The sequence below is a fragment of the Curtobacterium sp. NPDC089185 genome (genome assembly GCF_040685235.1).
Taxonomy (GTDB): domain Bacteria; phylum Actinomycetota; class Actinomycetes; order Actinomycetales; family Microbacteriaceae; genus Curtobacterium; species Curtobacterium citri.
In genome coordinates this window covers 1-55450 of sequence record NZ_JBFBHK010000002.1, presented here as the reverse complement: position 1 = coordinate 55450, position 55450 = coordinate 1, and the positions used below count along the sequence as shown (strand labels likewise).

Genomic DNA, 55450 nt, shown 5'->3' with positions numbered 1-55450 from the left:
GGGCGCTCGTGCAGGGCATCATCGCCGCCGTGGTGAACCGCGGCCGTGGCTGGGGCGTCTTCGCGATCGTCCTCGCGGTGGTCGCCACCATCGCGACCTTCGGCACGTACATCGGCGTCGCCGCCGCAGCGGCGGTGAACGGCGCGAACTGAGCGTCCGCACACGCGTCCCCGACGGCCCGTCCCGCAGCAGCGGGGCGGGCCGTCGATCCGTTCTCGTGCCCCCCGTGCGCGTGGCACCGCCCGCTCACGGGAGCACGCGGTTACCCTCGAACCGATGTCCCTCCCGCCCGACGACAGCCAGCAGCCCGACCGCGCCGACCGCGCCCGGGAACCCCGTCACGCCGCACCGGCCGGCTCGGCGCCCGTCACCGCGGGCGTGAGCCCGGGGAGCACCTTCGCGCCGATCAGCCTGCGGCCGGCGGTCGACGCCGACGCCGTGCAGCAGCGCCTCCGTGACCTCGGCCAGAGCCGGAGCACGGACGCCCTGGCCGAACGTGCGGAGCTGCTCCGACTGCTCGGCCGACTCGACGAGTCGCTCGTGGTCGCGGAGGAGGTCTTCCGCCTGACGATGTTCACCGGCGAGCGGTCGGACAAGGTCGCGGCCCGCATCCGTCGTGCGCACGTGCTGCACGACCTCGGCCGACACGAGCGCGCCGCCACCGAGGCCGCGATGGCCCGCGACACCGCGCGGACCGAGGAGTGGCCGGAGCTCGAGGGCGCCGCCGCCGAGCTCGAGGGCTGGTCGCTGTTCGAGCTCTCCCGCTTCGAGGAGGCCCGCTCCGCGCTCTCGCGGGCGTACCAGGCCTTCCGCCAGGCCGGCGCCCCGTCGGAGCGCACCGAGGCGCTCCGCACCGCGGTCGAGGCCGCGCTCCGGGCCTCGGTCGCCCAGCCGAAGGCAGCCGACGACCGGCCCCGCAGCGCCCGGGACGTCGCGGCACGCCGAGCCGAGGACGACGCACCGTCCGCGCGCGCGGCAGAACCCGTGCAGCAGGACCCGCCGGTCCGCCGTCGTGTGCTCGGCGCACCGGACGCGGCACGCACCGAGGCCGACCAGCTCTGGGGGCGCATCGCTGCCAAGGCCGCGCAGAAGGGCCAGGCGCCGCGCGACGACCCGGACGCCGACGGTCGGTGACCGCCCGTCCCGCGGCGGTCACCGCGCTCGAGCACGTCCGCGAGCGCGCCGAGGAGCTGCTGGCGGTGCACCTCGGACCGGGTGACTGGACCTTCGCGTTCGACCACGCCAAGACCCGCGCCGGCCAGTGCGACTTCGCCCGCCGGCGCGTCACGGTGAGCCGGTACATCGCGGCCCGGGTGTCGGCGGACGACGTCGAGCAGGTCCTGCTGCACGAGGTCGCCCACGCCCTGGCCGGACCCCGCGCCGGGCACGGACCGGTGTGGCGGCGGACGGCGGCGGCGATCGGGTACACCGGGTCCCGGCTGTACGACGGCCCGATCGCGTCCGAGCTCGCGCCGTGGGTCGGCACCTGTCCGGCCGGGCACGAGCACGTCCGCTACCGAACGCCCACGCGGCCGTTGGCGTGCGCCCGGTGCTCTCGGCGGTTCGACGGGCGCAACCTCATCACGTGGCAGCGGCGGGGAGCGGCGACGGCCTGAGCCGCCGCGTCGGGTGCCGTCGTGCCGGCGGGAACCGCACGGTGCGGCTGCCGACACCGCACGGATACCGCTCGGTGCTGCCGCTGATACCGCACGGATGCCGCTCGACCGGGAGGCGCGCCGGAGAGCCGTTAGCCTGGACGGATGCACACGGGGCAGCACATCCGGACCGACAGCGGGTCGTCGTGGTTCTTCGACGCCGGCCGGATCGCGCTCGACTTCGCCCACACCGGCGGCTTCGCGGACGACCCCGACGCACGCCGCCCGCGGGCCCGCCTCGGTGAGCTGCTGGTGACCCCCGCCGACCTGGACGAGTGGCTCGGCGACCACACCGAGCCCATCGACCTCGGTGCGACGGCCCGCGAGCTGCAGGACGCCCGGGCACTCCGCGCCGCGATCGGTCGGCTGGCGGTGGCGGCGGCGCCGGCACCCGCGGCCTCGACGGACCCGGCCGCGCGCACCGCGGTCGCCGCCGGACTCCGCGCCGGCACCGGTCGGACCCGTCCGGCACCGGACGACATCGACACCGTGAACCTGTTCGCCGCGCTGCCGGACGTCCCGCCGGCGCTGCCCGGCGGTCGCCGCCGCGCCGGGGCGAACCGCGTCCGGCTGGCGCAGGCGCTGTCGAGCGTGGCCCGCGACGCCGTGGCGTTGTTCACGGAGGTGGGGTTCGACGACCTCGCCGCGGACGGTCAGCCCACCCGCTTGAGCCGCTGCTCGGCCGACGACTGCGGCCTCGTGTTCTACGACTCGTCGCGCGGCGGGACCCGTCGGTGGTGCTCCATGCAGCGGTGCGGCAACCGGGCGAAGGTCCGCGCGCACCGTGCCCGTCGCGCTGCGGCCTGAGCGGAGCCGCGGGGACCGCTCGGGCGCCGACGACGCCCACGACTGCCCGGACGCTGGAGCCCGCCGGACGCGACGAGGGGCCCCGCGGTCGCGGAACCCCTCGTGTGTCCGGTCGCGCTCGCGACCGGCTGCGGGTCAGAAGGCCAGGTCGGACTCGACCGACTTCGCCTTCATGCGGGCCAGGGCGAGGTTCGCCTTCGCGCGGTCCAGCACGTAGTAGATGAAGACCTCGGGGTGCGAGGCCAGCGGGCGGATGATGTGGAACTGCGACGACAGCGTGATGAGGATGTCGTCGATCGAGTCGGCGAGGCCGAGGGACCGGGCGGTCTTCAGCTTCGCGCGGACGACCTCGGTGTTGCCCGCGGCCGCGAGCTCCAGGTCGATGCCGCTGCCGGCGCCGCCGAGCAGCATGCCGGAGCCGCTGTCGACGACGGCGGCGGCCATCGCGCCGTCGACGGTCAGCAGGTCGTTGAGGGAGTCGTGCAGGGTTGCCATCTGGGGTTCCTTCTCGGGTTGTCCGGTGTGTCGGGTGTACGGGCAGGGGTCGCCGGGGCTGAGCCCCGGCGGGACGGGAGACCCGGGTGCGGTCTGCCGTGGTCCGGGTGTGGTGCGGCTGCGGTGCGGGTCAGACCAGGCCGGCGACGGCAGCCGCGCGGGCACCGGCTGCGGCGTGCGCGGCCAGCTGCTCGCCGAGGCGGGCTGCGGAGCGCCGGGACACGGTGAGGGCCTTGCCGAGCATCTCGTCCGTGTCGAAGAGCGCGGCGAGCACGATGGTCGAGCCGGGGATGCGCATCTGCACCAGGTGCCCGCGGTCGGCCGCGATGATGACGTACTCGCCCGTGCCCATCGGCAGCTCGCGGGCGACGGCCTCGCTCAGCGCCTGGATCGAGCTCGCCATGCTGGCGAACCGCGCGCCGTCGGTGGTACCGGCGGCACCCTCGGCGACGCGGACGACCTCGAAGCCGTCGTCGGTCAGGAGCGACGCGGTGAGCATCGAGCTCGACGAGGACCGGAGCGCCGCGAGTTCGGCGCTGCCGAGTCCGACGACGACGGGGTCCAGGTGCGGGGCGAGGGTCATCAGTGCACTTCCTGGGCGGCGGTCATCGCCGCACGCATCTCGATGTTGGCGACGAGGGTCAGCAGGACCGTCGTCATCTGGTCCGTCTGGCGCGGGTCGACCGTGAACACGGGGACGAGCATCTCGGGGTGCGCGGCCTGCAGGGCGTCGGAGAACACCCCGGGGCCGGGGCCGTCGACGACGTCCGAGCGGGTCACCCCGACGACCACGCCACCGCGGTCGTGCAGGTCGCTGAACTCGTCGAGGTACTCGAGCATGCTGGCGACCGGGTCGGGGGCGTCGGCGTTGACGAGCACGACGAGTCCGCGGGCGCGCTCCTTGAGGATCTGCCACATGAAGTCGAAGCGTCGCTGCCCCGGGATGCCGTACAGCCGCACCTTGTCGGAGTCGCCGACCGTGATCTCGCCGTAGTCGAGCGCGACCGTGGTCGTCGCCTTGTCGGCGGTCTCGCGGTCGGTGTTCGCCGCCTCGGTCCGGACGACGGGCACCTCGCTGAGCGCCTCGATCGCGGTCGTCTTGCCGGCACCCATCGGGCCGGCGAACAGGATGACGTGCTCGGCCATCAGCGGGCCAGCCGGTCGAGCAGGCGACGGAAGAGGCCGCTCCGCTGCTGCACGGGCGCCGCGGTCGGCACCGGCCGGTCGAAGGCCGGGCGCGCGAGGGTGATGTCGGGCGTCTGCGAACGGAGGATGCGCATGAGGCTGAAGGCGTTGATGAGGCGGCGGGCCTCGGCGGGCGCGACGTTCGCCTGCTCGGCGAGCTCGTCGACCGTCAGGGCGGCGTACCCGAGGAGCGAGGTCATCCGCACGTGGTCGGGGGTGTGCGCCAGCGTGGTGAAGTTCGGCCACCGCTGCAGGCGGTAGCGGTCGTCGCGCTGCAGCCACCAGGCCAGCTCGCCCGGGAAGGAGTGCAGCCCGATGTGCCAGAGCAGGCCGTGCAGCTCGTTGCCCGGTCCGAGGTCGACGGCGGCCTCGACGTCACGGTCCTCACGGCCGACGCGCACGTCCTCGGGGTCGATCGGCAGGTCGCCGAGCGGGGTGGACCACCAGTAGGAGTCCGAGGCGACGTCGATCACGAGCGGCCCGTGCCCGGCGATCTCGACGCGCAGCACCTCGCCGTGGGTCTCCCACAGCGGGCGGAGCGCCATCGCGACCCGGGTCCAGCCGAACCTCGGCATGGGTGTCGGGTCGATGGTCTGGGCCTCCGGGTGGACGAGCTCGTCCCCCGGTCGTCGCGATGCATCCATGCCTCGGTCACCTTCCTGGTACCGGTCCCCCGGCTGTCGTCCCGCGGCGGTTCACCGGCCGCGCGGACCCTCCGATCCAACTGGAGGCGAGGGTGCGTCAGGTAGCCCCCGTCTGGGCGGCACCTGTCGGGGAGGCATGCGCGCAGGTTCCGAAACCGAGGATTCGGTCCGCCGAATCCTCTGGCATGCTGGGCGGGTGACCGACACCGCAGCCAGCCGCCGACCCCGCTCCGGTCGCCCGCACACGGCGCCGGACCGCGAGCCCGGCGGTCCCCGGCGCCGAGCGGCCGGCCTCACCCTGCTCGGTCCCGCGTTCGTCGCCGCGATCGCCTACGTCGACCCCGGTAACGTTGCCGCGAACCTGACCGCCGGTGCGCAGTACGGCTACCTGCTGCTCTGGGTGCTCGTCGCGGCGAACGCGAGCGCGGTCGTGGTGCAGTACCTCTCGGCCAAGCTCGGCGTCGTCACCGGCCGGTCACTGCCGGAGCACCTCGGGCTCCGCATGCGGCGCACGCCCCGGCTGCTCTTCTGGGCGCAGGCCGAGGTGGTCGCCGCGGCCACCGACGTCGCCGAGGTGATCGGTGGCGCACTCGCGCTGCACCTGCTGTTCGGACTGCCGCTCGTCGCCGGCGGCGTCCTGACCGGCGTGGTGTCGATGGCGATCCTGCTGCTGCACAGCCGACGCGGCACCCGCACGTTCGAGGCCGTCGTCACGACGATGCTCGCCATCCTGACCGTCGGGTTCTGCGCCGGGCTCCTCTTCGCACAGGTGTCCCCCGGCGAGCTCGTCAGCGGCCTCGTCCCCCGCTTCGAGGGCTCGCAGTCGGTCCTGCTCGCCGCGTCGATGCTCGGCGCGACGGTCATGCCGCACGCGGTCTACCTGCACTCGGCACTCGCGCGCGACCGGCACGGCGACGTGCCCGCGGGTCCGGAGCGCCGACGGGTCCTCGTCGCGACGCGGTGGGACGTCGGACTCGCCCTCGTCGTCGCCGGCGGGGTGAACGTGTGCATGCTCGTGCTCGCCGCGGCGACGCTGCCCGGGGTCGCGGGGACGGACACCATCCCCGGCGCACAGCGGGCGATCGAGGCGAACGTCGGCCCGGTCGTCGGCGTCCTCTTCGCGGTCGGCCTGCTCGCGTCCGGACTCGCCTCGACCTCGGTCGGCTGCATGGCGGGCGCGGAGATCATGCACGGGCTGCTGCACGTGCGCGTCCCGGTCGTCGCGCGGCGGGTCGTGACGCTCCTGCCCGCGGTGGCCCTGCTCGCCCTCGGGGTCGACCCGACGATGCTCCTGGTGCTGAGCCAGGTCGTGCTGAGCTTCGGGATCGCCTTCGCGATCGTGCCGCTGGTGGTCTACACGTCCCGTCGCAGCATCATGGGCACCGACGTCAACGCCGTGCCCACCCGCGTCGTCGCGGGGGTCATCGCATCGGTGATCGTCGCGCTCAACGTGGCCCTCGTGGTGCTGACCCTGGCCGGCTGACGGCGCCCGTCCGGATGCCGCCGCCCGCCGGCCGGGTCGGCCTGCCGGGTGTCAGTCGACGACCCGGACGTCCTTCCAGAAGGCGTAGTAGCCCGAGTAGTCCTTGCCCACGCGGTCGAACGACGACGGGATCGGGGTCGGGTACGACCACGCGCGGTCCGGCAGCGGCTGGCCGTCGACCGTGACGGTGTAGTACTGCGTGTCGCCCTTCCACGGGCAGTGGTACTGCGTGTCGCTCTCCGAGAAGAACTCCGGCTTCACGCTCGACGGCGGGAAGTACCAGTTGCCCTCGATCTGGATGAGGTCCTCCTGCGGGGCCTCCGCGATCACGGTGTCACCGACGACTGCCTTCATGACGTGCTCCTTGCGATCCACGGCGTCCAGGCGACGCCTGCGATCCGGAACGCTACGCCGCAGCGCTCGATTCCCGCAGGACGACCAGGTCCGGTCCCGCGGCGAGCGCCCCGCGCACCGTCTCGGGGTCGAGGTCCGACGCCCCCTCGGCGGCACTGACCAGGTGCCGCACCGCGCGGCGCAGCCCCGTGTACGCCGCGCAGGCCACCGCCGCCTCGGGCGAGGTGTGGTCGATGCCGGCGGCGACCAGGGCGTCGACGACCGCGCCGGCCGCGAGCAGGTCCTCCACCGTGCTCTCCGGCACCTCGGCGGTGTCCGTCGGCTCACCGGCGTCGTCCGCCACGTCGGCTCCGCCGCCCGTCGACCGCCCCGCGGCCACGACCGCGACGACGCACCGGTCGCCCCGCTCGGCCTGGAGGCGCGTCACCCGTCCCGCCACCGCCGTCGCGTTGCCGAGGTGGCCGAGCACGACCTCCGGACCGTCCGGCAGCAGCGCTGCCGCAGCCCGCGCCCGCGCGGTGCCGTCGGTCCCGCGGGAGGCGTCACGGCCCGGCACCGGGAGCACGTCGACCCAGACGACGAGGTGGGCGTCGCGGGCGATCCGCCCGGCGCCGCCGACGCCCCACGCGAACCGGACCTGGTACTTCCCCTGGGTGCCTGCTGCCACCCGACCACGATAACCGGGCACGTGCCCTGTCCGTCCTCACAGGTGGGCGTCGACGGGCGGTCCGGCCGGTGCCGCGACCGTAGGATCGAGGACCATGGAGATCGCCACCGTCCCCACCCTGACCGGCGACCGTGTCACGCTCGAGCCCCTGGCCGCCGAGCACGCGGACGACCTGCGCGCGGCGGTGACGGACGGCGACCTCTGGCGCACCTGGTACACCTCGGTGCCCGCGCCCGACGCGGTCGACGACGAGATCGAGCGCCGGCTCGGCGAGCACGCCGCCGGTCGGATGCTGCCCTTCGCCGTCCGTGACCGTCCGACGGGTCGCGTGGTCGGGTCGACGACCTTCATGAACGTCGACACCACGAACCGCCGCGTCGAGATCGGGCACACGTTCCTCGCCCGAGCAGCCCAGCGGACCGGCATCAACACCGAGGCGAAGCTGCTCATGCTCTCGCACGCCTTCGACACGTGGCAGTGCATCGCGGTCGAGTTCCGCACGCACTGGCACAACCACCAGTCGCGCGCGGCCATCGCGTCCCTCGGCGCGAAGCAGGACGGTGTCCTCCGCAGCCACTCGATCGGTCGCGACGGCACCCTCCGCGACACGGTCGTCTTCTCGATCACCGCCGCCGAGTGGCCCACCGTGCGGCTGGCACTGACCGAGCGGCTGCGCACGCGCGACCGGGCCGAGGGGTCCCGACGTCGCGCAGCCCGGCACGCCTGAACCGCCCGGCTCGGCTGCACCGCCCCGTCCCCCGCACGGGCAGCGGCACCCGGGTGCCCCGGGGTACCGTCCGGGACATGCACGTCGGTCTCCGCATCGTCCTCGACGCCCCCGTCGACGCCGTCCGCGACGCCCTGCTCTCGCCGTCGGTGATGGTCGCCGTCACGAAGCCGTTCCTCGTCTACCGGTCACGCTCCCCCGAGGGCCTGCCCGATCGGTGGACGCCGGGCGTCCCGCACCCGATCACGGCGGACGCCTTCGGCATCGTGCCGAGCGGTGACACGCACGTCGACCTCGACCTGTACGAGGTGGAGGGGGTCCCGGTGCAGCGCGACAACGGCGGCGGTGTCTCCGGCCTGTTCGGTCGCATGACGATGCGGCACCGGATGGCCACCGTTGACCTCGGCGACGGCAGGACCCTGCTGCTCGACCGACTGTCCTACCGGATGCGTCCCGCTGCGCTCGGCGCCGCGCTCTGGCCCGGCATGTGGGTCATCTGGCAGTGGCGTGCCCTGCGGATGCGCCGACTCGCCCCGTCCTGGCGCTAGTCCTTGCCGCGCGTGCCGAGCATCGGGTCGTACGACGTCGAGCCCGCCGACCTCCGGCGTCCGGTCGCGTGGGGCCTCGGCGCCGTCGCGACGCTCACGGGCGTCCTCGCGGTGATCGGGTGGCCGCTACCCGTGGTGTCGCGGTACGGCAGACCGTCGGACGCGTGGGACCGCACAGTGTTGCTCGTGCAGGAGTGGGCGGCGCACGACGGGTGGCGGATGTCGGGAGCTTCCTGGCTCTGGGGCGGCCTCGCGGTCGCGGCGACCGTCGGGGCCGTCGTCATGCGGGCCTCCCGACCGGGACACGCGCTCAGCCGGCGGGCGTCGCTCGCGACCCTGCTGCCCGGAGGGGTCACGGCCGTGACGGGACCGGTCGTGCAGGCCGCGCTGGGCGTCCCGTGGTCGAACTACTCGACTCCCGAGGTCGACCGGCCCGCGGTGGTCGTCGCCGTCCTCGTCGTCGCGGGCGTCCTGGCGCTCCCGCTCCTGCAGCGCCGGGTCACCCGAGGACGTCCGGCGGTCAGGCCCTCCGCGGGTGAGGGGCACGAACGGGCACCCCGTCCCTAGGCTGCACCCGTGACGACCGTTCCCCCGCACCGCCCCGCCCCCGAGGTCGAGCAGGCGCTCCTCGCCCTGAACGACGGGTCCCACCCCTTCGAGGTCCGGAAGGACGACGACCGGATCGTCGCGGTCTGGCGCCACCGGCTCCAGGGCGCCCAGCTCGCCTGGGGCAAGGCCGAGTGGCGCTACCGCGTCACGCTCCTCGACGACAGCGGGGAGTACACGACGAGTGTGGTGCAGAAGAACTGGGACGGGGAGAACACCGCCTTCTCGTTCCGGTCGAGCGACGTGACCGGGCCGGTCGACGACGTCCTCGCCCGCGCCGGTTGGACGAAGCGACGGAGCGCGGTGGGACGGCTGCTCGGCAGGGTCCTCGGCCGCGACTGACACGGCCGGCTCCGTCCACGGACCGCGGCCGGTCGCTGGCGGGTCCGGAGGAGCCGGGCGTACGCTCGCCGTGTGAGCCAGACGCAGGAGCCGAGGACCCGGGAGCGCGTGCACAGCACGCTCGCCACCGTGGACTGGCGGCGGATGACGTTCGACCTGTACCGCCGCGTGCGCGCCACGTCGGACCCCGAGACCGCCCACGCGATGTGGCGCGAGACCCGCGACGCGATGTTCGGCGAGCACCCGGCCAGTCCGCTGCTCGACGAGGACGCGCGCGACTTCGAGGCGCTGCCCGTGCCCGACTACGACCCGGAGTGGCGCTTCCGCGCCCGGATCGAGGACGCGGAACCGCAGGCGATGGACGTCGAGACCGGCACCGACGGGATCGTGCACTTCGACCGGCTCGGCGTCGTCCGGCTGCCGGGCATCGGCACGCTCGACGTCTGGTCGCACGGCGGGTACGCGGGCGGGATCTTCGTGCCGGTGAAGGACGCCAGCGCCGGCAGGGCTCGTGGCACGTACGGCGGCGGGCGCTACCTGCTCGACACGATCAAGGGTGCGGACCTCGGCGGCGACGACGACGAGCTCGTCCTCGACTTCAACTTCGCGTACAACCCGTCGTGCGCGTACGACCCGGCGTGGGCGTGCCCCCTCGCACCCCCGGGCAACACCGTCGCCGTGCCGATCCCGGTCGGCGAGCAGTACGACTTCTGACACCGACCAGCAGACACCCAACGGACAGGACGCAACGGTGGAGCGCATGACGGGACTCGTGGCCCTCGACGTGGGCGGTCGAGTGCCGCCCTTCGAGCAGGTCCGCTCGCAGATCGCCGCGCAGATCGCGGCCGGCTACCTGGTGGACGGGGAGCGCCTGCCGAGCGTGCGGGCCCTCGCCGAGGAGCTCGGCCTGGCTGCCGGGACGGTCGCGAAGGCCTACCAGCTGCTCGAGGAGACCGGACTCGTGCACACCGCACGCGGCGCCGGGACCCGGGTGGTCCGGCCCGCCGCGGTGCCGGACGCCGTCGCCGACGCCGCACGCGCACTGGTGGCCGCGGCGAAGGAGGCGGGGCTCTCCGCCGACCAGGCCGCGGCAGCCCTGCGCGAGGCCTGGCCCGCCTGAGGCGACCACCCGGTTCGAGGTGACCGCCCCGTCACGCGATGCGGGTGGCGGAGACGAGCGGGGCCTCCCGGCCGACCGCCGTCACGACACCACCGCGGCGAGCGCTCAGCAGTGTTCCGAGACGTACGCGTCGTCCGACGGGGTGACCAGGTCGCGGTCCCGCAGGATCGTCATCGCCGGACGGTCCCGCAGCGCGCACACCGACGACCACGGGCGGTCGAGGGTGTCCGCGTACTCGATGTCGATCACGCGCTTCCCGTAGACCTCCGTGTAGGCCGAGCACTCCTGGTACTGCACGCACTCCTCGGCGACGACGAAGTCGAAGCCCGTCGTCTGCCGCCCGGCCGTCCCGAGCTGCGGCGTGTTCTTCTGCCCGACGGCGAGCCCGTGCGCGTGCCCGACCCGGACAAGCGACGCGGCGAGCGCGAGGTTCCCGGACCGGGTCAGCCGCTTCCCGGAGCGCGTCCACGAGTCGAGGTTGTCGAACTCGACCGCGTCGAACCCCCGGTCGGCACACCGGGCGACCGACCTGGTCAGGACCTTCGTGATCGCCGTCCGCTTCGCCGCCGTCCGGGTGTCGAGGAGCACCTCGTCCGGCCAGCCCGGGTCCGACACGGTCTTCCCCGCCGCGTCGCGGAGGAGCGCCGACGGTGCTGCGCGCTGCCAGTCGGCCAGCGTGCCCGGCTGCGTCTGGAAGCCGTTGACGTAGCAGATGCCGTACGTCCCGGAGGCCGGCCGGTCGGTGCTGTCGCGCTCGACGATCGTGACGCCCCGAGCCGGGGTGTACCCGCCGCCGAGCTGGTAGTCCGGACGGCCCGACGTCGGCAGGTTCGCGTACGACGCCGCCGGTGCGGTGGGCGCGGTGGCGGGGGCGGCACCGGCCGCGCAGCCCGTGCTGCCGAGCACGGCGACCAGGGCGACCGCGGCGGTCAGCAGGACGGATCGGGTGTGCACCACGGGATCATCGCACGCGCTCGGCGAACGGTCCGGCCCGGATCCGGCACCCGCACGCTATGCTGGAGGTACTCGAGGCGCCGATCGCCTCGTGCGTCGTACGGACGCCCCCGACTCCCGACCCTCATCCGGTCGATGATCGCGCACCGACATCCCGGTGCCAGGCTCTCTGCTGCGGCGACCGCGTCAGCCTCTGCTGACGCGGGGTTCCCGCCCGCGCGCCACATGCCAGCGCGCCCACGGCCGGCACGAGCCGGCTCGAAAGGTCACCATGACCAACCAGGACATCCGTTTCACCGATCTCGGCGTCCCCGCGCCGATGGCCCAGGTCCTCGCCCAGCAGGGCAAGGAGACCGCCTTCCCGATCCAGGCCGACACGCTCCCCGACTCCCTGCAGGGCAAGGACGTGCTCGGTCGCGGCCGCACCGGCTCCGGCAAGACGATCGCGTTCGCGATCCCGCTGGCCGCCCGCCTCGCCGCGAGCCGCCGCCCCCGTCGTGCCGGCCGCCCCCGCGCGCTCGTGCTCGCCCCGACGCGTGAGCTCGCGACGCAGATCGACGCGACCCTCGCGCCGCTCGCGAAGTCGATGGGCCTGAACACCACCACGATCTTCGGTGGTGTCGGCCAGGGCCGTCAGGTCGACGCCCTGCGCGCCGGCGTCGACGTGGTCGTAGCCTGCCCGGGTCGCCTCGCCGACCTCATGCAGCAGGGCCACGTGCACCTCGGCGACATCGAGGTCACCGTCCTCGACGAGGCCGACCACATGGCCGACATGGGCTTCCTGCCCGGCGTGACGAAGATCATGCAGGCGACGCCCGAGCAGGGGCAGCGTCTGCTCTTCTCCGCGACGCTCGACAACGGCGTGGACAAGCTCGTCAAGAAGTTCCTGCACAGCCCGGTGATGCACTCCGTCGACGACGAGACCAGCCCCGTCGAGGCGATGACCCACCACCTGTTCGAGGTCGCCGACGCCGACGCGAAGAAGGACCTCGTCCGCGTGCTCGCCTCGGGCACCGGTCGTCGCATCATGTTCATGCGCACGAAGCACCACGCGAAGCGCCTTGCCAAGCAGCTCAGCTCGCAGGGCATCCCCGCGGTCGACCTGCAGGGCAACCTGTCGCAGGGCGCCCGTGAGCGGAACCTGGCGAAGTTCTCCTCCGGCGAGGCCCTCGTGCTCGTCGCGACCGACGTCGCCGCCCGTGGCGTGCACGTCGACCACGTCGAGCTCGTCGTGCACGTCGACCCGCCGACCGAGCACAAGGCGTACCTGCACCGCTCGGGTCGCACCGCCCGCGCAGGCTCCTCGGGTGACGTCGTCACCGTCACGATGCCGGCCGAGCGCCGCGACGTCGCGCAGATGATGCGTGCGGCCGCGATCAAGGTCACGCCGCAGCAGGTCACCGCGACCTCGCCCGCCGTCACGACGCTGGTCGGCGAGGTCGCCCCGATCCGCCACGTCGAGGAGGCCCCGGTCCAGCAGCAGCGCCAGCGCCAGCCGCGTGCGGCCGAGTCGTCCCGCTCCGAGACCGCGGGCAGCGGTCGTCGCCGTGGTCGCGGCGGACGGTCGGGAGGCGCGGCACAGGCCCCCGAGACCGCCTCGGCCGGTCGCGGCTCGGGTCGGAACGGCGGCGGTCGCGGTGGTCGTCCGGTCACCGAGGGCGCCGGCGCTGCCGGTTCCCGCGGCGGTTCGGCCCGTGGTGCGTCGGCGGGCGGTGCCGCTGCCGGCGGTCAGCGCCGTTCGGGCGGCAGCCGCCGGGCGTCGAGCGACGTCGTGCGCGGTGGGTCCGCTCCGGTGTGGTCGTCCGAGGGCGGCTACGCGGCGGGTCGTGGTGCCGGCTCCGAGTCCGGCGGCGGTCGTCGCGGCGGCTCGCGTCGCGCCTCCCGTCCGGCGGGGGCGGCCGACCGCCACTGAGGTCGCGCTCCACGCCGGGATCCGAACCTGGACGGTCGCTGCGCGCAGCGCGACTCCGGACGCGTACGTTCTGGTTCACCGAAGGCCGCGCGAGTGGCCGACGGGGAATCGTCCGTCGTTGGAAGGAGACCGTATGGCTGGCAGCGAAGAGAACCACACCGGCGAGAAGCTCGGCGGGAAGCTCAAGGAAGGCATCGGCAACCTGACCGGCAACGACAAGCTGAAGGCCGAGGGTCAGACCGACCAGGCCAAGGCGTCTGCCAAGCAGGGCGTCGACGACGTGAAGGACGCGGCGCACGGCGTCGCCGACAGCCTCCGCGACGAGAAGCACTGAAGCCGGTCCACGACCGCGCTGCGAAGCCCCCGGATCCGATCGGATCCGGGGGCTTCGTCGTGCGTGCGGTGGTGGCTAGTGCAGGGCGCCGACCGAGGCGAGGCCGGCGCGGAGCAGGGTGCCGCGACCACCCTCCATCTCCTCGGCGACGGCGTCGGAGGCCGCCTCCATCGGGCTCATCCACGTGAGCTCGAGGGCGTCCTGCCGCGGCTCGCACGTCCCGGTGACCGGGACGACGTACGCCAGCGAGATCGCGTGCTGCCGCTCGTCGGTGTAGACCGAGGCGCCGGGCAGCGGGAAGTACTCCGCCACCGTGAACGGCGTCGGGCTCGAGGGCAGCTGCGGGAAGGCCATCGGGCCGAGGTCCTTCTCGAGGTGCCGGAAGAGCGCCGTCCGGATCGACTCGCCGAACATCACCCGCCCGGAGACGAGCGTCCGGGCGATCGAACCGCTCGGGGACACCCGGAGCAGCACGCCGACCTCGGTCACGACGCCGAGGCCGTCGGTGCGGACGGGGAGTGCCTCGACGTAGCAGATGGGCAGCCGACGGCGGATGTTCGCCAGTTCCTCGTCGGACAGCCAGCCGGAGTCGGGGTCGGGGGTGCGCAGCGAGGCCATGCACCGTGTCTACCAGGCACCGCGGCGAGTTCGACGCACGGCGCGGTCACCGTGGACGGCTAGCGTCGTGCACATGATCGATGCGGACGTCGTGCAGTGGACCCGATCGGCCGACGAGCGGGCCGGCACACCGCTGCTCGTCGCCCTGCACGGGGTGGGGTCGAACGAGCGGGACCTGCTCGGACTGGCCCCGGCGCTGCCGCCCGCGTGGACGGTCGCCTCGCTCCGCGCACCGATGCCGTGGGGACCGGGGTACTCCTGGTACCCGCTCGGGACACCGGGCTCGCCGGCGCTCGGACCGGTCGACGCCGCGGTGGACGAGGTCCTCGACTGGATCGACGCCGTCGCCGCGGAGCACACCCGGGTGGGCCTGCTCGGGTTCTCGCAGGGCGGGTCGATGGCGCTGCAGCTCCTCCGCGCCCGGCCGGAGGACTTCGCGTTCGCGGTGTCCCTGTCGGGGTTCGTCGTGCCGGGCGTGACCGACGCGCGCGACGAGGCCGTCGCCGCCGTCCGCCCGCGGGTGTTCCTCGGGCACGGCGACCTCGACCCGGTGATCCCGCCCGAGGCCACCGCCCGCACGCAGGCCTGGGCCGCCGCGCACACGGACGTGACCGACCGGTCGTACGCGGGACTGCCGCACGCGGTGTCGGCCGAGGAGCTCGCCGACGTGGCCGCGTTCGTCGCGACGGAGCAGTCGACCAGGTGACCGGACGACGGACGGGAGGCGCGTGGCGGGCCCGCCACGCGCCTCCCGTCCGTCGGTCGGTGCGTCGAGACGCGTGCCGCTAGTCGGCGAGGATCTGCAGCAGGTCCTTGCGGAGCTGGTCGATCTTCGCGGTCGCGGCCTTCGTCTGCTCGTCGTCCGCGTTCGACCGGTAGACGTGCAGCACGCCCATGGTCTTGCGGAGGGCCTCGACGAACTCGCGCTGCGTGTCGGGCATGCCCGGTGCGGCGTCGAACGCGGCGGTGATCTCCGCCGCCTTCGCCTCGGCCTCGGCCCGGCCGGCGTCGGTGAGTTCGAAGAGCGTCTTGCGGCCGTCACCGGTCGAGACGACGAGGTCCTCGTCGACGAGCTGCTGGAACGTCGGGTAGACCGAGCCGGGGCTCGGCTTCCAGGCGCCGCCGGTGCGCTCGGCGATGGTCTTGATCACGGCGTAGCCGTTCTGCGGCCCCTCGGCGAGGAGGCCGAGGATCGCGAGGCGGACGTCGCCGCGACGGCGACGCTCGCGGCCGAAGCCGGGGCCGCCGCCGAACCCGGGACCGAAGCCCGGGCCGAAGCCGCGTCCGGGGCCGAAGCCGCCCCGTCCGCCGTGGTCGTGGTCACCGCGGTCGCGGCCGGGGAAGCCGTGGCCGTGGTGCTGCCGCGCGCCGCCGAAGCGGGGGCCGCGCGGACCGGAGCCGCGCTGGCCGCGGCGGGGCGTGGTGCTGTCGAGGTCATCGTACGAGGGGCGCATGATGACTCCTTCCTGTCGGTGGTGAAGTGGGCTCGCGATCCGTTCCGTTCGTATCGCGATGCAGTAACGATAGATCGCTACCGATCGGCTTGTCAAGCGGTCGGTCGCACTCGGTCTGCTGTCGGTGGCGGCGGGCAGGATGGGACGGACCATGACGGACGTCCTCGAGCGCTTCTCCCCCGCGACCGCGGAGTGGTTCCGCGGCGCGTTCCCCGCACCGACCGCCGCGCAGGCCGGCGCCTGGGACGCGGTCTCCACCGGGCAGCACGCCCTGGTCATCGCGCCGACCGGGTCGGGCAAGACGCTCGCGTCGTTCCTCTGGTCGATCGACAGGCTCATCAGCGCGACGGACCGTCCGCCCGCCAAGCAGCGCACCCGCGTGCTCTACGTCTCCCCGCTCAAGGCGCTCGGCGTGGACGTCGAGCGCAACCTGCGCAGCCCGCTCGTCGGCATCACGCAGACCGCCCGCCGGCTCGGCACCGAGCCACCCGAGGTCACGGTGGGCGTCCGGAGCGGTGACACGCCCTCGTCCGACCGGCAGCGCCTGCTCCGCCAGCCGCCGGACATCCTCATCACGACGCCCGAGTCGCTGTACCTGATGCTCACGTCGAGCGCGCGCGAGACCCTGGTCAACGTCGACACCGTCATCGTGGACGAGGTGCACGCCGTCGCGTCGTCGAAGCGCGGCGCGCACCTCGCCGTCTCGCTCGAGCGGCTCGACGACCTGCTCGAGAAGCCCGTGCAGCGCATCGGCCTGTCCGCGACGGTGCGTCCGGCGGAGGAGGTCGCGCGCTTCCTCGGCGGCCGCGCACCGGTCACGATCATCGCGCCGCCGGCGCAGAAGACGTTCGACCTGCGGGTCGTCGTGCCGGTGGACGACATGACCGAGCTCGGCGCCCCGCCCGTCGGGGCCGACGCGACCGAGTCGCCGACGAACGGGTCGATCTGGCCCCACGTCGAGGAACGGGTGGTCGACCTCATCGAGGAGCACCGCTCGACGATCGTGTTCGCGAACTCCCGGCGGCTGGCCGAACGCCTGACCGCCCGGCTCAACGAGATCCACGAGGAACGGGTGCTCGCGGCCGCGGAGACCCCCGTCGCGGTGGCCGCCGGTGGGGCCCCGGTCACGCAGTCCCCGGGGCGCGCCTCCGCGCACGCACCGGTCGCCCAGCCGAAGCGCCCGCCGGCGCAGCTGATCGGGCAGTCCGGGCAGACCGAGGGCGGCGGGTCCGACCCCGCCGTGCCGGTCCTCGCCCGGGCGCACCACGGTTCCGTGTCGAAGGACCAGCGCGCGATCATCGAGGACGACCTGAAGTCCGGACGGCTCCGCTGCGTGGTGGCGACGAGCTCGCTCGAACTCGGCATCGACATGGGCGAGGTCGACCTCGTCGTGCAGGTCGAGGCCCCGCCGTCGGTCGCCAGCGGCCTGCAGCGCGTCGGGCGCGCCGGGCACCAGGTGGGCGAGATCTCCCGCGGGGTGCTCTTCCCGAAGCACCGCGCCGACCTCGTGAACAGCGCGGTGACGGTCGAGCGCATGGTGTCGGGGCAGATCGAGTCGATCTCGGTGCCCGCCAACCCGCTCGACGTCCTCGCGCAGCACACCGTCGCGGCCGGGGCGATCGACACCGTCGACGTCGAGCACTGGTTCGACCTGGTCCGCCGCAGCGCCCCGTTCAGCTCCCTGCCCCGCTCGGCGTTCGAGGCGACGCTCGACCTGGTGACCGGTCGCTACCCGAGCGACGAGTTCGCCGAGCTCCGCCCGCGCCTGGTGTGGGACCGCGTGCACGGCACCCTGACCGGTCGTCCCGGCGCCCAGCGACTCGCGGTGACGAGCGGTGGCACGATCCCCGACCGCGGCATGTTCGGCGTGTTCATGGTCGGCGAGAAGGCGTCCCGCGTCGGCGAGCTCGACGAGGAGATGGTCTACGAGTCCCGCGTCGGCGACGTCTTCGCCCTCGGCGCCACGAGCTGGCGGATCGAGGAGATCACGCACGACCGCGTGATCGTCAGCCCGGCGTTCGGGCAGCCCGGACGCGTGCCGTTCTGGAAGGGCGACGGCATCGGTCGGCCCGCCGAGCTCGGCCGCGCGACCGGCGCCTTCGTGCGCGAGGTCGACGCCGCCTCCGACGACGACGCGCGGGTCCGCGTGGCCACCGCCGGCCTCGACGACCGCGCCGTGACGAACCTGCTGACCTTCCTCCGCGACCAGCGCGCGGCGACCGGACACGTGCCGAACGACACGACGCTCGTGGTCGAGCGCTTCCGCGACGAACTCGGCGACTGGCGGCTCATCCTGCACTCGCCCTACGGCATGCAGGTGCACGCGCCCTGGGCCCTGGCGGTCGGTGCGCGCCTGCGCGAGCGACACGGCATCGACGGCGACGCCATGGCGGCGGACGACGGCATCGTCGTCCGGATCCCGGAGACCGACGCCGAGCCGCCCGGAGCCGACCTGTTCGTGTTCGAGCGCGACGACCTCGAGGCCCTCGTCACCGACGAGGTCGGGGGCTCGGCGCTGTTCGCCGCACGCTTCCGCGAGTGCGCGGCGCGGGCGCTCCTCCTGCCGCGCCGGAACCCCGGACAGCGCTCCCCGCTCTGGCAGCAGCGCCAGCGGGCGTCGCAGCTGCTCGAGGTCGCCCGGAAGTACCCGACGTTCCCGATCGTGCTCGAGACCGTGCGCGAGGTGCTCAAGGACGTCTACGACGTGCCGGCACTCCTCGACATCTCGGACCAGATCGCCGAGCGGCGCATCCGCCTGGTCGAGCGCGAGACCGAGCAGCCGTCGCCGTTCGCGCGGTCGATCCTGTTCGGGTACGTCGCCGCGTTCATGTACGAGGGCGACTCGCCCCTCGCCGAGCGGCGGGCCGCCGCCCTGTCGCTCGACTCGACCCTGCTCGGGGAGCTCCTCGGCCGGGCGGAGCTCCGCGAGCTGCTCGACCCCGCCGTGATCGCCTCCGTCGAGCGCGACCTGCAGCGGCTCTCGCCGGACCGACGGGCGCGCGATGCCGAGGGCGTCGTCGACGTCCTGCGGCTCGTCGGGGCCCTCGAGCTGTCCGAGGTCGTCGAGCGGAGCTGGCTGGCCCCGTCCGTTGCGGGGGACGCTGCAGGTGGCGCCGATGCTGCCGGTGCCGACGCTGCGGAGGACGCAGGCGTCGCGGACGGCGCGACCGCCGCCACCACGCTGCGCAGCGCGCTCGAGACGCTGGAGCGCGACCGGCGCGTGCTGTCGTTCTCGCAGGGCGGCACCACGCGGTGGGCCGTGATCGAGGACGCCTCCCGCCTCCGGGACGCCCTGGGCGTCCCCCTGCCGATCGGCGTCCCCACCGCCTTCGTCGAACCCGTCGCCGATCCGCTCGGCGACCTGGTCGGCCGGTACGCCCGATCGCACGGCCCGTTCTCCGCGCAGGAGGCCGCCACGCGCCTCGGCCTCGGTGTCGCCGTCGTGCAGGACACCCTGCGGCGCCTCGTCGCCGACCGCCGTGTCGTCGAGGGCGAGTTCCGCCCGGACCGCCAGGGCGCCGAGTGGTGCGACGCCGAGGTACTGCGCCGCATCCGCACGAAGTCGCTCGCGGCGCTCCGGCACGAGGTCGAACCGGTCGCCCCGGACGCCCTCGCCCGGTTCCTGCCGGCATGGCAGCACGTCCAGGCGCCGGGCACCCGCGGGGGTCTGCGCGGCGTCGACGGCGTGCTGCAGGTCATCGACCAGCTCGCCGGGGTCGCCCTGCCCGCGAGCGCGTGGGAGACCCTCGTGCTGCCGTCGCGCGTGACCGACTACTCCACGAGCATGCTCGACGAGCTGACGGCGACGGGCGAGGTCCTGTGGTCCGGCGGCGGCACGCTGCCGGGCAACGACGGCTGGGTGCGGCTGCACCTCGCCGAGTCCGCGGCGACCACGCTGGCCGAGCCGGCGGGCGACGAGACCACCGAGCTCCAGCGTGACGTGCTCGGTGCCCTGGCCGGCGGCGGCGCGTACTTCTTCCGACAGCTCGGCCAGGCCGTCGGGAGCACCGACGACCAGGCACTGACGACCGCGCTCTGGGACCTCGTCTGGGACGGGCAGATCACGAACGACACCTTCGCGCCGCTGCGGGCGATGCTCGGCGGCAGGGCGAAGAGCACGAGCGCGCCGCGGGCACGGGCCTACCGCGGTCGTCGACGCCCGACGCTGCCGTCCCAGTCCGGGCCGCCCTCGGTCGGCGGACGCTGGTCGATCCTGCCCCTGGCGGAGTCCGACTCGACCCTGCGTGCGGCCGCCACCGCGGAACAGCTGCTCGAGCGCTACGGGGTCGTCACCCGCGGCGCCGTGCAGGTCGAGGGCGTCCGCGGCGGGTTCGCCGGCGTGTACCGCGTCCTCAGCCGCTTCGAGGAGTCCGGACGAGCCCGACGCGGGTACTTCGTCGAGGGGCTCGGCGCGGCGCAGTTCGCGACCGGCCCGACCATCGACCGCCTCCGCACCTACGCCCGCGACCTCGAGGACGACGAACGCGCCGACCCGGACCGCGAGCGCCAGGCACTGACCCTCGCGGCGACCGACCCGGCGAACCCCTACGGTGCCGCGCTGCCGTGGCCGTCCGAGGACGCCCCGGCCGATCCGGACGCCGAACCCGGTTCGGACCCGGCACCGGCGGCGACCACGACGACCGGCCGCGGCCACCGTCCGGGGCGGAAGGCCGGTGCACTCGTCACGACGGTGGACGGGCGACTCGCGGTCTACGTCGAGCGCGGGGGCAAGTCGGTGCTGACCTTCACCGACGACCCGGCGGACCTGGCGGTGGCGGCGCGTTCGATCGCCGGTGTCGTGCGCAGCGGGCTCCGGAAGCTCGCGGTCGAGCGGGTGGACGGTGACTTCGTGCTCGAGTCGCAACTCGGGTCGGCACTGCGGGAGGCGGGGTTCACCGCGACCCCGCAGGGACTGCGGCTGCGTGTCTGAGGCGACCAGGGCCTCCCGACCGGACGAGCGGGACGCACGACGACGGACGGAGGTGCGCCGTGCCCGAGGGTGACACCGTCTTCCGCGCCGCCCGACGTCTGCACGAGGCGCTGGCCGGCAAGGTCCTGACCCGGTCGGACTTCCGCGTCCCCGCGTTCGCGACGCTCGACCTGGTCGGCCGCACCGTCGACGAGGTCGTGCCGCGCGGGAAGCACCTGCTGCACCGCATCGGCGACCTCACGGTGCACTCGCACCTCAAGATGGAGGGCCGGTGGGACGTCTACGCCCCCGGGGAGCGCTGGCGACGGCCGACCCACCAGGCGCGTGTGGTCCTCGACGCGGCAGACGTCTCGACTGTCGGGTTCACACTCGGGGTGCTCGAGGTCGTCCCCCGCGACCAGGAGTCCGAGGTCGTCGGACACCTCGGGCCGGACCTGCTCGGCCCCGACTGGGACGCCGACGTGGCACTCGCCAACCTGACCGCCGACCCCGAGCGGCCGATCGGGCTCGCCCTGCTCGACCAGCGCGTGCTCGCGGGCCTCGGCAACGTCTACCGGAACGAGCTCTGCTTCCTCCGCGGCGTCCTGCCGACGCGACCGGTCGGCCAGGTGCAGGACCCGGCGCGGGTGATCGCGCTCGCCAGCCGGCTCATCACGACGAACCGCGACCGGAGCCACCGCGTGACCACGGGCGTTGACCGCCCGGGGCGGCGGTTCTGGGTCTACGGCCGGGCGGGCAAGCCGTGCCTCCGCTGCGGCACGCCGGTGCGGCGCGGTGAGCTCGGCGACTCCGAACTCACCCTGCGGGACACCTACTGGTGCCCGCGCTGCCAGAGCTGACGGACCGGCAATGAGCGCTCAGCGGCTCAGCGGCTCAGCGGCTGCGGTGCCTCAGCGGTCGGCGGCCTCGACGGCGCAGCTCTCGGCGCGCTTGGCGGCGTCGGAGTCGGCGCTGAACGAGCTCGGCGCCGGCGATGCCGACTGCGACTCGTCCGCGGTGGCCTCCTTCGCCGTCTGGTTCACCGCGTAGATCGTGCCGTCGAAGTCCTCGGCGGTCGGGTCCGACGTGGTGGCCCAGATCGTGAGCTCGTCGTCGTTCGCGTCCTTGCTGTCCGACGGGACGATGGACGCCGCCAGGTACCAGCCGCCGTCACCCTCGGCCACGCTCGCGATGTCGGTGGTGTCGTGCGGGCCCACCGCGGTACCGATGGCGTCGACGGCGTTGCTCGAGGCGACCGCGCAGTCGGCGGACTGCGACTTCTCCTGGTCGCCGGGGACCTTGCCCACCGGGTCGATGTTCTGCGCGCCCCCGGGGTCGCACGCCGTCAGGAGCAGGGCGAGGGTGGCAGCGCCGAGCAGCGCGGTGGCGGTCTTGGCTCGCGTGGTCATGCCGTGCACGGTAGGCGGCGGTGCCCGAGGAACATCCCAGAGCGTCCGGGAAGCGAATCGACACACATCCTCACGCCAGGTCGACGAGTCGTCGGTCCCGGATGAGGACTCGTCGGGAGCAGCGCTCCGCCACTCGCGAGCTGTGCGTCGCGATGACGAACCGCATGCCGGTCGACTGCAGGTCGTCGAAGAGCTGCAGGACGTCCAACTCGGTCTCCTCGTCGAGGGCACCCGTCGGTTCGTCCGCCAGCACCACTGCCGGTCGACCCACCACGGCGCGGGCGATGGCAACGCGTTGCGCTTCGCCACCCGAGAGCCGTGCTGCCCGCCGGGAGGCGAGGTGACCGGCACCGACGAGCCCGAGTGCACGTCGTGCGAGGGCGGCAGACCCGGACCGCTGCGGACACCCGAGCTGGACGTTCGCGAGCGCCGTCCGGTCGGACAGGAGGTCGTACGACTGAGTGACCACACCGATGTGGTCCCGGCGGTAGCGCGCCAGGTCGCCCCGACGTCTCGGCAGGCGGCTACCGACGAACGTGTGCACGCCGCTGTACTCGAGGTCCAGTCCGCTCAGGATGCGCAGGAGCGTGCTCTTGCCCGAACCACTCCTGCCGAGCACCGCCACGGAGCGGTCGTCATCGGCCAGCGTGAACCGGAGGTCCTCGAAGATCGACCGCACCCGTCCGTTCGGCTCGCGGACGGACTTCGAGATCGAGTCGAGCGAGATCACCCGGAGACTCCTGATCGTGGGGAGGTCGCTCGCGCGACGGCGCGGATCTGGGCGCCGACGTCGATGGCCGCCCACACGGAGCCGAAGGCGAGGACGGTGAGGAAGGGCACGCCGTGACGGTTTGGCAGTGCCGAGCAGACGAGTGCGAAGCCGGCGAGCCCGACGACGTGTTCCGCGAGCCAGAGCGGTGCCCACATGCGTGCCAGTGCGGCGGTGTCGCGACCGGTGACCCAGTACGCGGACCAGACCGGCAGACGGCGAGCAGCGACGAGTCGGCCGAGGAACGCCGACGCCGTCCCTCCGGCGAGGACGATCAGGACGAGGACTGCGCCGAGGAGCTGCAGGTTGTCCTGCACGAGCTGACGGACCGACGCGAGCTGCACGACGTACGTCGGGACACCGGTCAGCGAGTACTCGGTGAACCCGGTCGCAGCACCGATGGCACCGAGCATCGCGAGGACGTCGTCGACGGTCAGGTCACGGTCCACCGCCAGATCGCCGTTGAGCACCTGGAAGCCCAGCAGACCTGCGAACTCCAGGTCCGATCGCGCCAGGCCTGCGAGACGGGCCGGGTAGGGCAGCAGCACGGCGTCGTCCACGTGGTGCTCGAGGTCGCCCCGGAAGTACATGTCGGCGTCGGGACGGAGGAAACCGGTGACCACGAGACGGAGTTCGCGGAAGAGCAGGGTCGCCGAGAGCTCGTCTCCGATCGAGTACCTTCCCGCGTAGTCCGCGCCGAGGACGACGGGCACGGACCGTCCGTAGTCGACGGCGTCCCACGACGGTTCCGTGCCCTCGGCCACCTCGAGACCGGCGAAGTCCCATGCCTGCTCGTCGAGTTGCACGGACTTGACGTCCCGCACGGTCCTGCCGCGTTCGTCGTGGTACTCCCCGCGCAGCGTGTACTCCGTGCCGTAGCCGACGTCGAACCGATCGTCCGCCGGAGGGTCCGTCAGGACGAGCGGTTGGTCGTACGCCGAGATGCGCTCGATGCCCTGTTGCTCGTCAAGGGCATCGACGAAGGCAGCGAGCCGGTCGACGTCGGCCTCGGAAGCACGGAACCGCTCGAAGCCGTCGGGGTCCCCGGTGAAGCGGTCGATGATCGTGTAGAGGTCGACGTCCGCGCGATCGGACAGACGGCGGTCGACCGCGAGGGCGGTGGACTGCACGAAGGTGCCGAAGCCGTACAGCGAGAGCGACACGAGCACCAGCACCACCACCTTCGCGAGCACCAACGGGCCGGTCCGCCGGACGTCCCGCATCAGTTCCACCGGCGGCGTCCCGTCAACAGCAGAGCGCTCACGGCCATCAGGAAGCCGCACCCGAGCGCGCCGAGGCACGGCGCGACGTCCGGGCGGACGAAGAGCGAGCCCGCGACGGCGCTGCTCGTGACCGAGGCCGCGGCCGTACACACGACCAGGACCGTCACCGAGCGCAGGAGCACGCCGACCACGAGCGAGGACGGAGCGGCACCGACGAGGTTCCGGACCCGCAGGACCCGCTGTTCCGCGGCCGCTGCAGCCACGGCCGCTGCGATCAGGACGACGACGGCGGCACCCCACCCTGCTGCCGTCAGGACCGGCGTGACGACGTCGACGTTCGTCCGACGCTCGGCACCCGACCCGACGATCTCGACCGAGTGGTCCGGGAACACCGACCGGAACCGCTGCGCGACCTGCGGACCGTCCACCCGCAGGCGCTCCGGGGTGTCGGCGAACAGCGTCGGCCGGACGATGACCGCCTGCTCCTCGAGCAGGCTCGCTGCTCGGACGCCGAGACGACCGACCACCGCGGATCGCTGTCCCGCGACGTCGATGGTCGTCTCCCCCCGAGCCCGACCGGCGCCCACCAGTGCTTCACCGGGGGTGCCGGTCAGGGCTCGCCCGGCATGCAGCGGCACGTCGGTCCAGCCACCGGAGACGAACGCGACGACGCGGGTGTCGGGATCGATCTCCTTGAAGACCCGCGTCCCCGTCGCGAACCGGTCGGCGTGCGCGAGGATGTCCTGCAGTCGTGCGTCGACGAGGATGCTCTCCGACGTCGCGAGGTCGGCTCCCTCGGCGACCAGCACGTCCTTGCGTGCCGAGAACACCGAGAGCAGGGCGACGAGCACCATCGCGATGCTGACGAGCGCTGCCACCAGGCAGGCCTGACTCCTGCTCACCGGCCGTAGTAGGTCCGCGCCTGACCGTTGCCGTTGCTCGGGGCGTTCGGGTTGAACGCCTTCCAGGGCGAGACCGCCTCGGTTCCGCCGGTGCCGTACTTCCGCCCGGACGTCGCGATCACACCGCTCGCCGGCCAGTAGTGTTCGAGCTGCGCCGTGGTGTAGTGGCGTACACCCGCCCAGGTCGTCCAGCCGTGCGCGCGCTTGTGCGACGTCCCGCCGATCGTGGTCGACTCGGCCGTCCCCCGGTGGTTCGGGCCCGCGCGCAGGTCCTCCCCGCCCAGCGATCGGCCCTCACCGGTGGTGCCGTCACGCTCGCTCCAGCCGCCGAGGATCCCCCGCTCTGCCGCGTCCGCCGGCGCGACCCCGATGACGACTCCCGCGACGATGCCGATGCCGCCGATGGCGGCGGAGATCTTCCGTGCAGTGTGCTTCCTCATGACCCCTCCAGTCCTGCCGGTGAAATGTGGAAGATCACCGGTAGGACCACTCTCGCAGAGGTGGGACGGGGTGTCTACCCCCGGGTCATGATCCAGGCCAGCAGGTACGACCGGGTGTTCGCCGAGTCGATCACCGCGTCCGGCAGCCGCTCCGCCGCCGTCAGCGCCGCCGCCGCCTCGGCCTTCCCGCCGAGCGCCCGGTACATGAGCAGGTAGTCCCCGAACTGCACGTCGTAGCGACCGTCCGGAACCGCCTCGTCGAGCACCCGCCGGATCTGCCGCTGCCCGCCGGCGCCGACGTACTCGCCGGCCATCGCGGGCATCGGGATCAGCTCGATGCCCGCCGGGGCCGCCGCGGCCGCGCTGAACCAGGTGGCGTGGTCGCGCTTGCCGCCCCAGGTCAGCGAGACCACGCGGTGCGTGAACCCGGGGAACGCCGACAGGTCCGGGTCGAGCACGTCGCGCTGTGCGGAGGCCGCCTCGTTCGACAGCAGCCAGGTGCCGGTCGACTCGAGCGACGACGAGCCGGACACCGCACCCCAGCGGGCGACACCGTTCCAGGCCGAGACCGCCTCGGACGACGACTCCTGGTTGTTGCCGTCGGCGAAGGGCGAGTACCCGGACGCCCACGAGTGCTGCGCGTACGGGTCGTACACGCGGAGCGCCGGGAACGACTCGGTCGCGGTGGGCGAGGCGATGTCCGCGGCCACGAGGTCGGCGACGGTCCGCCACCGGGACACGAGCCCCTCGTCGCCGTCCGCCACCATCGCGGCCGCCGACAGGAGGTACCCGTAGTGGAAGTGGTGGTCGTTGAACTCGTCGGACCCGAAGGACGCCTGCTGCCCGACGAGACCGTGGACGGTCGGGTCGGCGAGGAAGCACCGCGCGGTGCGGTCCCCGCAGCCGGACGGGTCGAACCACTGGTCGAGCTCACCGACGATCGAGGTCCGGAGCGCCGAGGCCTGGTCGTCGAGGCCGAGGGACACCGCCAGGCGGTACAGGGTCGCGACGCGGTACAGGTCCTTGCCGCCGCCGTAGGTGTCCGCGGCGTACGACGACGCATCGACCCCCGCGGCGTCCTCCCGGACCTGTGCCGCCAGGGTGTCGCGTTCGCCGGACGACAGCCCGGACAGGTCCAGCCGGTCCGAGGGCGTCACGGTGTCGACGGCGAAGCGCAGTGCGGTCCCCGTGCACACCGGCGCCGGGCCCGTCAGCGTCGCGACCCGGAGTCCGGTGCACCGGAGGCCCGTCGTGCCCTGCCCCGGCTGCGGGACGAGCACGCCGGCGCCGCCGTCGAAGTCGTACGACAGCGTCGTGCGCTGCGACCCACCCGACGCGCGGCGTTCGAGGTTGGTCCCGCCGAGCGGCCGGGCGGCGTCACGGAGCGTGGCGACCTGCGCAGCCGACGCGCCGTCGGGCGTCGGCAGCAGCACCACCGAGCCGCCCCGCCGAAGTGTGACGCCGGTGGTGTCGAGCGACCCGTCGCGGACGACGACCTGCCAGGTCCGGCCGCCGCCGGACAGCGTCGCCGTGTCGTCGCCCGTCGGGGTCATCGGCGAGGTGGCCGTGATCGTCTCGCCGCGTGCGGCCGTGTAGGTGACGAGGGGCGAGCCCTCGGCGACCACCGAGTGCCCGAGGACCGTGTCGCCGTCGCGGTGCTCGACGGTCACCGAGACCGCGTCGTACGCCGACACGAGCGTGCTCGTCGCACCGAGGTCGAACCCGACCTGCGGCACCGCGCCGGCGGCGATCGTCTTCTCGGTGGCGGTGACGTCGGGCAGCCCCGCGGCGAAGCCGCCGCCGGTGACCTGCCACGAGATCGGCGTGGGGAACACCGGCTGCGGGGCGTCGCCGAAGACGAGTCCCGAGAACCAGCGGTTGGTGGGCGGGGTCAGCCCGTCCGCCAGGCGCATCGCGCCGACCGTCGACGACGGGACGTCGCCCAGGGCGGCGACCGCGCGCGCCTGGGCGGCCCCGTCGGTGGTGGCGGCCGCGTCGGAGGCGGCGGCCGACGGGGCCTGGTGATCCGCGCCTCCCGGCCCGGTGCACGCACTGGCGAGCAGGGCGACGGCGGTCAGCACGGGGACGAGCAGGAGCGGACGGGAGGCGCGACGAGCGCCCGCAGGGCGGCCTGCGGTCCGGTGGGGGCGACGCACCGGCTACAGCCCGATCTGCCGGGAGAAGTCGCGGACCATGTCCGAGACGCCGGCGAGCGCACCGTCGTCACGCAGGTGCAGCGTGGCGTCGACGGGGGTGCCGGGGCTCGTGATGCCGGAGGACGGCGAGGCGGACAGCTCGGGGCTCTGCACGTCGACGGTGGTCTTCGCCCGGCCGTCGTCGCTCGTCTCGACGCTGACGCTCTGCACCGTGCCGCGGACGGTGCGGTCGTCGGGCAGGCGCAGGTCGACCTGGGCACCGTTGCGGATGCGGCCGTAGTCGCGCGCGGTGACGGTGAAGGTCGAGGTGACGAAGAGGCTGTCCTCCTTGTGGATGGTGCCCAACTCGGAGCCGGCCTGCACGTAGCCGCCGGTCTTCACGTCGACCTTCGCGACCGTGCCGGAGACCTCGGCCTTGAAGGTGATGAGGCCGTCCTCGCCGATGTCGTAGGCGCTCGTCTGCGTGTCCGCGCCGACGACGCCCTTCCGGATGTCCTGCGCGAGCTGCAGGCTCTGCACCTGCAGGAGCTTCGCGCCCTTCGTGACCGAGTCGCCCTCCTCGACGTACTCCTCGGTGACCGTTCCGCCGTAGTCGGTGCCCACGGCGTACTCCTGGGCGGCGATCGCGGCGGAGGTGCTCGCGACGGCGCTCTGGCGCTGGTTGAAGACGAGCGTGCAGGCGGCGACGATCACGAGCACGACCACGAGGCCGCCGAACAGTCGGAGTCGGTTGGTCCAGGTCATGCGCGGTGTCCGTCCTGCATCGCGACGCCGGCGATCGCGGCGCGCTGGGGTTCGAGGGTGTCGGGCCGGACGACGGTCGTCCGGACGGGGCTGGCCGGGGCCTGCGCCAGCGGGGTCGCCGGGCGGACCGCCTCGCCGGGGGTCTGCGTGCGGTCGGCGACGCGGTTCCGGGCCTGCTCGCGGAACGCCGCGACGATGAAGGCGGCGAAGACGAGCGTGTTCGTGATGTTCCAGGCGGTGGCGAGCGTCAGCTGCCCGTTGCCGAGGTCACGCCAGACGGCGACCACGCTCGTCAGCGTGAGGAAGACGAAGACGAGGACCTGCGGCACGATGAAGTTGAAGGGCGACGGGGTCCTGCCACGGCCGGCGCCGGTCACGTGCCACGCCTGCTCCTTGCCGCACAGCACGTTCCAGAGCGCGCTCGCGTAGATCGGGAACGACACCGCGGCGAGCAGGAGCGTCTCGTACCGGAAGGACCCGAGGGCGTAGAACGCGAGCAGGACCTGCGTGAAGTAGAAGCCGAGGTAGAACAGGACCCACTCGCCGGCGCCGATCGACAGGTTCATCGGGCGGAGGTCGAAGTAGATCTCGAGCGGCGGCACGAGGAGCAGCAGCCCGGGGACGATGCCCGTCAGGTAGAAGCTCGCGGTGACGAGGTACTGCAGGCGCTGGTCCATCGTCAGCCGGTGCTTCGGGTTGAACGGGAAGTGCGTGAGCAGGATCTCGAAGCCACCGGTCGCCCAGCGCAGCTGCTGCTTGGTGAAGCCCTCGATCGTCTCCGGCGCGTCGCCGACGGCCAGGGTCATCGGGATGAAGACCGACTTCCAGCCGCGCTCGTGGAGCATCAGGCTGGTCCAGACGTCCTCGGACTTCGAGTCGGTGTGCATCCCGCCGATGTCGTCGATCGCACTGCGGCGGAAGATGACGTTCGTGCCGACGCAGAACGCGGCGTTGAAGCGGTTCCGGCCGGGCTGGATGAACTTGTAGAACACCGTCTGCATGTAGCCGGCGCCGCGGGAGACGAGGTTGTGCAGGTTGCCGTAGGTCTGCGGCGTCTGCACGAACGCGATCGAGTCGTCGGCGAAGAACGGGACGGTCTCGAACAGGAAGTCCGGTGCCGGCACGAAGTCGGCGTCGAACACCGCGTAGTAGTCGCCCTTCGCCAGCGTCAGGGCGTGGTTGATGTTGCCGGCCTTGGCCCCGTGCGAGGACAGGCGGCGGACGTACCGGGCGCCGAGCTCGGCGGCGAGCGCCTGCACCTCGTCGCTCCGGCCGTCGTCGAGCACCCACGTGCGGTGCTCGCCGCGCATCGCCACGGCGGCCTGCACGGTCGCGGCGATCTTCGACAGCTCCTCGCCGTACACCGTGATGAAGACGTCGACCTCGACCTGCTGCCCGCGGACGTGCATCGGCCAGCGGTGCGGCTGGTCGGCGAGCCCGTCGTGGCTGATCGCGTCGCGGTCGAACAGGGTGTCCTGCGTCTGGTGGAAGGCGAAGTCGCGGGGGTCGGCACCACCGGACAGGATCGTCCACATCGACAGCAGGGCCTGGCCGACGAGCACGCTCTCCGCCACGATCACGAGCCCGTAGGGCAGGAAGTCGCCGCGGTTCGCGGGGTCGAGCAGGAACACGGCGTACGCCATCACGCCGAGCGTGGCGACGAGCACGATGAGCACCATGACGGGGCTGTGCGCGCGGCTCTCGGAGCGCGGGCGCACGTTCGGCACCTGCACGGAGGCGCGGCGACGACGTGCTCGGTCGCGGTCGCGGGTGACGAGCTGCTGCGGGAGCGCCGTGCCGACGTCGCTGCCGGGCAGCAGGGCCGGGACGTCGGGTGACTGCGGCGGGACGCTGCGGCGGGCCGGCACCGGGGTCGGCGGCGCAACGGTGGCGGCGTGCTGGTCGGCGGCGTGCGTGCTGACGGCGTGCTTGCTGACGTCGTGCTTGCTGGCGTCGTGCTTGCTGGCGTCGTGCTTGCTGGCGTCCGTGCGCGAGCGACGGACGTCCGTGGGTGCGGACATGCGGGTCTCCAGTCGGGTCGGGAGAGACTCGCGGGCCGCGGGCAGGGACGCCGGTGGAACGCGAGACGGGCGTCGGCGGCTGTGGCGACATGGGTCGGACCCCGGAGGGTCGCATCCGGCGGGGCTTCGGGGCCCACGCCGGGGTCCGCGACCGAGGGTGCGGTCACGGTGTTCGGTGTGTCGGAGCGGTCGTGCGTCGACGGCCCGTCGCCGTCGGTCGTCCCGAACACTACGAGCCGACCGACCGGCTCCGCGCCTGGCCCCGGAGAAGTCGGCACGGTCCCGCCGCTTCTTGCGGGATCCCGCAAGACGCGACGTCGGCGGCACCTCGCAACGGGATGGCGCTGCGAGGAACCGCCGACGTTGCGTTCTGCGGAGGGGGACGGGGTCAGACGGCGGCCGGGCGCTCGGCCAGCGGGCGACGGCGGAGCTCGGGGCGGAGGAGCGCCGGCGGCTCGTACTGCTGGTCGAGGCGGGAGACGTCGGCCCCGGGCGGGACGATCGCGTCGATCCGGTCGAGGACCTCGTCCGTCAGCGTGACGTCGGCGGCGGCGAGCAGGTCCTCGAGCTGGTCCATCGACCGCGGCCCGATGAGCGCGCTCGTCACGCCGGGGTGCGCGATCGCGAAGGACAGCGCGAGGTGCGTCATCGGGATGCCCGTGTCCGCAGACAGCGCGGCGACCTGCTCGACGGCCTCGATCCGCCGCTCGTCGCGGTTGTGCCGGAACAGGCCGACCCGGGCCAGGTCACTCTCCTGCCCGCGCCGGAAGCGCCCGGTCAGCATGCCGCCGGCGAGCGGGCTCCACACGAGGGTGCCCATGCCGTACCGCTGCGCGACCGGCAGGACCTCGCGCTCGATGCCGCGGTTGAGGATCGAGTAGGTCGGCTGTTCGGACCGGAAGCGCTCGAGTCCCCGACGCTCCGAGGTCCACTGCGCCTCGACCTGCATCGAGGCCGGGAAGTCCGACGAGCCGATCGCCCGCACCTTGCCGCTCCGGACCAGGTCCGTGAGCGCCGAGAGCGTCTCCTCGAGGTCGACCGTGTCGTCCGGCCGGTGTGCCTGGTAGAGGTCGATGTGGTCGGTCTGCAGCCGGCGGAGCGACTCCTCGACCGCGGTGGTGATCCACCGCCGGGAGTTCCCGCGCCGGTTCGGGTCGGTGCCCATCGGGCCGTTGAACTTCGTGGCGAGGACGACCTGGTCGCGGCGGCCCTTGATCGCCTTGCCGACCAGGACCTCGGAGCCGCCCTGCGAGTAGCGGTCGGCGGTGTCGATGAGGTTGATGCCGGCGTCGAGCGCGCGGTTGACGATGCGGACGGAGTCCTGCTCGTCGCCGTTGCCGATGCTCCCGTCGGTGCCGAGCATCATGGCGCCGAGCGCGAGGGGACTGACCTGGATGCCGGTCCGGCCGAGGGTGCGGTACTGCATGTGGTGCCTCCTGTCGGTGGCGTCCCGGGGCCCGTCGCGGTATCGTGGTCCGAAGCGGAACGCTCTTCCGGAAGGATACGGAACGGCTTTCCGTTTCCGCAACCCCCGATCGGAGGACCCGTGCGCGCCGACGCCCGCCGCAACCTGGACGCCCTGGTCGACGCCGCCCGCGAGGTCTTCGCCGACCAGGGGGTGGACGCCCCGGCGAAGGTCGTCGCCGATCGTGCCGGCGTCGGCGTCGGCACGCTGTACCGGCACTTCCCCCAGCGCTCGGACCTCGTCGTCGCGGTCTTCCGCCAGGCCGTCGAGGAGTGCGCGGACGCCGCCGACGAGCTCCGTGCCGCCCACGCGCCGGACGAGGCGCTCGCGCTCTGGCTCCGGCGCTTCACCGGGTTCGTCGCCACGAAGCGCGGGCTCGCCGCCGCGCTGCAGTCCGGCGACCCGGCCTTCGAGGGGCTGCACCCGTGGTTCATCGACCGACTCGGGGGCGCGCTCACCGAGCTGCTCGACGCCGCGTCGGCGGCGGGGAGCATCCGGAACGACCTCGATGCGGGGCAGCTGCTGCGTGCCGTCGCCGACCTCTGCCACGGGGCGCCGACGACCGAGCAGAGCCAGCACCTGGTCGGCCTGCTCGTCGACGGGCTCCGCTGGCGCGCGACCGCCTGATCCGCCTCAGGCCGGCGGGTGGATCCGCTCGCGGGCGGTGGTGCGGACTGCGTCGGTGACCCGCTCGAGCAGGGGCGACGCCAGGTTCCACCGCTGCCACCACAGCGCCACGTCCGCACGACGGCCCGGCGTGAGCTCGACGAGCTCCCCGCTGCGCAGGCCCGCGAGGCACTGGGCCTCGGGCAGCATCCCCCAGCCGAAGCCGAGCGACACCGCGCGGGCGAAGTCGGCCGAGGTCGGGACGAAGTGCCGCGGACCGCGAGGAGCGTGGCCGAGCACCCGGCGGAGGTACCCCTGCTGCAGGTCGTCGTCGCGGTCGTAGTCGACGAGCGGGACCCGGTCGAGCCGGTCGGTCATCCGACGCTCGGTGTCGGCGCCGGCGAGGTAGCGGTCCACGAACGCCGGTGATGCGACGGCCCGGTACCGGTCGACGCCGAGCGGGACCGAGGAGCACCCCTGCACCGGGTCCGCCTCCGCCGTGACCGCGGCCATCACGGTGCCCGCCCGGAGGAGCTCCGCCGTGCGGTCCTGGTCCTCCCGGTGCAGGTCGAACACGACCTCGGTGTCGGCCCGCACGAGGGCGAGGGCGTCGAGGAACCACGTGCCGAGCGAGTCGGCGTTGACCGCGAGCGGGATCGACGGCACCGCCGGGCCGTCCGCGCCCCCGACGGCTCCGAGCGCCCGGGCGGTCTCGTCGTCGAGCAGACGTGCCTGCCGTGCGTGCCGCAGGACGACCTCGCCGTCGGCGGTCGGCGCCACCGGGGTGGTGCGCTGGAGGAGGACCCGTCCGAGCTGCTGCTCCATCGCCTTGATGCGCTGCGAGACCGCCGAGGGGGTGATCGCGAGCGCCCGCGCCGCGGCGTCGAGCGTCCCGTGGTCGACGGCGGCCAGCAGGGTCTCGAGGTGGTCGCGTTGCAGACGGAGCATGCAGCGCAGCTTACGACGCTGCAGCAACGTGAGCTGGACTGCAGGTCGGCCCGTGCCTAGCGTCGAGACCGTGACCGCACTGCTCCCCCTGCTCGCCGGACTCGGCACCGGCCTCGCCCTGATCGTCGCGATCGGCGTGCAGAACACGTACCTGCTCCGGCTGGCCGCGAGCGCCTCCGTTCGGGTCGTCACCGCCGCGGTCGTCGTGTGCGCGGTGTCGGACGCGGTCCTCATCGTCGCCGGGGTGCTCGGCGTCGGGGTCGTCGTCGAACGGTTCCCGGCGGCGCTCGTGGTGGTCCGGTTCGTCGGGGCGGCGTTCCTCGTGGTCTACGGCGTGCTCGCCGCGCGACGGGCGCTGCGGCCGTCGGGCGACGTCATGCGGGTCGAGGAGGACGCCGCGGACGACGGTGTGGTGGTGCCGGCCGGCGCCGCGTCGGCGGTGGGCGCACCCGCGCACGCGACCGACGGACAGCACGTGGCGGAGCGTCCGACCGTGTCCGGACCGGGCCCGACCGACGGACCGGAGCTGGCGGGGCGGACGCGCGCCGTGCCTCCCGTCCGGTCGGCCGTACCGGTGCCGTCGCTGCTGACGGCCGTCCTGACCATGCTCGTGTTCACGTGGGCGAACCCGCACGTGTACCTCGACACCCTCGTGTTCCTCGGCTCGGTGGCGAACCAGCAGGGCCCCGAGGACCGCTGGTGGTGGACCGTCGGCGCGGTCGCGGCGAGCTGCGTGTGGTTCGGCGCGCTCGGGTACGGCGGCCGGCTGCTCCGACCGCTGTTCGCGCGGCCGACGACCTGGCGGGTCTTCGACGGCCTGGTCGCGGTCGTGATGCTCGGCTTCGGCGTCGCGCTCGCCGTCGGCGCGTAGACGGCCGGGAGCATGCCCGGCGCGATGTGCCCCCGCACAACCAGAAACACCTCGCGTCACGGCGATCCGTGGCGCGAGGTGCTCTTGGTTGCGCGAACGGCCGGACAGCCGACCCGGACGGACGACGGACCCGACCGCCCAGCCCTACTGCAGGCCCTTGCCCACCCGGCTGTGCCGACGGCTGTAGCCGAAGTAGATCGCGAACCCGATCGCCAGCCACACGATGAACCGCAGCCAGGTCTCGACCTCGAGGTTGAGCATGAGCCAGAAGCACAGCACGGCCGACAGGATCGGCAGCACCGGCACCCACGGCACCCGGAAGGCACGCGGTGCGTCGGGGCGGGTCCTCCGGAGCACGACGATGCCGATCGACACCAGGACGAACGCCGACAGCGTGCCGATGTTGATCATGCCCTCGAGCTTGTCGACCGCGGTGAACCCGGCGATGAACGCGACGACGACGCCCGCGACGACCTGCACCCGGACCGGGGTCTGCGTCTTCGGGTTCGTCTTCGAGAACCAGCGCGGCAGCAGCCCGTCGCGGCTCATCGAGAACACGATGCGGGACAGGCCGAGCAGCAGCACCATGACGACGGTGGTCAGGCCGATGAGCGAACCGATCGCGATGATGCCCGCGGCCCACGGCAGTCCGACGATGTCGAACGCCGAGGCGAGGGACGGCGCGTCCTCCTGGGCCAGGCGCTGGTAGGACACCATGCCGGTGATGACGATGCTGACACCGACGTAGAGCAGGGTCACGATGCCGAGGCCGATGAAGATGCCCCGCGGGAGCGTCTTCTGCGGGTTCTCGGTCTCCTCGGCGCTGGTCGCCACGACGTCGAAGCCGATGAACGCGAAGAACACGAGCGACGCCGCGGCGAGCAGGCCGAAGACGCCGTACTGCGCGGGCGCCTGACCGGTGACGAAGGACACGAGCGACTGCGTCAGCACGCCGCCCTCGGCGCCCTTCGACGGCTCGGCCGGCGGGACGAACGGGGTGAAGTTCGCCGCCTTGACGAAGAACGCGCCGGCGACGATCACGAAGACGACGATCGCGACCTTGATGACCGTGATGACGGCGGAGACGCGGGACGACAGGCGCGTCCCGAAGGCGAGCAGCACCGTGAAGACGCCGACGATGAGGACCGGCCCCCAGGTGAAGCCGATCGGGCCGAGCTGGATCGTCGACGGCAGGTCGATGCCGAACACCCCGAACGCGGTACTCAGGTAGATGCCCCAGTACTTCGCGATGACCGCGCTCGCGGTGAGGGTCTCGAGGATGAGGTCCCAGCCGACGATCCAGGCGAGCAGCTCGCCCATGGTCGCGTACGTGAACGTGTACGCGGAGCCCGCGACCGGGATGGTCGAGGCGAACTCGGCGTAGCACATGATCGCCAGGCCGCACGTGACGGCGGCGAGCAGGAACGACAGGATGACGCTCGGCCCGGCGAAGTTCGCGGCGGCGTTCGCCCCGACCGAGAAGATGCCGGCGCCGACGGCGACCGCGATGCCCATCGCGGCGATGTCGAAGGTCTTCAGGGACCGCTTGAGGGAGCGGCCCTGCTCCTCGGAGTCGGCGAGGGAGGCCTCGATCGACTTGATGCGCAGGGGTGGTGCCATGGGGGATCCCGTCGTCGGCTGGCGGTGGACCCCGTGAGGGTACTGGTGTACCACCCCGGCTCGCAAAGTGTGTGACCGGCGGCTCGACGGCCGGGAGGCCCGGTGCCGGCCCGGTAGGACGGCGCACCCGGACCGCGGTGCGGGTCAGACCCCGCGGCGCCAGTCCGCCAGGAAGCGTGCGCCCGCCTCGTCGTGGATCACGCCGTCGGGCGCCGTCAGCACCGGGTACGGCGTCGCGGGCACCCCGTCGGCAGGACGCACGTCGACGTGCGCGACGTCGTGCCCGTTCGCGTGCAGCCAGTCCGCCATCGCGTAGTCGCTGCGCGAGTCGCCGACGGTCCGCCAGGTCACGGGCAGCTCGCCGTCCTGCGCGAGCAGCTCGAGCGCGCGCTCGGCACCCATGTCCTTGCCCGACCGGTCCGACTCCACGTCGGTCGAGATGATCGTCGGGTCGACGCGCCACTGCACGGCGCCGTCGGCGTCGGGCCGGACGTCGTCGAGCCGGCGGACGCCGAGGCCCCGTCGCTCGAGCGCCGCCATCGCCTCCGCGTCGAACTCGGCCTGGCGGGCGAGGTAGGCGGCGTTCGGGACCTCGACCAGCTGCTCGATCGACACCATCGCGTGCTTCGTCTCGTCGAAGAACACCAGGTCGGCGTACTCGGCACGGACGAGCTCGCGCATCTCGTCGGCGAAGTCCCGCGGCAGGGCGAGGTCCTCGGCGATCGCGAGGTCGCTCATCCCGCCCTCGTACTGCGGCCCGATCGAGCACCACACCGCGCCCTTCTCGCACACGGCGTGCACCCGACCGCCGGCAGCCAGACCGCCGTCGAGGAGCGGACCGACGACCTCCTGCCGGATGAACGCGTCGCTCCGGCCCGTGTTGAAGACGATCGGGACGCCCTCGGCGGCGAGCGCGACGAGGTCCGCCACGATCGAGGGGATCGCGATCGTCCGGGTCACCGGGCTCGCGATGGGTCCGTCGACGTCGAGCAGCAGGCCGAGGCGGGGAGCAGTCACGTCCTCATCCTCTCGCACGGACGACCGCCGGACCTCACTCCGCGGCGGGGACCTCGGCGAAGCGGTCCACGAGGTCGCGGAGCACGCGCGCGTCGGGCACGTGCGCCTGCCCGGCGACGACGAGGTGGTGCGACCCCGGCAGCGCCTCGGCAAGGGCAGCGGCCGCACCGCGCATCCACTCGGGGTCGCCGTCGCCGGACGCGACGAGCACCGGCACCCCGATCGAGGCGACCACGCGCTCCGGTACGGACAGGCCGTTGAGCACGCGGACGTCCCGCGCCAGGACGTGCGCGTCGGCGAGGAGCGCCCGCCACAGCCCCGGCTTCAGCCGTGCGGCGGCGATGAACGGGATCGGGACGCCGAGCACGCGGGACAGGAACGCGCGGACCGCCTGCGCCCGACGCCCGGCGGCGACGTGTCCGTCGAGGAAGTCGGCGAACAGGACGTCGTCGCCGTGCGGGTCGACCGTGGCGCGGTACGGCGGCTCCCAGAGCACGGCCCGACCGAACGGCACGCCGGCCGCGAGCCCGCGGAGCACCACGCCGGCGCCGACGCAGGAGCCGACGGCGTCGACCGGCCCGTCCACCGAGGCCACGACGGCCGCGAGGTCCTCGACCTCACGGTCGATCGACCAGGGCGCGGTGTCGCCGCTCGCACCACGACCGCGGCGGTCGTAGGTGACGACCCGGTACCCGTCCCGCAGTGCCGCGACGATCTTGTCGACCGCCGGGGTGCCGTGGTGGTCCCACGCGCCGCCGACCACCACGAGCGCCGGACCGGAACCGGTCTCGGAGACCGCGATGGGGGTCCCGTCGGCGGACACCACCGTGCGGTCGACGTGGTCGGGTGCCCCGCCGGAAGGGGGGTGCTGGTCGGGGTGCGTCGATCGGGGCATGGGTCCTCACGAGGTGGTGCGACGGCGCTGCGTCGGGTCCTCGGGACGGACCGTGCGGGTCGGTACCCCGAGCATGGCAGCCCGGGTCTCCCCCGTCACCACCCGCAATGAGGGGGAGCGCTCCAGCCCCGGACGGCCGGGTCGGGCCGCACGCACGGGGTCACACGAGTGCGGTGACGCCGACCGACTCCCGCTCGAGGAGCGAGCGCTTCACGTCGAGCCCCCAGGCGAAGCCGCCGAGGGAGCCGTCCGAGCGGAGCACGCGGTGGCACGGCACGAAGAGTGCGGGGGCGTTCCGTGCGCAGACGCTCGCCGCCGCCCGCACGGCGTCCGGCCGGGCCATCGCGGCCGCGAGTTCGGTGTACGTCAGGACGGTGCCCGCCGGGACCGCGCGGAGCTGCCGCCAGCCCTCCGTGAAGAGCTCCGTACCGTGCTGCCGGACCGGCACCTGCATCGCGTGCTCGACCTCGCCCGCGTAGTAGGCGTCGACCGCCTCGGCCGCGGCCACCCGCCCCTCGGTGACCCGCTCCGGCCGGTGCCGCACGGCCAACCGCCCGAGCAGCCGCGCGGGGTCGTCCGTCCACCCGGAGGCGAGCACGCGCCCCTCGCCGTCCTCGAGCACCGAGAACGGCCCGTCGGGGGTGTCCAGCGTCTGCAGGGTCGCCGTGTCGGTCCCGGCCGGCCGTGCCGTCGCGCGCTGCGTCGTCGTCCTCGTCGTCGTCGTCGTCCTCGTTGCGGTCATCGTTCGTCCTCCTGGTGGTTCGTCGTGGCTGCCGCCGCCTCGGCCGTCGCGCTCGCGCGGTCGACGATCGGACGCCAGCAGTGCATCGTCAGGTAGCTCCGCCACGGCGCCACCTGCTCCGACCGTAGGGAGAGCTCGCGCACGCCACCGGGCAGCCCGAGTTCCTGTGCACCGTTGCGTACCGCGAGGTCGCTGTGCAGGAAGACGTCGGGGTGGTGCCGCACCCGCAGGGCCACGTAGTCGGCGGTCCAGGGTCCGATGCCCTTCACCGCGAGGAGCCCGGCGCGCAGGTCCGCGAGCGACTGTCCCCCGTCGACGACGAGCGACCCGTCGGCGAGCGCACCCGCGACGCGCAGGATCGTGTCGACGCGGGCGGCCGGGCCGCGGAGGACCTCGTGCCCGCGGTCGGCGATCACCGTGGCGGTCGGGAAGAGCAGGCCGCCCTCGGCCAGCGCCGGGTCCACCGCCTCGCCCAGCGCCGTCACGAGCCGGGTCTGCGCGGTCCGGGCGGCGGCGACGGAGACCTGTTGGCCGATGAGGGTGCGGAAGACGACCTCGTGCGCGTCGACCGCGCCCGGCAGCCGGATGCCCGGGACGCGGGCGACGGCCGGGGCGAGGACCGGATCGGTGCCGAGGACGGCGTCGACCGCGACCGGATCGGCGTCGAGGTCGAACAGCGCCCGCACCCGCGCCACCAGCGTCGGGAGGTCGGAGAGCGTGGTGAGCCGGACGCGGAGGGCGAGTCCGGGGCGCCCCGCGCCCGAACCGGCCGTGCCGGGGACGGGGGCCGAGGCGGTGAAGCGGGCCGGGCCTCCCGGCAGGGCGAGCAGGCGACCGTACGCGGTGACCCGCCCCGTCGCGTCGCGGTCGACGTGCTCGAGCCCGGGCAGGGCGTGGAGCGCGTGCCAGTCGAGCAGGCCCTGCAGGTCGAACGGCGGACGGGCGGGCAGGTGGACGTGCAGCCAGCCGTCGTCGGCGGCCGTCGGCGCGGACACCCGTCGGGCACGGAGCTCGGTGGGGGTGAGGGCGAAGACCTCGCGCACCGTGTCGTTGAACTGGCGGACGCTGGTGAACCCCGCGGCGAAGGCGACGTCGGCGACGGGCAGGTCGGACGAGGTCAGGAGCGTGCGCGCCGTCTGGGCGCGGTGGGCGCGGCTGAGGGCCTTCGGTCCGGCACCGAGCTCCTCGGTCAGGATGCGCCCCAGCTGCCGCTCGGAGTAGCCGACGCGTGCGGCGAGGCCGGGCACGCCCTCGCGCTCGACGACCCCGTCGAGGACGAGTCGGACGGCGCGGCCGGCGACGTCCTCGCGGAGGTCCCACTCCGGGCTGCCGGGTGACGCCTCGGGCAGGCAGCGCTTGCACGCGCGGAAACCGGCGAGGTGGGCGGCGGCGCTCGTCCGGTAGAACGTCACGCCCTCGGTCCGCGGGGTGCGGGCGGGGCAGCTCGGGCGGCAGTAGATGCCGGTGGAGTGCACGGCGGTGACGAACTGCCCGTCGAAGCGGGCGTCCCGCGAGGCGACGGCGCGGTACCGCTCGGCGTGGAGCGCGGCGCGGTGGGCCTCTGGTGGAGCGGGGTCGGTCACGCGGCCAGCCTGGCACGGGCGACCGACAGGCACTGGCGGGAATCGGACACGGCAGCGGCGGGCGGCGGGCGGGTCGGTCGAGCGGGGGCGGGTGGTGAGCGGGGTCGGTCGGGAGGCGCGACTACCGTGGGCACCGTGACCTCCGTCGACGACGTGGCCGGGCCCGCCGACCTGCCGTACCGCACCGACGTCGAGGTGGTGGTGCTGCTCGTGTCCCCGCGGCACCGCTACGAGGGGCGGCCGGCGGACGGGGCGCTCCCCGCGGACGGGCCGGAGCTGCGCGACCGGGTCGCGGTGCGGGCCGGCCTCGGCATCGTCGGCGACCGGTACTTCGCCGCCCGTGCGCACGCGCACGCAACGGTCACCGTGATCGGTGTGGAGGGCCTCGAGGACGTCGGGCGCGCGCTCGGCACGACGGTCGACCCCGCTGCGACACGGCGCAACGTGGTCCTCCGCGGCGCCGACGTCGAGGCGCTCCGGGGCGAGCCGTTCTCGCTCCAGGTGCCCGGCGAGGAGCCCGTGCTGTTCCGGGGGTACCGCCCGGCGAACCCGTGCGCGTGGATGGACCACGAGGTGGCTCCCGGCGCCTTCCGGGCGATGCGCGGGCGGGGCGGTGTGCGCTGCGACCCCGAGTCCGACGGCGTGCTCGCCCTCGGTCCCGCGGTCCTGCGGACGGCTCGTCCGGTCGCGCGCTGAGGCCCGTCCCGGTCCCCGCGCCCGCTCCCGCTCCCGCGCTCGTGCCCGCTTCCGCTCGCGGTCCCGCGAAACGCAACGTGGGCGGTTCCTCGCAGCGGTACAGCGCTGCGAGGAACCGCCCACGTTGCGTGTTGCGGACGGGGTCGGTGCGTCAGGCGGTGAGCGCCTGCTCGATCGCGTCGACGAAGGCCGGCAGGTCGTCGGGGTTGCGCGAGGTGATCAGGCCGCCGTCGACCTGGACCTCCTGGTCGACCCACTCGGCACCGGCGTTGCGGACGTCGGTCTGCAGCGAGGGGAACGAGGTGATGGTCTTGCCCTCCAGGACACCGGCCTCGATGAGGGTCCACGGGCCGTGGCAGATCGCCGCGACGGGCTTGCCGGCCTCGGCGAACGCCTTGACGAGCGCGACCGCGTCGGAGTCCTGGCGGATGGTGTCCGCGTTGATCGTGCCACCGGGGACCACGAGCGCGTCGTAGTCACCGGCGCCGTTGACACTGCCGATGGTGGTGTCGACGGACACCGACTTGCCCGGGTCCTTGTCGCCGACGAGGGTCTCGATCGAGCCGGACTCCTGACCGGCGACGGTCACGTCCGCGCCGCGCTCACGGAGCTGGTCGGTGGGGACGACGATCTCGTCCTGCTCCACGCCGTAGTTCGTCGCGATGACGAGGATCTTCTTGCCGTCGAGGGCTGCCATGGTCGCTCCTTCTCCGGGCCGGGATCGTCCGGCCGCACCAGCGGCCGAGGGTTCCGGCCGCGGGTTCCACGGTCGTCGGATGCGGCTGGAGGTGTTCGCAGTCCGGAGCCGGCGTTCAGCCCCGGATGCGGAAAGCGGACCCTTCGCGCGTGACCTCGAGTCCGTCGTACCCCGTGATGCGCGGCAGCCCCGCGGTGACCGGCGCCTCGAGCGTCCCGACGACGACGGTGGTCGCGCCGGAGGCGACGGCGGCCTCCACCCCGGCCGGGGCGTCCTCGAACGCCAGGCAGCGCTCGGCGGGGACCCCGAGCAGGGCGGCGCCCCGCAGGTACCCCTCGGGGTGCGGCTTGCTGCGCTCGGCGTCCTCCGACGGCACGAGGGCCTCGGGGACGGGCACGCCGGCGGCGACCATGCGCTTCACCGCGAGCTCCCGAGGGGCGCTGGTCACGAGCGCGACGGGCACGCCGGCGTCGACCAGGCGCTGCACGAAGGCCCCGGCGCCCGGCACCTCGACGATCCCCTCGGTGTAGTCGATCTCGGCGGCGATCATCGTGTCGACGATCACACGCTGCTCGTCGGGCGTCAGGTGCGGCAGGAAGCGCTGCACGGTGTCGATCGTCTGGCGGCCGTGCGAGAACCCGAGGATCTCGGCCGGGTCGATGCCGTGCTCGGCGCCGAAGCGGCTCCACGCGGCCTCGACCACGGTGGTCGAGTCGACGAGCGTCCCGTCCATGTCGAACAGGACCCCGGACACCACGACGTCGATCACACGCCCGACCCTAGCCGCCGCGAGACTCGGCCAGGCGGACAAGACTCGGGCCACGCGCCGCGAGTCTCGTCCGCCACGCCGAGGCTCGGCCACGCGAGCCGCACCAGCACGCGCACCGGCACCTACCGCACCCGCACCCACCGGGTCAGGAGCACCCCGCCGTCGCCGAGCAGCACGTGCGCCGGCCGCATCCGCCGGAGCTCCGGCGACGAACCCGTCGCGATCCGTGGTCCCTCGCCGCCCTCGAGCGACGGGTCGATCGTCAGCGTCAGCTCGTCGACCGCGTCCGCCGCGACGAGCGCCCCCAGGAACGACGGCCCGCCCTCGCAGTGGATCCGGTCGAGGCCCCGAGCAGCCAGGGCGTCCCGCACCGCACCCACGTCGACAGCGGCGGGACCGCACTCCACCACGTCGGCGACCGACGCCAGGGCCCGTCCGGACGACGACGCGGCCCCGTCCGCCGAGGTCAGCACGACCGGCCGCACCGGCGCCTCGGTGAACACCCGCGAGGACGCGTCCAGCGACCCGGAGTTCGTGACGATCGCGAACACCGGGTGGTCCGGCATGCCGTGCTCCCGACGCCACGCGACGTCCTCGTCGCGCAGCACCATCGGCCCGTACTCCTCGTCACGCACGGTGCCCGCGGCGACGAGCACCACGTCGGCCACGCGGCGGAGCAGGTCGAACACGCGCAGGTCGTCATCGCCGCCGAGCGATGCGGTGCGACCCGATGCCGAAGCCGAGCCGTCGAGCGTGGCCACGAAGTTCACGCGCAGCCAGGGGCCGTCCGGCACGCCGTCCGTGTAGTGGTCGAGCAGGTCGTCGTCGGACAGGTCCGCGATCGACGGGGGCAGGACGGTCACGTGTTGTGCCTCGCTTCCAGGGGCTCGCGCCAGCCGAGGACGGCCTCGACCATGCGCATCGCGTCGACGCTCTCGACGACGTCGTGCATCCGGACGATCCGGGCCCCGAGCATCGCGCTGACGGTGGCGGCGGCCAGCGACCCGGACAGCCGCGAACCGCGGGGGCGCCCGAGGGACTCCCCCACGAAGTCCTTGTTCGACACCGCGGCGAGCACCGGGTAGCCGAGCGCGACGACCTCGGGCAGCCGCCGGGTCAGCTCGAGCGTGTGCACGGTGTTCTTGTTGAGGTCGTGCCCGGGGTCGACCACGATCCGCGACTCCGGGATGCCCGCGGCGAGCGCCCGGTCCACCCGCTCGCGCAGGAAGTCCACGACCGAGCCGGTCACGTCGTCGTACGTCGGGGGCGTCGGCAGCTCCTGGCGCGGTGGCGCGGTCGAGTGCGTGATGACGATGGTCGCGTCGGAGTCCGCGACCACGGACGCCATCCGCGGGTCGGACAGGCCGGTGGTGTCGTTGACGACGCTGGCGCCGGCGGCGATCGTCACCGCCGCGACCTCGGGCCGGAACGTGTCGACCGAGATCACGACGTCGGACTGCTCGGCGAGCTGTGACACGACCGGCAGGACCCGGTCGATCTCGTCCTCGGCGGACAGCTCCGGACCCGGCGCGAACTTCACCCCGCCGATGTCGACCCAGTCCGCGCCCTGTTCGGCTGCGCGGACGGCGGCTTCGACGGCGCGGTCGAGCGCGAAGGTGGTGCCCTCGTCGTGGAACGAGTCCGGTGTGCGGTTCACGATCGCCATGACGGCGATGCGGTGGTCGAAGTCGAAGGTGCGCCGACCGATCGTGCGGACCGGGTCGCGCAGGTCCGGCACCACCCAGCCCGGTCGGTCGGCGGGGAGGCTCGGGGTGCGCTGCTCGCTCGTCACGCGTCCGCCCCGTGGTCGGCTGCGTGGTCGTGCCCCGCACCGGCGGCAGCGCCGACACCCGCCCCGATCAGGGCGATCGCCTCGGCCCGCCCCGCCGCGTCCGCGAGGGTCCCGGTCGCTGCCACGGTGACCGTCGACGACCCCGACTGCCGCTCGCCGCGGGCGGTCACGCACTGGTGGGTGGCGTCGAGCACGACGAGGACCCCGGCGGCGTCGAGCCCCTCCGCCACGGCCTCGGCGACCTGCTCCCCCAGGCGCTCCTGCAGCTGCGGCCGCGAGGCGACGGCATCGAGCACGCGCGACAGCGTCCCGAGTCCGATGAGCTGCTGCCCGGGCGCGTACGCCAGGTGCGCGACACCGGTGAAGGGCAGCAGGTGGTGCTCGCACATCGAGCGGAACCGCACGTCGCGGACGACGACGAGCTGCCCGCGCTCCCCGTCCTCCGAGTGCACCGCTCCGGACCGGGCGATCGCGGTGGCGTCGACCCCGATGCCGGCGAAGAACTCGACGTAGGAGTCCGCGACCCGGGCCGGCGTGCGCTCGAGCTCGGGGCGGTCCGGGTCCTCACCGACGGCGAGGAGGAGTTCGCGCACGGCGGCTTCGATGCGCACGCGGTCCAGGCGTTCGTTCACGCGACCATCCAACACCGTCGGTCTGGCCGCAGAGCGCGACCACCTGCCGGAGGTGCCGCGGTCCGCCCGGGTGGGCCGCGCCTCCCGGCCGGACGGGTGACCGACGTACCAGGGCGACGCGCCGCGCTCCCAGCGTTCTGTAAACTCCTTCGGTGAGCGCCCAGCAGACCGACACCCCGCCCCGCAACCGCTTCGCATCCGGCCTCGACCGCTTCTTCTCCATCACGCAGCGCGGATCGAGCATCCCCCGCGAGGTCCGTGGTGGCCTCGTCTCCTTCGTGACGATGGCGTACATCGTCATCCTCAACCCGCTCATCCTCGGCGGCTTCAGCCAGGACCAGGCACCGCAGGACGTCCTCGGCGGCTGGCTGCAGAACGCGCAGGTCGCCGCCGCGACCGGACTCGTCGCCGGCGTGATGACCATCGCGATGGGCCTCATCGCGAACCTGCCGTTCGGCATCGCCGCGGGCCTCGGGATCAACTCGTTCCTCGCCGTGAGCGTCGTGCACCAGGTGACGTGGGCCGAGGCGATGGGACTCGTCGTCGTCAACGGCGTCGTCATCGTGGTCCTGGCGCTCACCGGCATCCGGACGATGATCTTCACCGCCGTGCCCGCGCAGCTCAAGGCCGCCATCACGGTCGGCATCGGCCTGTTCATCGCCTTCATCGGGCTCGTCGACTCCGGCTTCGTGCGGACCACGAAGAACGCCTCGCCGCCGCTGCAGCTCGGCGAGGACGGCTCGATCGCGGCGCTGCCGACCATCGTGTTCCTGATCGGCCTGGTCGTCATCGGGACGCTCATGGCGCGCCGGGTGAAGGGCGCGCTGCTCATCGGCATCGTCGGCACGACGATCGTCGCGATCATCCTGCAGGCGATCTTCAAGGTGCCCACCTCGGTCGACTCCCCCACCGGCTGGAACCTCAACGCCCCGGGGCTGCCGAGCGCGTTCTTCGCGGTCCCCGACCTGTCGCTCGTCGGGCACGCGGACGTCTTCGGTGCGTTCACCCGGATCGGTCCGATCGCCGCGTCGATGCTCGTCTTCACGCTCGTCTTCACGAACTTCTTCGACGCCATGGGCACGATGACCGGTCTCGCGAAGGCCGCCGGCGTCGCGAAGCCCGACGGCACGTTCCCGCGGCTGAAGTCGGCGCTCGTCGTCGAGGGTGCCGGTGCGATCGCCGGCGGCGGTGCCTCGGTGTCGTCGAACACGGTCTTCATCGACTCGGCGTCCGGCATCGGCGAGGGCGCCCGCACGGGCATGGCCTCGGTCGTCACCGGACTGCTGTTCCTGGCGTCGATGTTCCTCACGCCGCTGACGCAGGTCGTCCCGCTCGAGGTCGCGGCCGCCGGGCTCGTCGTCGTCGGTGCGCTCATGGTGGCGCAGGTGAAGGACATCGACTGGACGGACTTCGGCGCAGCACTGCCGGCGTTCCTGACGATCGTCGTGATGCCGCTGACCTACTCGATCGCGAACGGCATCGGCGCCGGCTTCATCAGCTGGGTGCTCATCAAGCTGCTGTCCGGCCGCGGCCGCGAGGTCTCGTGGCTCCTGTACGTCGTCGCCGCCGGCTTCCTGCTGTACTTCGCGCGCGGGCCGCTGGAGGCGCTGCTCGGCGTCGGGTAGGCACGCGCCTGCCGAGACACCCCTGCATCCGCGAGACGCCCCCGAATCCGGGGGCGTCTCGTGTGCAAGGGGGCGTCTCGCATGCAACGGGGCGTCCTCCCGCCCCGGCCGGGAGGCGCGGCGTCAGTCCGACACGTCCGCCGGCTTGGCCTCGTGGCGACGACGGCCCGGGGTGCGCCGGTCCTCCTTCATGCTCGCCTCGAACAGGTGGCGCTTCCCGCCCACGAGCTGGTCGCGGGCGGTCTGCTCGAGCTCCTTCGCGAGGGCGTAGTAGTTGTCGTCGTAGTCCTCGACGATCTGGAACGTCCACCGCCCGTCGATCACGTTGCGCCCCACCAGCTCGGTGTCGATCCGCTCCGCGAGCTCGGTGTGGCCAGCCTTCCGGAGCTGCTCGACGGCGTCGCCGAGGTTCAGGTCGGCGGTGCCGGTGAGCCGGTGGAACCCGTAGAGGAGCCCGCGCGCGTGCTCGAGCACCTCGAGCGCGGCCGACAGCGTGCCGAGGGCCTCGACGGTCGCCTCGGACACCCCCTCGGGCACCACGTGTGCGTCGTCGGGACCCTGGCCGTCGTCGTGTCGCTCGTCAGTCATGCCCCTCGTCTACCGGAGCGTTCCTCGACCCGCTCCGAGCGAGTGCGGGTCCCGGTTCCCCGGCCGACGCGACCCGCGGCCGCTCCATCAGCCGCCAGCTCCCACCGAGCAACGGCGACAGCGTCACCACCGTGTAGACGACGGCGACCACACCGAACGTCGTCGTCACCCCGATGCCGTCCGCCGCGATGCCGCCGAACAGTCCGCCGAGCGGGATCCCCGCCCACGAGCCCGCCGACAACAGCCCGAAGACCCGCGCGCGCATCGCCGCCGGGATCCGCTCCAGCTCCACGGCACCGAGGATCGGGTTGAGCGCGCCCGCTGCGAGCCCGGACACCACGCACGCGCCGAGCACCCACGGCAGCCCGAGCCCGAGGGCCGGCACGACGAGCGACGGCCCACCGGCGAGGGCGAAGCAGACCACGAAGGTGATCCGTCTCGGGACCCGGTGCGCCACGTACCCGAAGACGAGGGAGCCGAGGAATGCGGCACCACCGAAGGTCCCGCTGACGATGCCGAGCGACTGCGCGCCGTCGAGCAACCGGTCCGCGTACAACGGCAGCAGGGCCGTGGACCGCGCCGCGTCGAGCAGGTTCGTGACGAGCACGAGCGCGATGACCAGCCGGAACAGGGGGTCACGCGCGCAGAACCGCAGCCCGGCACCGAGGTCCCGCCAGTACCCGGCCGAGGGCTCGACCGGAGCGTCCTCCGTCGCCGGCGCGACCGTGGCACCGCGCAGGGTGAGCACCGCGAGCAGCGCCGCAGCGGTGAACACCGCGGCCGTCACGGCGAGGGCCGGCAGCGGTCCGACCGCCCCGACGAGGAGCCCTGCGGCCGGGGCGCCCAGCAGCACCGAGAAGCGCACCGACGCCTCGAAGTGTCCGACCGCCCGCTCGAGCGGGATCCCGGCCGCATCGGCCAGGCCGGGCAGCAGGACCCGGCGGCCGGACTCCCCGGGGGTGTCGAAGAGCCCGCCGAGGAACACGAGCGCGAGCAGCGCCCAGCTCGGCAGACCGACGGTCCATGCCAGGAGCGGGATCGCGAGGAGCGTCACCGCGCTGACGAGGTCCGATGCGACGCTCGACCGCACGAACCCGAAGCGCTCGACGAGGACGCCGCCGAACGCGCCCCCGAGCACGATGGGGACGGTGGCCGCGAACGCTGCGATCCCGACGTCGGTCGCCGACCCGCCGCGGGACAGCACGACGAAGGGCACGGCGATGGTCGTCGCGACGTTGCCCGTCCGCGACACCACCTGGACCGCCAGGAGCGACCGCAGTCGCCAGTGCGCGTTCACGGTCGGGCCGAACGGTAGCTCTGCACGACGGCGGTGACGCGCTCGAACCCGTCGCCCGGCTCGTGGTCGGCGCTGACCGTCTCCCACCGGTCGAGCACGCCCTGCAGTTCCGCGCCGAGGGCCCGCAGCTCGTCGACCGTCAGGCGGAGGGCACGGTCGCTGCTGTTCGAGGCCGCGACCCACTCCCGCCCGAGCGCCGGTACGGCGTCGATGAACGCCGTGTACTCCGCGGCGTACGCCTGCGCGACGGTGTGGTCGAGTGCGGTCGCGGCGAGCATCCGGTCCGGGTCGTCGAACGCGTCGGCGAGGTTCCAGGACGTGTGCTGCGCGACCGCCCGCCACCACCGCTCGCGACGGTCGGTGCCGATCTCCGGGGCGGGCTCGATGAAGCCCGCCTCCGCCAGCCGCCGGCAGTGGTAGCTGATCGTCCCCGGCGCCTCGTCGACCTGGTCGCCGAGCATCGCGGCCGTCTGCGGCCCACCCGTCCGGAGGAGACCCACGAGCCGCAGCCGGGTCGGGTGGGCGAGCGCGCGCATCTGCGCCGCGTCGTCGAGTCGCTGCACGTCCATGCCTCGACCGTAGATGCACAAGACGCGTTGCGCAACAATGCTTGTGGATCTGTCGGGAGGCTCGCCCTGCGTCACCGACGCGCGCTACGGTTCCGACATGGCCGGGTGGATCGCGCTGCTGCGCGGGGCGAACGTGAACGGGATCACGATCCGGAGCGCGGACCTGGCGGCACTGTTCCGCGGTCTCGGGTACGGAGACGTCCGGACGGTGCTCGCGTCCGGCAACGTGGTGTTCACGGCCGACGGCGACGCCGCGAGCATCAAGGGTGCGATCGAGCAGGGCCTGGGTGACCGCTTCGGGTACGACGCGTGGATCGTCCTCGTCCCGCACGGGGCCCTGGCCGCCGTGGTCGACGCCTTCCCGTTCCCGTCGCACGCCGACCGCCACGACTACGTCGTGTTCGGGTCCGACGACACCGTCCTGGACGACCTGGTGGCCGACCTCGCGCTCGACGACTCGGTCGAGCGGGTCGCCCGCGGGGACGGGGTCGTGTACTGGTCGTGCCCGAAGGGCTCGAGCACCGACACCGTCTTCGCGAGACGGGCCGCCGCCGCGCGCTTCAAGCGCACGACGACGACCCGCAACACGAACACCCTCCGCAGGCTCCTGTGAGCCGGGGGGCGCGACCTCAGGACTGCGCGGGCTGCCCGTTGCTCGCGGTGGTGCCGCCGTCGACCGGCAGGACCGCGCCCGTGATGTAGCTCGCCGCGTCGCTGGCGAGGAAGAGGATCGCCGCGGCGACCTCCTCCGAGCGCCCGCCCCGGCCGAGCGACACCCGCTCGGCGAAGGCGTGCTGCAGTTCCTCGTCCTCGGCCTGCTGCTGTGTCATGTCGGTCCAGATCAGCCCGGGAGCGACCGCGTTCACCCGCACGCCGAACTGCCCGTTGTCGAGAGCGGCGGCCTTCGTGAAGTTCGTCACGCCGCCCTTCGCCGCGTTGTACGGGCTCATCCGCCAGTCGGCGTCCATCCCGGAGACCGACGAGGTGTTCACGACGGAGCCCTTGGTCTCGCGAAGGAACGGCAGCGTCGCCCGCGTGCCGAAGAACACGCTCGACAGGTCGGTGTCGATGACGCGACGCCACTCGTCGGGCTCGATGTCGGTGATGTCACCGGAGGTGAAGGTCCCGGCGTTGTTCACGAGCACGTCGATCCGGTCCCACCGGTCGACGGCGTCCGAGACGATCGTCTCCCACGCTGCCGGGTCGGCGACGTCGGCCTGCAGCGCGACCGCACGCCCGGTCGGCAGGCTGTCCGCGACGGCCCGGACCTTCTCCTCGACGCTGTCGACGAGCAGCACGTCGGCGCCCTCGTCGACGAAGGCACGGGCGGTGGCCTCGCCGATCCCCGATCCCGCTCCGGTCACGATCGCGACCTTGCCTGCGAAGCGCTCGTCCATGGGTGTCTCCTCTCGTTGCACGGTGTGTACCGCAGGAGACGCCGTCGGCCCGGGGGCACCCACGACACGGTGCCCGGTGCCGGCTGGACGCGCATGGAGGCGAGGGCACGCGACCCGCACCGGCCGGGAGGCGCGGTGCGGGTCCGACCCGCACCGCGCCTCCCGGCCGGCGTCAGTCCGCGGGCCGTCGTCAGGCCGTCAGGCCGTCGTCTCGTCGACGTCGAAGTCCCGGTCGAGGGAGATCATCGGGATCGACGCGGTGATCACCGACCCGTCCGCCCGCAGCGTCCCCTGGATGTCGCTCGTGGTCGGGGCGTGCCCGGTCATGCGCGGACCGTGGTGCGGCATCGGCACGACGGTGGGTGCACCGGCGGTGATGTCCCACTGCTGGTTGTGCACCCACGCCGAGAAGCCCTCGCCGGTCTCGACCGTGAAGGTCATCGTGTCCTCCTCGAGGTCGACGCGGACACGCGAGCCGTGCACCTGGATCCGGTACGTCAGGCGTTCCCAGTCCATCGGTAGCCGCGGGTTGAACGTCATGCGGCCGCCGTGGTCGCGCATGCCGCCGAAGCCGTTGACGAGCGCTCCCCAGATGCCGCCGGTCGACGCGATGTGCACACCGTCCGAGGTGTTGCCGTGCAGGTCCGCCAGGTCGACGTAGAGCGCGGTGAGGAAGTACTGCGCCGCCAGGTCGTGGTAGCCGACCTCGGCCGCCATGATCGACTGCACGACGGCGGAGAGCGTCGAGTCTCCCGTCGTGAGCGCGTCGTAGTAGTCGAAGTCGCGGCGCTTCTCGGCCGCCGTGAACTCGTGCCCCTGGAGGAACAGCGCGAGCACGACGTCCGCCTGCTTGAGCACCTGGAACCGGTAGATGACCAGCGGGTGGTAGTGCAGCAGCAGCGGACGCTTCGAGTCCGGCGTGTTCTCGAGGTCCCAGAGCTCCTTGTCGAGGAACTGGGCGTCCTGCGGGTGGATGCCGCGGTGCGGGTCGAAGGGGATCTCCATCGACTCGGCGGCGTGCTCCCAGTCGGTCACCTCGGCGTCGTCGAGCCCGGTGCGCCGGACCATCCGGCCGTACTCCTCCGGGTCGTCGACGGCGAGCTGCCGCGTGGCGTTGACCGCGAACCACAGGTTCGCCCGCGCCATCACGTTCGTGTAGAGGTTGTCGTCGACCACCGTCGTGTACTCGTCCGGGCCGGTGACACCGTCGATGTGGAACTTCTTGTCGCCGTTCGACCGCCAGAAGCCCAGGTCCGACCAGAGCCGCGCGGTCTCGACCAGGATGTCGATCGCGCCGCGCTTCAGGAAGTCGGTGTCCCCGGACGCGCGGACGTACTGCATGAGCGCATGGGCGATGTCCGCGTCGATGTGGTACTGCGCGGTGCCGGCTGCGTAGTACGCGCTCGACTCCTCGCCGTTGATCGTCCGCCACGGGAAGAGCGCACCGCGCTGGTTCAGCTCGCGCGCCCGCGACCGTGCCGAGTCGAGCATGTTGTAGCGGAAGCGCAGGGCGTTCCGGGCGACGATCGGCGCCGTGTACGACAGGAACGGCAGGACGTAGATCTCCATGTCCCAGAAGTAGTGGCCGCCGTAGCCGGAGCCGGTGACGCCCTTCGCGGCGATGCCGTGCCCGTCGGTGCGGGCGGTCGCCTGGGCGAGCATGAAGAGGTTCCAGCGCACGGCCTGCTGGATCGCCGGCTGCCCCGGGATCTCGACGTCGCTGCGGACCCAGTAGTCGTCCATCCACGCGCGCTGCTTCGCGAACGTCTCCTCCACCGTCTCGGCGCGGGCGCGGTCGAGCGTGCGGTCGCAGCGGTCGGCGAGCTCGCGGGCCGGCACGCCGCGGGACGTGTGGTACACCATGTGCTTCACGAGCCGGATCGGGACGCCACGACGGGCCTGGATCCGGTAGACGTGCTTCGCGAGGTCGTCGTCGATCGACGAGGCCTCGTCCCAGTGGTTCTCGGTCTCCAGGTGGTGCTCGACGCCGACGCAGATCGTCATGCCGGAGCTCGACGCCTGGTACCCGAGCAAGGAACGCCCACCGGTGCTGCGCTTGAGCTTGGGGTCGAGCACGCGCTCGGTGAACGCCTCGGCCTTGCGCGGGTCGAAGGCGTTCGCCGCGGCCCGCATGCCGGCGTGGTACTCGTCCTGCACGTCCTGGCGGTTCAGGATCTGGCTGGACAGCAGGATCGAGGCGTCCCCGTCGAGCACGGTCACCTCGTAGTCGATGACGGCGAGGTGCCGGTCGGTGAAGGACACCAGACGGCGCGCTCGGATGAGCACCCGCTTGCCGGACGGCGTCGACCACTCGGTCTCGCGGTAGAGGTACCCGCCGCGGAACTCGAGGCGCCGTGTGTGGCGCAGGATGTCCGCCTCGGCCAGGACGAGGGGCTCGTCGTCGACGTAGAGCCGGATCACCTTGGCGTCCGGCGCGTTGATGATGGTCTGCCCGGTCTTCGCGAAGCCGAAGGCGTCCTCGGCGTGCCGGATCGGCCAGGTCTCGTGGAAGCCGTTGACGTACGTGCCGTACTGCACGCCGCCACGGCCCTCGTCGAGGTTGCCGCGCAGGCCGAGGTACCCGTTGCCGACGGCGAAGTTCGTCTCTGCGACGCCCTGCTCGTCCGGCGTGTACTCGGTCTCGACGAGTGCCCACTCGTCGACCGGGTAGCGGACGCGGTCGAGGGGGTCCGAGGTGATGGGGTTCATGCGGTTCTCTCCGTGGGGAGGGGTGGGTGTCTCGGGGAGGTCAGGCCGGGAGCTGGTCGACGAGCTCGGCGAGGTCGCGCACGACGACGTCGGCACCGTGCTCGCGCAGGGCGTCGGCGCCGGCGCCGCGGTCGACGCCGACGACGAGCCCGAAGGCACCGTTCCGACCGGCTTCGACCCCGCTCGTGGCGTCCTCGACCACGACGCACTCCGCCGGGGTCAGGTCGAACCGGGCGGCGGCGTCGAGGTAGGTGTCCGGCGCGGGCTTGCCGGCCAGGCCGTCCTGCCGAGCGACGAGCCCGTCGACGACCACGGGGAAGCGGTCGAGTATGCCCGCGGTGCGGAGCACCTGCGTGGCGTTCGCGGAGCTCGACACGACGGCGACCCGCATGCCGGCGTCGATCGCCGCCGTCAGGAACCGCAGCGAGCCCGGGTACGGCTCGACGCCGTGCTCGGTCAGCTCGGCGGTGAACTCGGCGTTCTTCCGGTTGCCGAGCGCGCAGACGGTGTCGCTGCCCGGGGCGTCGTCGGGCGTGCCCTGCGGCAGGTCGATGCCGCGCGCCTCGAGCAGTGAGCGGACGCCGTCGTACCGCGGCTTGCCGTCGATGTGGTCGAAGTAGTCCTGCTCCGTGTACGGGGCGACGCCGTGCTCGGCCAGGAACGGCGTGAAGAGGCGGCTCCACGCGCGCATGTGGACGTCCGCCGTCGGGGTGAGGACCCCGTCGAGGTCGAACAGGAGCGCTCGCGTGTCGGCGAGTCGCGCTGGGGTGTGCCGGTCCGGCGTCGTCATCGGGGTTCCTCTGCTCGCGGTGGTCGGTTCGGCTCCGGTCGAGTCTAGGACCGCTCCAGCGCGGACGCCCAGGCTCGCCGGGCACCCGTGGAGAACCGTCCACCCGGGAGCCGACCGCGCACGGTGGACCTTCCGGGAGGGCCTGCACCACCACCCGCGGAGCGTCGACCGCGACGGAAGGCACCACCATGAGCACCACCACGACGCACGAGCCCTCCGGCTCGAAGCTCAAGCAGGCGATCACCGGCCCGCTCCTGTTCCTCTTCATCCTCGGCGACGTGCTCGGCGCTGGCATCTACGCCCTGATGGGCACCCTGTCGAAGGACGTCGGCGGCGCGCTCTGGGCACCGCTGGTCCTCGCGCTGCTGCTGGCCCTGCTCACCGCCGGTTCCTACGCCGAGCTCGTGACGAAGTACCCGAAGGCCGGCGGCGCCGCGGTGTTCGCCGAGCGGGCCTACAAGACGCCGATCGTGTCGTTCCTGGTCGGCTTCAGCATGCTGGCCGCCGGCGTGACGAGCGCCGCGGGCCTGTCGCTGGCCTTCGCGGGCGACTACCTCGGCACCTTCGTGGACCTGCCGCCGGTCCCCACCGCGATCGTGTTCCTGGCGCTCGTCGCGTGCCTGAACGCCCGCGGGATCTCGGACTCGCTGCGGAGCAACGTCGTCATGACGATCATCGAGGTGTCCGGTCTCGTGATCGTCATCGTGGTCGTCGCGGTGATGCTCGGCGGCGGTGGCGGCGACGTCGCGCGCATCGGCGCCTTCCCCGCCGAGGCGAACCCCGCGCTGGCCACCCTGAGCGCCGCGATCGTCGCCTACTACTCGTTCGTCGGCTTCGAGACCTCCGCGAACATCGCCGAGGAGGTCCGCGATGTCCGCCGCGTCTACCCCCGCGCGCTGTTCGGGTCCCTCGCCACCGCCGGTGTCGTCTACGTGCTCGTCGCCCTCGCGAGCTCGATCGCCCTGCCGGCGTCGGAGCTGTCCGGGTCGAGCGGTCCGCTCCTGGCCGTGGTGTCGGCCACCGGCGTCCCGGTCCCCGACTGGGTGTTCAGCCTCATCGCCCTGGTCGCCGTGGCGAACGGCGCGCTCCTCACCATGATCATGGCGAGCCGGGTGACCTACGGCATGGCCGAGCAGCGACTGCTGCCCGCCCTGCTCGCGAAGGTCCTGCCGAACCGGAGGACCCCGTGGGTCGCCATCGTCGCGACCACGGTCGTCGCGATGGCCCTCACCCTGGTCGGGGACGTCGGCACGCTCGCCGAGACCGTGGTGCTCCTGCTCCTGTTCGTGTTCATCAGCACGAACATCGCCGTCCTCGTGCTGCGGAAGGACCGGGTCGAGCACGACCACTTCCGGGTGTGGACGTGGGTGCCGGTGCTCGGCGTCGCGTCCTGCGTGCTGCTGCTGACGCAGCAGAGCGGGCAGGTCTGGCTGTACGCGGCGCTGCTGCTCGCCGTCGGCGTGGTGCTGTACTTCGTCGCCCGGGCGACGGGCCGCCGCAGCGGTCGCGACCACGAGGCGGGCCGCATCCACTGAGCGGTCGCGGGACCACCTGACGGACGGGAGGCGCGGTGCCGGCTGGCACCGCGCCTCCCGTCCGTGCGGTCGCGTCAGCGGAGCGGGATCGGAAGGCACCCCACAGGACTCCCGGCACGAGCACCGTGG

At 73.2% G+C, this 55450-nt stretch carries 57 protein-coding genes (1 of these 57 cut by a window edge); 22 read left to right on the top strand and 35 right to left on the bottom strand.

The features are described from left to right. From AB0N84_RS02160 to AB0N84_RS02145, 4 genes are all read left to right on the top strand, one after another. Positions 1-152, top strand: partial view of a hypothetical protein gene (locus tag AB0N84_RS02160; protein ID WP_363543475.1) — the 3' end only. It extends 682 nt beyond the left edge of the window; only the last 152 of its 834 coding nucleotides appear in the window; the start codon falls outside the window, past its left edge; the stop codon is at positions 150-152. Positions 153-276: 124 nt separating this feature from the next. Next, entirely contained in the window at positions 277-1134 is an 858-nt protein-coding gene (locus AB0N84_RS02155; RefSeq protein WP_182045368.1) for a hypothetical protein, read from the top strand. After that, positions 1131-1616: a SprT-like domain-containing protein gene (locus AB0N84_RS02150; RefSeq protein ID WP_363543473.1), complete on the top strand. Its 486-nt coding sequence runs from the start codon at positions 1131-1133 to the stop codon at positions 1614-1616. The genes AB0N84_RS02155 and AB0N84_RS02150 overlap by 4 nt, the downstream gene beginning before the upstream one ends. A gap of 144 nt (positions 1617-1760) precedes the next feature. After that, on the top strand, positions 1761-2462 hold the full coding sequence (locus tag AB0N84_RS02145; protein ID WP_182045366.1) for a CGNR zinc finger domain-containing protein: 702 nt from the start codon (positions 1761-1763) through the stop codon (positions 2460-2462). 135 nt (positions 2463-2597) lie between these two features. Here the strand turns inward: AB0N84_RS02145 and AB0N84_RS02140 are convergent, their stop codons facing one another. From AB0N84_RS02140 to AB0N84_RS02125, 4 genes are all read right to left on the bottom strand, one after another. Then, positions 2598-2957, bottom strand: coding sequence for a hypothetical protein (locus AB0N84_RS02140; RefSeq protein ID WP_069712780.1), 360 nt, complete (start codon positions 2955-2957; stop codon positions 2598-2600). Positions 2958-3087: 130 nt separating this feature from the next. Next, a complete protein-coding gene (locus AB0N84_RS02135) occupies positions 3088-3540 on the bottom strand; it encodes a roadblock/LC7 domain-containing protein (RefSeq protein ID WP_069712779.1) in 453 nt (150 codons plus the stop codon). Then, complete coding sequence (locus tag AB0N84_RS02130) at positions 3540-4103, bottom strand: ATP/GTP-binding protein (RefSeq protein WP_289458005.1); 564 nt, start codon at positions 4101-4103, stop codon at positions 3540-3542. Before AB0N84_RS02130 ends, AB0N84_RS02135 begins: the two co-directional genes overlap by 1 nt. Continuing rightward, on the bottom strand, positions 4103-4786 hold the full coding sequence (locus tag AB0N84_RS02125; protein WP_182045364.1) for a hypothetical protein: 684 nt from the start codon (positions 4784-4786) through the stop codon (positions 4103-4105). Before AB0N84_RS02125 ends, AB0N84_RS02130 begins: the two co-directional genes overlap by 1 nt. A 196-nt stretch (positions 4787-4982) precedes the next feature. Here AB0N84_RS02125 and AB0N84_RS02120 point away from each other — a divergent pair, with 196 nt between their 5' ends. Continuing rightward, positions 4983-6269 carry an Nramp family divalent metal transporter gene (locus tag AB0N84_RS02120; RefSeq protein WP_363543469.1) on the top strand — a complete coding sequence of 429 codons (1287 nt, stop codon included), beginning with the start codon at positions 4983-4985 and terminating at the stop codon, positions 6267-6269. A gap of 51 nt (positions 6270-6320) precedes the next feature. Here the strand turns inward: AB0N84_RS02120 and AB0N84_RS02115 are convergent, their stop codons facing one another. Beyond that, positions 6321-6623: a DUF427 domain-containing protein gene (locus tag AB0N84_RS02115; protein WP_058742825.1), complete on the bottom strand. Its 303-nt coding sequence runs from the start codon at positions 6621-6623 to the stop codon at positions 6321-6323. 52 nt (positions 6624-6675) lie between these two features. Then, positions 6676-7290, bottom strand: coding sequence for a hypothetical protein (locus AB0N84_RS02110; RefSeq protein WP_363543466.1), 615 nt, complete (start codon positions 7288-7290; stop codon positions 6676-6678). Between the two features lie 94 nt (positions 7291-7384). On the opposite strand from AB0N84_RS02110, the gene AB0N84_RS02105 reads away from it, so the two are divergent. From AB0N84_RS02105 to AB0N84_RS02080, 6 genes are all read left to right on the top strand, one after another. Then, positions 7385-8017, top strand: coding sequence for a GNAT family protein (locus AB0N84_RS02105; protein WP_363543464.1), 633 nt, complete (start codon positions 7385-7387; stop codon positions 8015-8017). A 77-nt stretch (positions 8018-8094) separates the two neighbouring features. After that, on the top strand, positions 8095-8565 hold the full coding sequence (locus AB0N84_RS02100; RefSeq protein ID WP_182045360.1) for a hypothetical protein: 471 nt from the start codon (positions 8095-8097) through the stop codon (positions 8563-8565). A gap of 12 nt (positions 8566-8577) precedes the next feature. After that, entirely contained in the window at positions 8578-9132 is a 555-nt protein-coding gene (locus AB0N84_RS02095; protein ID WP_363543462.1) for a hypothetical protein, read from the top strand. Positions 9133-9141: 9 nt separating this feature from the next. Further along, the gene (locus tag AB0N84_RS02090; RefSeq protein WP_182045358.1) at positions 9142-9513 is read left to right on the top strand and encodes a hypothetical protein; all 372 of its coding nucleotides are present in this window, start codon (positions 9142-9144) and stop codon (positions 9511-9513) included. Between the two features lie 144 nt (positions 9514-9657). Beyond that, positions 9658-10227 (top strand): DUF1684 domain-containing protein, encoded by a 570-nt coding sequence (locus AB0N84_RS02085; protein WP_363543758.1) that lies wholly within the window; start codon positions 9658-9660, stop codon positions 10225-10227. A gap of 46 nt (positions 10228-10273) precedes the next feature. After that, the gene (locus AB0N84_RS02080) at positions 10274-10633 is read left to right on the top strand and encodes a GntR family transcriptional regulator (protein ID WP_069712872.1); all 360 of its coding nucleotides are present in this window, start codon (positions 10274-10276) and stop codon (positions 10631-10633) included. Between the two features lie 105 nt (positions 10634-10738). Here AB0N84_RS02080 and AB0N84_RS02075 read toward each other — a convergent pair whose 3' ends face one another. Then, complete coding sequence (locus AB0N84_RS02075) at positions 10739-11587, bottom strand: endo alpha-1,4 polygalactosaminidase (protein ID WP_363543459.1); 849 nt, start codon at positions 11585-11587, stop codon at positions 10739-10741. A 271-nt stretch (positions 11588-11858) separates the two neighbouring features. Between AB0N84_RS02075 and AB0N84_RS02070 the strand changes: the two genes are divergently transcribed. Both AB0N84_RS02070 and AB0N84_RS02065 read left to right on the top strand, forming a co-directional pair. Beyond that, positions 11859-13499, top strand: a complete 1641-nt coding sequence (locus tag AB0N84_RS02070; RefSeq protein ID WP_069712768.1) for a DEAD/DEAH box helicase — start codon at positions 11859-11861, stop codon at positions 13497-13499. Positions 13500-13632: 133 nt separating this feature from the next. Beyond that, complete coding sequence (locus AB0N84_RS02065) at positions 13633-13833, top strand: CsbD family protein (protein WP_069712767.1); 201 nt, start codon at positions 13633-13635, stop codon at positions 13831-13833. A 75-nt stretch (positions 13834-13908) separates the two neighbouring features. On the opposite strand, the gene AB0N84_RS02060 is transcribed toward AB0N84_RS02065, so the two are convergent. Beyond that, complete coding sequence (locus tag AB0N84_RS02060) at positions 13909-14451, bottom strand: NUDIX hydrolase family protein (protein WP_182045354.1); 543 nt, start codon at positions 14449-14451, stop codon at positions 13909-13911. 73 nt (positions 14452-14524) lie between these two features. On the opposite strand from AB0N84_RS02060, the gene AB0N84_RS02055 reads away from it, so the two are divergent. Then, positions 14525-15157, top strand: coding sequence for an alpha/beta hydrolase-fold protein (locus AB0N84_RS02055; protein WP_363543456.1), 633 nt, complete (start codon positions 14525-14527; stop codon positions 15155-15157). A 79-nt stretch (positions 15158-15236) separates the two neighbouring features. Here AB0N84_RS02055 and AB0N84_RS02050 read toward each other — a convergent pair whose 3' ends face one another. After that, the gene (locus tag AB0N84_RS02050) at positions 15237-15905 is read right to left on the bottom strand and encodes a PadR family transcriptional regulator (protein ID WP_363543454.1); all 669 of its coding nucleotides are present in this window, start codon (positions 15903-15905) and stop codon (positions 15237-15239) included. A gap of 151 nt (positions 15906-16056) precedes the next feature. Here AB0N84_RS02050 and AB0N84_RS02045 point away from each other — a divergent pair, with 151 nt between their 5' ends. Then, entirely contained in the window at positions 16057-20835 is a 4779-nt protein-coding gene (locus AB0N84_RS02045; protein ID WP_363543452.1) for a DEAD/DEAH box helicase, read from the top strand. 59 nt (positions 20836-20894) lie between these two features. Next, positions 20895-21674 (top strand): Fpg/Nei family DNA glycosylase, encoded by a 780-nt coding sequence (locus AB0N84_RS02040; RefSeq protein WP_182045338.1) that lies wholly within the window; start codon positions 20895-20897, stop codon positions 21672-21674. A 51-nt stretch (positions 21675-21725) separates the two neighbouring features. Here AB0N84_RS02040 and AB0N84_RS02035 read toward each other — a convergent pair whose 3' ends face one another. The 9 genes from AB0N84_RS02035 to AB0N84_RS01995 all read right to left on the bottom strand — a co-directional run bounded on the left by AB0N84_RS02035 (position 21726) and on the right by AB0N84_RS01995 (position 31904). After that, positions 21726-22223 (bottom strand): hypothetical protein, encoded by a 498-nt coding sequence (locus AB0N84_RS02035; protein ID WP_069712761.1) that lies wholly within the window; start codon positions 22221-22223, stop codon positions 21726-21728. A 70-nt stretch (positions 22224-22293) separates the two neighbouring features. Next, positions 22294-22953 (bottom strand): ATP-binding cassette domain-containing protein, encoded by a 660-nt coding sequence (locus AB0N84_RS02030; RefSeq protein ID WP_182045337.1) that lies wholly within the window; start codon positions 22951-22953, stop codon positions 22294-22296. After that, complete coding sequence (locus AB0N84_RS02025) at positions 22950-24215, bottom strand: hypothetical protein (RefSeq protein ID WP_363543449.1); 1266 nt, start codon at positions 24213-24215, stop codon at positions 22950-22952. Before AB0N84_RS02025 ends, AB0N84_RS02030 begins: the two co-directional genes overlap by 4 nt. Continuing rightward, positions 24215-25093 (bottom strand): hypothetical protein, encoded by an 879-nt coding sequence (locus AB0N84_RS02020; RefSeq protein WP_363543447.1) that lies wholly within the window; start codon positions 25091-25093, stop codon positions 24215-24217. The genes AB0N84_RS02025 and AB0N84_RS02020 overlap by 1 nt, the downstream gene beginning before the upstream one ends. A 20-nt stretch (positions 25094-25113) precedes the next feature. Further along, positions 25114-25557 carry a hypothetical protein gene (locus AB0N84_RS02015; protein WP_182045334.1) on the bottom strand — a complete coding sequence of 148 codons (444 nt, stop codon included), beginning with the start codon at positions 25555-25557 and terminating at the stop codon, positions 25114-25116. 74 nt (positions 25558-25631) lie between these two features. Next, complete coding sequence (locus tag AB0N84_RS02010; protein ID WP_363543445.1) at positions 25632-27638, bottom strand: glycosyl hydrolase; 2007 nt, start codon at positions 27636-27638, stop codon at positions 25632-25634. Positions 27639-27716: 78 nt separating this feature from the next. Continuing rightward, on the bottom strand, positions 27717-28457 hold the full coding sequence (locus AB0N84_RS02005) for an HlyD family efflux transporter periplasmic adaptor subunit (protein ID WP_069712756.1): 741 nt from the start codon (positions 28455-28457) through the stop codon (positions 27717-27719). Then, positions 28454-30478, bottom strand: a complete 2025-nt coding sequence (locus AB0N84_RS02000; protein ID WP_363543442.1) for a cellulose synthase catalytic subunit — start codon at positions 30476-30478, stop codon at positions 28454-28456. Before AB0N84_RS02000 ends, AB0N84_RS02005 begins: the two co-directional genes overlap by 4 nt. A 388-nt stretch (positions 30479-30866) precedes the next feature. Next, on the bottom strand, positions 30867-31904 hold the full coding sequence (locus AB0N84_RS01995) for an aldo/keto reductase (RefSeq protein ID WP_363543440.1): 1038 nt from the start codon (positions 31902-31904) through the stop codon (positions 30867-30869). A 120-nt stretch (positions 31905-32024) separates the two neighbouring features. Here AB0N84_RS01995 and AB0N84_RS01990 point away from each other — a divergent pair, with 120 nt between their 5' ends. After that, positions 32025-32570, top strand: a complete 546-nt coding sequence (locus AB0N84_RS01990) for a TetR/AcrR family transcriptional regulator (RefSeq protein ID WP_182045331.1) — start codon at positions 32025-32027, stop codon at positions 32568-32570. Between the two features lie 6 nt (positions 32571-32576). Here the strand turns inward: AB0N84_RS01990 and AB0N84_RS01985 are convergent, their stop codons facing one another. Further along, a complete protein-coding gene (locus tag AB0N84_RS01985) occupies positions 32577-33497 on the bottom strand; it encodes a LysR family transcriptional regulator ArgP (protein WP_363543438.1) in 921 nt (306 codons plus the stop codon). A 70-nt stretch (positions 33498-33567) separates the two neighbouring features. Between AB0N84_RS01985 and AB0N84_RS01980 the strand changes: the two genes are divergently transcribed. Beyond that, complete coding sequence (locus tag AB0N84_RS01980) at positions 33568-34368, top strand: LysE family transporter (protein WP_363543436.1); 801 nt, start codon at positions 33568-33570, stop codon at positions 34366-34368. Between the two features lie 144 nt (positions 34369-34512). On the opposite strand, the gene AB0N84_RS01975 is transcribed toward AB0N84_RS01980, so the two are convergent. From AB0N84_RS01975 to AB0N84_RS01955, 5 genes are all read right to left on the bottom strand, one after another. Beyond that, positions 34513-35988 carry an amino acid permease gene (locus AB0N84_RS01975; RefSeq protein ID WP_363543434.1) on the bottom strand — a complete coding sequence of 492 codons (1476 nt, stop codon included), beginning with the start codon at positions 35986-35988 and terminating at the stop codon, positions 34513-34515. 144 nt (positions 35989-36132) lie between these two features. After that, positions 36133-37005 (bottom strand): hypothetical protein, encoded by an 873-nt coding sequence (locus AB0N84_RS01970; RefSeq protein ID WP_363543432.1) that lies wholly within the window; start codon positions 37003-37005, stop codon positions 36133-36135. Between the two features lie 34 nt (positions 37006-37039). Next, positions 37040-37900, bottom strand: coding sequence for an alpha/beta hydrolase (locus tag AB0N84_RS01965; RefSeq protein WP_069713227.1), 861 nt, complete (start codon positions 37898-37900; stop codon positions 37040-37042). Between the two features lie 160 nt (positions 37901-38060). Next, a complete protein-coding gene (locus tag AB0N84_RS01960; protein WP_363543430.1) occupies positions 38061-38642 on the bottom strand; it encodes a methylated-DNA--[protein]-cysteine S-methyltransferase in 582 nt (193 codons plus the stop codon). Continuing rightward, positions 38639-40225, bottom strand: a complete 1587-nt coding sequence (locus AB0N84_RS01955; RefSeq protein ID WP_363543428.1) for an AlkA N-terminal domain-containing protein — start codon at positions 40223-40225, stop codon at positions 38639-38641. Before AB0N84_RS01955 ends, AB0N84_RS01960 begins: the two co-directional genes overlap by 4 nt. A 135-nt stretch (positions 40226-40360) precedes the next feature. On the opposite strand from AB0N84_RS01955, the gene AB0N84_RS01950 reads away from it, so the two are divergent. Then, the gene (locus tag AB0N84_RS01950) at positions 40361-40921 is read left to right on the top strand and encodes a molybdenum cofactor biosysynthesis protein (protein WP_363543426.1); all 561 of its coding nucleotides are present in this window, start codon (positions 40361-40363) and stop codon (positions 40919-40921) included. A gap of 151 nt (positions 40922-41072) precedes the next feature. Here AB0N84_RS01950 and AB0N84_RS01945 read toward each other — a convergent pair whose 3' ends face one another. The 5 genes from AB0N84_RS01945 to folE form a co-directional block, all read right to left on the bottom strand. After that, a complete protein-coding gene (locus AB0N84_RS01945) occupies positions 41073-41618 on the bottom strand; it encodes a type 1 glutamine amidotransferase domain-containing protein (RefSeq protein WP_363543424.1) in 546 nt (181 codons plus the stop codon). Positions 41619-41733: 115 nt separating this feature from the next. Next, positions 41734-42387, bottom strand: a complete 654-nt coding sequence (locus AB0N84_RS01940; RefSeq protein WP_363543422.1) for an HAD-IA family hydrolase — start codon at positions 42385-42387, stop codon at positions 41734-41736. Positions 42388-42509: 122 nt separating this feature from the next. After that, complete coding sequence (locus AB0N84_RS01935) at positions 42510-43250, bottom strand: pyrimidine reductase family protein (protein ID WP_363543420.1); 741 nt, start codon at positions 43248-43250, stop codon at positions 42510-42512. Then, positions 43247-44179 carry a dihydropteroate synthase gene (gene folP, locus AB0N84_RS01930; protein WP_363543418.1) on the bottom strand — a complete coding sequence of 311 codons (933 nt, stop codon included), beginning with the start codon at positions 44177-44179 and terminating at the stop codon, positions 43247-43249. Before folP ends, AB0N84_RS01935 begins: the two co-directional genes overlap by 4 nt. Beyond that, complete coding sequence (folE, locus tag AB0N84_RS01925; protein ID WP_363543416.1) at positions 44176-44811, bottom strand: GTP cyclohydrolase I; 636 nt, start codon at positions 44809-44811, stop codon at positions 44176-44178. Before folE ends, folP begins: the two co-directional genes overlap by 4 nt. A 152-nt stretch (positions 44812-44963) precedes the next feature. Here folE and AB0N84_RS01920 point away from each other — a divergent pair, with 152 nt between their 5' ends. Beyond that, complete coding sequence (locus tag AB0N84_RS01920) at positions 44964-46436, top strand: NCS2 family permease (protein ID WP_363543414.1); 1473 nt, start codon at positions 44964-44966, stop codon at positions 46434-46436. Between the two features lie 123 nt (positions 46437-46559). Here AB0N84_RS01920 and AB0N84_RS01915 read toward each other — a convergent pair whose 3' ends face one another. From AB0N84_RS01915 to AB0N84_RS01905, 3 genes are read right to left on the bottom strand one after another with little or no spacing between them, the layout of a single operon-like run. After that, the gene (locus AB0N84_RS01915) at positions 46560-47024 is read right to left on the bottom strand and encodes a hypothetical protein (protein ID WP_182045318.1); all 465 of its coding nucleotides are present in this window, start codon (positions 47022-47024) and stop codon (positions 46560-46562) included. Further along, positions 47017-48321 (bottom strand): MFS transporter, encoded by a 1305-nt coding sequence (locus tag AB0N84_RS01910; protein WP_363543411.1) that lies wholly within the window; start codon positions 48319-48321, stop codon positions 47017-47019. Before AB0N84_RS01910 ends, AB0N84_RS01915 begins: the two co-directional genes overlap by 8 nt. Further along, entirely contained in the window at positions 48318-48890 is a 573-nt protein-coding gene (locus tag AB0N84_RS01905; protein ID WP_363543409.1) for a helix-turn-helix domain-containing protein, read from the bottom strand. The genes AB0N84_RS01910 and AB0N84_RS01905 overlap by 4 nt, the downstream gene beginning before the upstream one ends. A gap of 97 nt (positions 48891-48987) precedes the next feature. Here AB0N84_RS01905 and AB0N84_RS01900 point away from each other — a divergent pair, with 97 nt between their 5' ends. Then, positions 48988-49503: a DUF1697 domain-containing protein gene (locus tag AB0N84_RS01900; protein WP_182045315.1), complete on the top strand. Its 516-nt coding sequence runs from the start codon at positions 48988-48990 to the stop codon at positions 49501-49503. A 16-nt stretch (positions 49504-49519) separates the two neighbouring features. On the opposite strand, the gene AB0N84_RS01895 is transcribed toward AB0N84_RS01900, so the two are convergent. The 3 genes from AB0N84_RS01895 to AB0N84_RS01885 form a co-directional block, all read right to left on the bottom strand. Continuing rightward, the gene (locus AB0N84_RS01895) at positions 49520-50287 is read right to left on the bottom strand and encodes an SDR family NAD(P)-dependent oxidoreductase (RefSeq protein ID WP_363543407.1); all 768 of its coding nucleotides are present in this window, start codon (positions 50285-50287) and stop codon (positions 49520-49522) included. Positions 50288-50485: 198 nt separating this feature from the next. Further along, on the bottom strand, positions 50486-52996 hold the full coding sequence (locus tag AB0N84_RS01890; RefSeq protein WP_182045313.1) for a glycoside hydrolase family 65 protein: 2511 nt from the start codon (positions 52994-52996) through the stop codon (positions 50486-50488). Between the two features lie 40 nt (positions 52997-53036). Further along, entirely contained in the window at positions 53037-53786 is a 750-nt protein-coding gene (locus AB0N84_RS01885; protein WP_363543404.1) for a beta-phosphoglucomutase family hydrolase, read from the bottom strand. A 188-nt stretch (positions 53787-53974) separates the two neighbouring features. Here AB0N84_RS01885 and AB0N84_RS01880 point away from each other — a divergent pair, with 188 nt between their 5' ends. Beyond that, complete coding sequence (locus AB0N84_RS01880) at positions 53975-55321, top strand: APC family permease (protein WP_363543402.1); 1347 nt, start codon at positions 53975-53977, stop codon at positions 55319-55321. Positions 55322-55450: the final 129 nt, after the last annotated feature.

Excerpts from the sequence above, each read along its gene's own strand:
- AB0N84_RS02015 (WP_182045334.1), bottom strand. The coding sequence starts at position 25,557 with ATGAGGAAGCACACTGCACGGAAGATCTCCGCCGCCATCGGCGGCATC.
- AB0N84_RS02060 (WP_182045354.1), bottom strand. The coding sequence starts at position 14,451 with ATGGCCTCGCTGCGCACCCCCGACCCCGACTCCGGCTGGCTGTCCGAC.
- AB0N84_RS02125 (WP_182045364.1), bottom strand. The coding sequence starts at position 4,786 with ATGGATGCATCGCGACGACCGGGGGACGAGCTCGTCCACCCGGAGGCC.
- AB0N84_RS01965 (WP_069713227.1), bottom strand. The coding sequence starts at position 37,900 with ATGCCCCGATCGACGCACCCCGACCAGCACCCCCCTTCCGGCGGGGCA.
- AB0N84_RS02000 (WP_363543442.1), bottom strand. The coding sequence starts at position 30,478 with ATGTCCGCACCCACGGACGTCCGTCGCTCGCGCACGGACGCCAGCAAG.
- AB0N84_RS02105 (WP_363543464.1), top strand. The coding sequence starts at position 7,385 with ATGGAGATCGCCACCGTCCCCACCCTGACCGGCGACCGTGTCACGCTC.
- AB0N84_RS02085 (WP_363543758.1), top strand. The coding sequence starts at position 9,658 with ATGACGTTCGACCTGTACCGCCGCGTGCGCGCCACGTCGGACCCCGAG.
- AB0N84_RS02145 (WP_182045366.1), top strand. The coding sequence starts at position 1,761 with ATGCACACGGGGCAGCACATCCGGACCGACAGCGGGTCGTCGTGGTTC.
- AB0N84_RS01915 (WP_182045318.1), bottom strand. The coding sequence starts at position 47,024 with ATGACTGACGAGCGACACGACGACGGCCAGGGTCCCGACGACGCACAC.
- AB0N84_RS02025 (WP_363543449.1), bottom strand. The coding sequence starts at position 24,215 with ATGCGGGACGTCCGGCGGACCGGCCCGTTGGTGCTCGCGAAGGTGGTG.
- AB0N84_RS02065 (WP_069712767.1), top strand. The coding sequence starts at position 13,633 with ATGGCTGGCAGCGAAGAGAACCACACCGGCGAGAAGCTCGGCGGGAAG.
- AB0N84_RS02005 (WP_069712756.1), bottom strand. The coding sequence starts at position 28,457 with ATGACCTGGACCAACCGACTCCGACTGTTCGGCGGCCTCGTGGTCGTG.
- AB0N84_RS01995 (WP_363543440.1), bottom strand. The coding sequence starts at position 31,904 with ATGCAGTACCGCACCCTCGGCCGGACCGGCATCCAGGTCAGTCCCCTC.
- AB0N84_RS01880 (WP_363543402.1), top strand. The coding sequence starts at position 53,975 with ATGAGCACCACCACGACGCACGAGCCCTCCGGCTCGAAGCTCAAGCAG.
- AB0N84_RS02070 (WP_069712768.1), top strand. The coding sequence starts at position 11,859 with ATGACCAACCAGGACATCCGTTTCACCGATCTCGGCGTCCCCGCGCCG.
- AB0N84_RS01895 (WP_363543407.1), bottom strand. The coding sequence starts at position 50,287 with ATGGACGAGCGCTTCGCAGGCAAGGTCGCGATCGTGACCGGAGCGGGA.
- AB0N84_RS01960 (WP_363543430.1), bottom strand. The coding sequence starts at position 38,642 with ATGACCGCAACGAGGACGACGACGACGACGAGGACGACGACGCAGCGC.
- AB0N84_RS01905 (WP_363543409.1), bottom strand. The coding sequence starts at position 48,890 with ATGGACGTGCAGCGACTCGACGACGCGGCGCAGATGCGCGCGCTCGCC.
- AB0N84_RS02155 (WP_182045368.1), top strand. The coding sequence starts at position 277 with ATGTCCCTCCCGCCCGACGACAGCCAGCAGCCCGACCGCGCCGACCGC.
- AB0N84_RS02140 (WP_069712780.1), bottom strand. The coding sequence starts at position 2,957 with ATGGCAACCCTGCACGACTCCCTCAACGACCTGCTGACCGTCGACGGC.
- AB0N84_RS01985 (WP_363543438.1), bottom strand. The coding sequence starts at position 33,497 with ATGCTCCGTCTGCAACGCGACCACCTCGAGACCCTGCTGGCCGCCGTC.
- AB0N84_RS01900 (WP_182045315.1), top strand. The coding sequence starts at position 48,988 with ATGGCCGGGTGGATCGCGCTGCTGCGCGGGGCGAACGTGAACGGGATC.
- AB0N84_RS02055 (WP_363543456.1), top strand. The coding sequence starts at position 14,525 with ATGATCGATGCGGACGTCGTGCAGTGGACCCGATCGGCCGACGAGCGG.
- AB0N84_RS01945 (WP_363543424.1), bottom strand. The coding sequence starts at position 41,618 with ATGGCAGCCCTCGACGGCAAGAAGATCCTCGTCATCGCGACGAACTAC.
- AB0N84_RS01885 (WP_363543404.1), bottom strand. The coding sequence starts at position 53,786 with ATGACGACGCCGGACCGGCACACCCCAGCGCGACTCGCCGACACGCGA.
- AB0N84_RS02050 (WP_363543454.1), bottom strand. The coding sequence starts at position 15,905 with ATGCGCCCCTCGTACGATGACCTCGACAGCACCACGCCCCGCCGCGGC.
- AB0N84_RS02100 (WP_182045360.1), top strand. The coding sequence starts at position 8,095 with ATGCACGTCGGTCTCCGCATCGTCCTCGACGCCCCCGTCGACGCCGTC.
- AB0N84_RS02035 (WP_069712761.1), bottom strand. The coding sequence starts at position 22,223 with ATGACCACGCGAGCCAAGACCGCCACCGCGCTGCTCGGCGCTGCCACC.
- AB0N84_RS02135 (WP_069712779.1), bottom strand. The coding sequence starts at position 3,540 with ATGACCCTCGCCCCGCACCTGGACCCCGTCGTCGTCGGACTCGGCAGC.
- AB0N84_RS02130 (WP_289458005.1), bottom strand. The coding sequence starts at position 4,103 with ATGGCCGAGCACGTCATCCTGTTCGCCGGCCCGATGGGTGCCGGCAAG.
- AB0N84_RS01890 (WP_182045313.1), bottom strand. The coding sequence starts at position 52,996 with ATGAACCCCATCACCTCGGACCCCCTCGACCGCGTCCGCTACCCGGTC.
- AB0N84_RS02080 (WP_069712872.1), top strand. The coding sequence starts at position 10,274 with ATGACGGGACTCGTGGCCCTCGACGTGGGCGGTCGAGTGCCGCCCTTC.
- AB0N84_RS02115 (WP_058742825.1), bottom strand. The coding sequence starts at position 6,623 with ATGAAGGCAGTCGTCGGTGACACCGTGATCGCGGAGGCCCCGCAGGAG.
- AB0N84_RS02045 (WP_363543452.1), top strand. The coding sequence starts at position 16,057 with ATGACGGACGTCCTCGAGCGCTTCTCCCCCGCGACCGCGGAGTGGTTC.
- AB0N84_RS01975 (WP_363543434.1), bottom strand. The coding sequence starts at position 35,988 with ATGGCACCACCCCTGCGCATCAAGTCGATCGAGGCCTCCCTCGCCGAC.